The following is a 54817-nucleotide window of genomic DNA, read 5'->3' on the forward strand; positions in this document are numbered from 1 at the left end:
TTGCCGGAAGTCTGGGCTGCCGAAAACCGCGCCAAGCATCCCGCCGCCCGCGACCTCAAGCGCGTCGCCTGATCCATCCGACCCTCAGCGTCCACCCCAATCCAACGGCGGTCGCTCGGGGGCTTACAGACGGTTGAGCAGACCATCAGCTTGAGTGGTGACGATTCGGGCATGGCTTACACCTTAACAAAGCCTACCTGAAAACCCGGCAGCAAGAACGGATTGCCGGAGGCGGTTGGATCGAGTGATTTGGCGGTCGAGTTCGGCTTCGAGGTGGTCGATGGCGGTGGTGCGGGCTTCGACTTCGGCGACGATCTGGTGCTGTTCGGCAAGGGGCGGGAAAGGAACGGGAAGCGCCTTCAGCGTGGCTCCGTTGATCTTCGGCATGTTGCCCGCCACTCCGGTTGCGTTCCGCTGGAAATAATTCCGAGCAGGCAGACTATTGAGGTAGATCGCAAGGAGCTTTCTAGTTGCCGGCTCAGCTACGCGGATACGCATCATCAAGTCGGGGTAAACATAGCGGTTCTCAGGCCCTTCGTAGATGGCGGTCGAACCAAGCAGTTCGAGGGAATTCGCCCGCTGAATGAGGACGTCATTGGGTTGCAGCCATGCGTGAGAGTCGGGGTCTACCGGTTCGATTGAAATCTTGACCGTGTTGTCGTTGAGCAACATCCGACAGGATGAAGTCGCACTGAGCTTTAGGACATTCGAACCGTTTCCGGAGCTTCCGCACTGGGGGCTGAATCCGTTACGGGGGCCTTCGGAAATCACTTCAATGAATTTGGGGCACGCCCAACCTTCCGGAAGGGGCGTGCCGAACAGATCGAATTGCTCAGCTTGAGGCGCAGTGTCGGGGTGTTGTTCGCGCCAGGCTTGGGTGAGTTGGCCGGTGACGGCGGCGGCGAGGACGGATTGGCGGTAGCGTTGGAGTTGGGCTTTGGCGTGGCGCAAGGCGGCAACGCCGGAGTCGAGCCGCGAAAAGAGTTCCTCAATCCGCGCCACGATGCGGCGTTGTTCGGGGAGGGGTGGGAGCGGGACTGGGAGCGCGCAGAGCTTGGCGCGATTGATCGATGCAAGATTCGTGGTCTGCTTGCCTTCGCGTTCGAAATAGGCACGGCCGAATTCATTGGCCCAATAGGAGACGAACTTGCTGTCGACTCGATCGGTATCCGGGCGGGCACGGAAAACGTGGTTCTGGTGGCAGCATCCGGGAATCTCGCCATTCCACACCCATCCCCTACCGAGCTTGTCCCTGTCGCCGCCCTCGTTGAAGAGAATGTCCCCGGGTTGGAGCATGTAGTCATCCCGCCGGCTCCTCTCGATCACGACTCGCTTGATTTCGGACAGGTCAAGGTGGCCACGCTGAACGTTCGCGACGCGCAGGTGGGGTACCTCGATAGGGTCTTCGACCTCCCGCGCTTTGTTCAATGTGATGCCTCCTTTCACATCGGCGATCTCACCGAGGGGCACGACAGGCCAGCGGTGTGCCGCCCCTTCAGGGCTCGGATTCGTGGGGGATGCGAGACCCGGGGCGTTGCCCCGGGCTGGTATCTTTCGCCCCTTTGGGGCTGGAGAGGCCTTCGGGGCTCTGGTGGCTGACTGGGTCCGCGGCATCACTTCTGTTTCCTTCCCTCCTCCTTGGCGTCTTGGCGGTTCCCCTTCGTCCCGGTGGCTTTGGTGGCTTTTTTCGCTCGATAGGGCGTAGGGTCCTCGGCGACTTTGCTGGCAGGCTTCGTCTCGGCCTTGGATTTGGAAGCGGAGCCTTTGGCAGCGGATTGGAAGCGGATCTTCAACTCGGCGCCGACGGAGCGGCCGGCGCGGACGAGGGTGGCGATGGTGAGGTTTTCGGAGCCGTTGAGCAGCTTGGTGATGCGGGACGGCGGCACGCCCATCCGCTCGGCGAGTTCGCTGCGGTTGATGCCCTCCCGTTTCATGAACTGGAGAAGTTCCTCGACGGCTTCGAGCTTGCAGAACTCGATCTCGGCCTCCAGGGAGGCCGGCTCCGAGAAGGCTTTGACCAGCGGATCCTCGGGATCGCCCTTGGTGATGATGATTTTCATGGCTCAATCAATCGCAGGATGGTGTCGGGCAGGGCTTTGGCACGGAAGTATTCCCCCTTGAGACGGCGGGCGAGTTGGATGTTGCGGGATTGGGCTTTGCCCTTCAGGCCACCGTTGGTGCAGAGGATGAGTTGCTGTTGATCACCGATCCCGTCGTAGAAGGCATAGAGGCGGATGCCGGGGCGCTTGAATTCGAAGACGCCGTCGCCGAGGTGGCGGAAGGTGAGCTGGTTTTCGTATCGGTCGTAGTTGCTGATGCTCTGGATGCGCTTGCGGACGAACTCGAACTGGTTCCGGTCGTGCTGGAGCAGGTCGAGGAGGAAGTGCCGCGCGAGGTCCCTGCCATCGATGCCCAAGGTGACGACCCGGCGGGCAGCACCAAGATGGACGGTTCGGAGGACGATTTCAACGGGCTTTTTCACTTTTATGTGAAATCGGGAAGACGGCGTTCAGGCGACGAGGACGGTGTTCAATTCCTCGATGATGGGTTTGGGATCGGCTCCGAATGCCTTGCGGGCGACGGCGAGCGGGACGCCTTCCTTGGAATCGACGTTCTGCCAGGCTTCGAGGTAGTCCTCCTGTTCGTCGGTGGGAAAGGCGCCGTTGAGGGCGACGGTATCCCGAATCACCTTCAGCCAGGCGACCTGGCTTTCGGTGAAGCGGGGAGTTTTCAGTTTCAAGTTTTCAGTTTTCAGGGAGGAGTCGGCGGCTCCGCCGGATGCCGAATGCTGCTGTTGGGCAAGCCATGTGTCGAAGCGCTCATTCACAAGTTCGGGGAAGGGCGCGAGCGGTTGGTGCTCGGGATCGACGGTGTGGCGGACGAGGGTGATGAGGTTGGTGAGAACCTTGGCCGGCGGCGTGGCGGGTGTGGTTTTTTCAAGGGCGGCGTAGGCCTGCCAGACCGCTTCGGGAGCAAGATGGTAGGGCGGCTGGGCCAGGGCATCGCGCAGCTCGCGGATAACTTCGTAGGTCAGGGCTCCGGGGCCGGGGCTCTGGTGGTAGAGGATCTGCAAGGCCAGCAGGCGATCGCGGTTTTCCTCAAGAAAGGCCTCGAAGGAATCGATGGTGCGCCGGGGCGAAAGGGCTACGGGTGCTTCGGCTTCGTCCTGGGAGAGGATGTCGATGAGGACCGGCGAGTAGCCACGCAGCGCGAGGATTTTCTCCCGCAGGGACTCGATCGCGAGCGGGGCTAGGATTTCCGCAGGCCGGGGCGAAGGAGCCTCGGGCGTCTCACCGCGGCCGAGGCCGGCGATCTGGTCGGACCACTCGCCCAAGGAGCGGCCGAGTTGTCTTTCGAGCGGGCCGAGTTCGCTCTGGCGCGCGTTTTCGGAAAGTCGACGAAGCCGTACCCGGATCGGTCACGCTCTTCGAGTTCGCCCCCACCCCGTCCGCCATCGCGCCGCCGGTGCTCCGTCCTTCCGCGCGCCCTCGCTGCTCTGCTGTCCGCGTCTCCGAAACCACCAACTGAACACGACCCATCCCATGCTCAAAGTCATCCGCAGCCCCGAGGAACACGCCCAGGCATTGGCACGCCGGGTGGAGTACCTCGAGCGCTACGACTCGCTCAGCGAGCCGGAAAGGGAGGCTTGCGAGGTGCTGGCCGTCCTCATCGAGAAATATGAGAACGATCACCACCGCGTCCTCCCGCCCACCCCCATCGAAGCCATCCGGGAACGGATGGCGGAGATGAACTACAAGAAAAAGGACCTCGGCAAGGTGCTCGGTTCGCCGAGCCGCGTGGCCGAGATCCTGAACGGAACCCGCCAGCTCACGCCGGAGATGATCCGTCGCCTGCGCGATGAATGGCACATCCCCGCCGATAGCCTGCTCGGTCCCGGCCCGAACTCCACGCCCGATCCGCAGTCATCGGCTCCGGGTCGGGCCCCGGAGCGGGACCTTTCCCGCTATCCGGTGAAGCAGATGTTCAAACACGGGTATTTCCCGAAGGCCACCGGCACCTGGCGGGAGTGGTCGAAGCGCGGCGAGGAACTGCTCGCCGGCTTCTTCCGTGGTGTTGCCACGCCAGAGCCGGTGCTGATGCGCCAGATGGCCGGCGCCAAATCGATCGTCTGCCCCTACGCCGTCGAGGCCTGGGGGCAGCGTGTGCGCGTGGTGGCCGGGGAGATGGAGCCGACCCTGCTACCGTGGAATCCACAGGCGGTGACGAACCCTTCCTGCGCTGGCTGGTCGGGCTCGGCTGCCTGAACGAGAACGGCCCGCCGCGGGCGATCGACGCGCTGCGCTCCAAGGGCATCGCGATCGTGATCCTGCCGCGGCTCGACCACACCCACCTCGACGGCGCGGCCTTGCTGATGCCGAACCGTCGACCGGTGATCGCGCTCACCCTGCGTCACAACCGCTGGGACAATTTCCGGTTCGTGCTCTTCCACGAGCTGGGTCATGTGCTGAAGCACCTGGATGGCGATCGCCCGGCGATCTACGACACCGACCTCGATTCGCAGCGGCTGGGTCAGGTCGAGCAGGAGGCGGACGCCTTCGCGCTGGATACCCTGATCCCGCCGGAGGTGTGGGCACGGGTTCGAGGCCTCCGTTTCGCCAACGAGCTGCGCCGCGTGGCGAAGGACGAGAAAATCGGGGTGAGCGTGCTGGCCGGGCGGCTGCGTCGGCAGGCGAACGACTACCGCCTGCACCGGACCCTGGTGGGTCACAACCGCCTCAGGGAAAGCCTGGGGATCGATGAAACCGACTGGCCGAAATGAACACCAGGCCGCGAATGCACGCGAATCGACGCGAATGGAGAATGAACCGCAGATGGACGAAAATGGAGGACGATGGGTTTCCGAGACTTTGGAAGTCACAGGCCGGCGACCGTCCCTGCCGCCGCCGGGCTCCATCCACGATCTACCATCTCCCATCCACGATCCAAGATCTTCACCACCCCCGACATTCGCGATCATTCGCGTCGATTCGCGGTTCCACGATTTCCCCATCCCAAGCGGTGGCCTCCGCGCAGGCGGCCGTTTCGGAGAGGAAAAACCGGACTCCAACCTTGGTCCGCCTGTGGGTGCAGGCCGGGCCGTCGAGGCGGAGTCTTGGCTCAGACCAAACCGTTCATTGACATGAACACTAACAACACAAGCAACCGCAGTCGTCCGGTTGGGAAGAAAGCAGACGACATCCGCAACGCCTGGAATGCCCTTGCTGCCGAAGCCAGCTTCAGCGGCAAGTCCCTGGGCGACCTCGACGCCGCGATCGCCGCCTTCAAGGCGAAGGTCGATGCGCTGGAGGAAGCGAAGAAAGCCGTCAGCGCCGCCGTCCTGGTGAAGAATCAGGGCATGTCGGAGCTGTCGGAGTTCTTCGTGACGGTCACGATGGGAACCGCGAATGGACGCGAATCGGTGGATGGGCTTCGGGAAAGAGGTTGGAAACGACGAAAGGATCGGAATGGACGAAACCTGAACCCGAGCATCGGAGCGCTGGCTTCAGCCGGCGCGAACCCATGCTTCACTCCACGGCCCGCACCTCGTCCGCCTGCAGAAGCCGCTGCAGACCTTCCGCGGTTTGCAGCAACAGCTCCCCGCCATCACCGATTCCTTGCACCACGCCCTCCGTCGGTCCGGATGGCGACTTCAGCCGCACGCGTTTTCCGCTGAGAAAACACCGCTCCCTCAGGCGCGCGACCAGCTCGGGAAAGTCCGCACCGATCTGGCCGGTCCGGCTTTTCAGGCGATCCAAGATCAGGCCGAGCACCTCCGTCACCTCGAACTCCCTCCCCGCCACGATCCTCAGCGAGGTCGCCTCCAGGCCCTCCGGCAGGTCCACCGCATTCACATTCAGCCCGATCCCGATCACCGCGACCTCGCCCACCGCCTCGACCAGGACACCGCAAACCTTTTTCCCGCCTAACAGTACATCGTTCGGCCACTTCACCTCGGCTTCGATCCCGAGTTTCCCGAGAGCCTCCGCCACCGCCAAACCGGTCGCCAACGCCAGCCGCGGCCACATGCCTTTCGGCTCCGACGGACGCAGCGCCACGGAAAAGGTCAACCCCACCCCCGGCTCGCTGAGCCACACGTTTCCCCGCCGCCCCCGACCCGCCGACTGCTTCAACGCCACCAGCACGCGGCCGTGCCCCGGTTGACGCCGCTTCCACTCCTCGTTGGTCGAATCGATCTCATCGACCACCTCGATCCGCCAGCCCTCCGGCGCGCGCCAGTCGCTCATTCGCTGAGCGGCACGAAGTCGAGCCCGAGGTCGAGCGCCTTCACCGAGTGGGTGATCGCGCCGACCGAGATGAAATCCACGCCGGTTTCCGCGATGGCCGCCACCGTTTCCAGATTCACGCCACCGCTGGCTTCCAGCTTGGGAAACGACCGGTCGCCCCGTAGCTCGACCGCCTTCAGCAGCTCGGCGCGGGTCATGTTGTCGAGCAGGATGTGATCGACTCCTTCGAGCGAGAGGAAGCCTTCCACCTGCTCCAGACGATCGGCCTCCAGCTCGACCTCCACGCCCGGCTTCTCGGCCTTCACCTTGCGGATCGCCGCTTGCAGCGAGTCGAGATCGTGTTCGGCCACGAGGTGATTGTCCTTCACCATCACCCGGTCGTAGAGCCCCATGCGATGGTTGGTTCCCCCGCCGGAAACGACGGCCGCTTTTTCCAGCAGCCGCCAGCCGGGCGTGGTCTTGCGGGTATCGAGGATGCGGGTCCGGGTGCCATCGACCGCCTTGACGTAGCGGGCCGTTGCCGTCGCCACGCCGGAGAGTCGTTGGAGGAAATTCAGCGCGGTCCGCTCGGCGGTCAGCACCGAGCGCGCCGGGCCCTGGACCTCGAGCACGTGCGCACCTTGGGTGACGCGGGCTCCGTCGCCGAGCATCGGGCGGACGTCGGTGGCCTCATCGACCTGGCGGAACACCTCCATGGCCAGCTCCACGCCCGCCAGCACTCCGTCCTCGCGGGCGATGATGAACCCACGCACCTGCCGGCCCTCGGGCACGAAATAGGTGGAGGTCACATCGCCTTCGCCAATGTCTTCGGCGAGGGCGGCCTCGATCAACCGCAGGGCGTCTTCGTTCACGGCGGGGAAACTAACCGCTCGCCTCCGCTTGCCAATCACGAAGCAGAGGGCCCGGCCGTCGCGCAGCCGGGCCCATCGATTCAGGCCTTTTCAAACACGATCCGCCCGTCGCGGACATCGCCGCGGATCACGTCGCCCTCGACGAACTTGCCGTCGAGGATTTCGAGCGACAGCTCGTCGAGCAGGTGGCGCTGGATCGCCCGCTTGAGCGGTCGCGCGCCGTAGACCGGGTCATAGCCCTGGTTGCCGAGGAACTCCTTGGCCTGCCCGCTGAGCGCCAGGCCGAGGCCCTGCTTGGCGAGCCGCTGGCGGACGCGCTCGAGCTGCAGGTCGACGATGATCGTCAGTTCGTCGCGCTGCAGGCGGTCGAAGATGATCGTCTCGTCCACCCGGTTCAGGAATTCCGGCCGGAAGTGCCCGCGCAGGGCCTCCATGACCTTGGCTTCGCGCTGCTCGGCGTTCTCCTCATTGAGGATGAACTGCGAGCCGATGTTCGAGGTCATGATCAGCACCGTGTTGCGGAAGTCGACCGTACGCCCCTGACCATCGGTGATGCGGCCGTCGTCCAGCACCTGGAGCAGCACGTTGAAGACATCCGGGTGCGCCTTCTCGATCTCGTCGAAGAGCACCACCGAGTACGGCTTGCGTCGTACATGTTCGGAAAGCTGGCCGCCCTCGTCGTAGCCGATGTAGCCGGGAGGCGCGCCGATCAGCCGGGCCACGCTGTGCTTTTCCATGTACTCGGACATGTCGATGCGGACCATCGCGCCCTCGTCATCGAAGAGGAACTCCGCCAGCGCCTTCGACAGCTCGGTTTTCCCGACACCCGTGGGCCCGAGGAAAAGGAAGGAGCCGATCGGCCGGTTTTCGTCCTGGAGACCGGCGCGGGCCCGCCGGACGGCGTTCGACACGGCGCGGATGGCCGACTTTTGCCCGATCACCCGGTCGCCGAGCCTCGCCTCCATGTGGACGAGCTTTTCCTTCTCGCCCTCCTGCAGCCGCGAGACCGGGATGCCGGTCCACGAGGAAACGACGCCGGCGATGTCCTCCTCCGTGACCTCCTCGGTGAGGATCGCGCCGCCTTTCTGCATCTGCTGCAGTTCGGCCTCGGCGGCATCGAGCCCGCGCTGGGCCTCGGGCAGCGCGCCATAGGTCAGCTCGGACGCGCGGGTCAGGTCGCCCAGCCGCTGGGCCTGCTCGGCCTCGGTCTTGAGCGAGTCGATCTTCGCCTGCTGCTCGCGCACGCGCTCGATGACTTCCTTCTCATTGCGCCAGCGGGCCATCAGGCCGGCCGATTGCTCGCGCAGGTTCGCCTGCTCTTCGACGACCCGTTCGAGGCGCGCTTCGGAGGCCTTGTCGGTCTCCTTTTCCAGCGCCTTCTTTTCCATCTCGAGCTGCATGATCTGGCGCTCGAGCTGGTCGATCTCGGTCGGCATCGAATCGAGCTCGATCTTCAAGCGCGACGCGGCCTCATCGACCAGGTCGACGGCCTTGTCGGGCAGGAAACGATCGGAGATGTAGCGATCGGACAACATCGCCGCCGCCACCAGCGCGCCGTCCTGGATGCGCACGCCGTGGTGGACTTCGTAGCGCTCCTTGAGTCCGCGCAGGATCGCGATGGTGTCCTCGACCGAGGGCTCGCCGACCATCACCGGCTGGAAGCGCCGCTCCAGCGCGGCGTCCTTCTCGATGTGCTTGCGATACTCGTCGAGCGTGGTCGCGCCGATGGTCCGCAGCTCGCCGCGGGCGAGCTGCGGCTTGAGCAGGTTCGAGGCATCCACCGCGCCCTCGCTGGCGCCGGCGCCGACGATGGTGTGCAGCTCGTCGATGAAGAGGACGATCTCCCCTTCCGACGAGGTCACCTCTTTCAAGAACGCCTTCAAGCGGTCCTCGAACTCGCCGCGGTACTTCGCGCCGGCGAGCATCGCGCCGATGTCCATGGCGATGATGCGCTTGTTCTTCATCGAGTCCGGCACGTCGCCGGAAATGATCCGCCGGGCGAGGCCTTCGACGATGGCCGTCTTGCCCACGCCGGGCTCACCAATCAGCACGGGGTTGTTCTTGGTCCGCCGCGACAGCACCTGCAGCACGCGCCGGATCTCGGTATCGCGGCCGATCACCGGGTCGATTTTTCCCTCCCGCGCGCGGGCGGTGAGGTCGGTCCCGTATTTTTCCAGCGTTTGGTATTTCCCCTCCGGATTCTCGTCCGTGACCTTCTGCGCGCCGCGGATGCCTTCCAGGGCCTCGCGGGTCTTCTTTTCATCGAGCCCCGCGTCCTGCATCAGCTTGCCGGCCGCCGCACCGGACTTCATCGCGCCGAGGACGAAGTGTTCGACCGAGAGAAACTCGTCGCCCATGCCCTCGCGGACCTCGTCGGCCGCATCGAGCGTCTGGCGCAGCTCGTAGCTCAGCTGCGGCTGGGCGCTGGCGCCCTGGACCTTCGGTTCCTTGTCGAGCGCGGCGATCACCGAGGCCTTCAGCCGGGTGACATCCGCGCCCGCATTCTGAAGCAGCGGCACCACGATGCCGCCCTCCTGCTGGAGCAGGGCCAACAGCACGTGATTGCTCTTCAGCTCGGGATGAGCGGACTTCGAGGCCAGCCGCTGGGCCGCCTGCAGCGCTTCCTGCAGCTTGGTGGTGATTTTATCGAGTCCCATGGATTTGGAGTGATTGGTGTGAAGTTAAAACCCTCTCGCGGCGACGCGCCATCCGCGTCTTGCGATTTGCTGATCCTTCGATGTCATAGCAACGATCTTATTCAAATTATTTGTGCACTTTGCATGCTAGGTTCGAAACGGTGCATTTTCCCGACCGCGCGGTGCCTGCCCTGATTATCGCCTTTCCACGCTGGCCGACTGGCGTTTTCATCCGCCGCGATGCTCAGGGAACGCCCGATCCGATTTCTCCTTCCGTTTTTCGCCTCCGTCGCCCTCAGCGCCTGTGGTGGCGGTGAGCCCGCGCCGCCGCCGCCGCGCGGACCGGTCGCCCCTGCGCCGCAGGAAACCGTGGCCATCCCGAACATCGCGCCGCCCAAAATCTACGGCGAGAGCGCGATCGTGGTCGATGCCCGCACCGGCAAGGTTCTCTACGCGAAAAACGCCGACATGCCCCGCCCGGTGGCCTCGACCCAGAAGATTGTCACCGCGCTGGTGGCGCTCGATGAAGGACCGCTGAGTGATCCGGTGACCATCACGGTCGATGACACCCGCTGCGAGCCCACCAAGCTCTACCTCCGCCCCGGTGAGACCTACACCCGCGGCTATCTGCTGAAGGCGCTGCTGGTGAAGAGCGGCAATGACATCGCCCGCGCGCTGGCCCGCGACATCGGCGGCTCGCAGGAGGGCTTCGCCATGATGATGAACCGCAAGGCCGCCTCGCTCGGCATGCAGCACTCCCATTTCATCAATCCCAACGGCCTCCCCGCCGAGGGCCAGTATTCCACGGCCCGCGACATCTCGATCGCCGCCCGCCACGCCTACCGCAGCGGCTCGATCCGGTCGTGGGTGAACACCCAAAAATACCAGTTCCAGTATGCGAGCGGCCGCACCAAGATGCTGGAGAACACCAACAAGGTCCTCAAGCGCGTGTCCTACTGCAATGGCATGAAGACCGGCACCACCAACGCCGCCGGCCGCTGCCTGGTCTGCACCGGCGAATACAACGGGCGGGCCGCCATCGTGGTGGTGTTGAAAAGCAACACCCCGCACATCTGGGACGACTCCGAAAGGCTTCTCCGCTGGGCGCTCGAATCGCCCCGCCTGTGACCATGGCCGATCCCGCGCAGGAACTCGCCGACCTCCGGCAGGCGGGCCTGCTGCGCTCCCTGCGTCCGCTCGAGGGGGCCACCGGCGTGCGCATCGTGCGCGACGGCCGCGAGCTGTGGAACTTCGCCTCCAACGACTACCTCGGCCTCGCCGCGCACCCGACGCTGCGGGCCGCCTTTCATGAAGGGCTCGACCGCTGGGGCCACGGGGCCGCCGCCTCGCGCCTGATCACCGGCAGCCTCCCTCCGCACACGGCGCTGGAGGAAACGCTGGCCGCTGCCAAGGGCACCGGCGCCGCCCTCAGCTTCAGCTCCGGCTTCGCCGCCGCCACCGGGATCATCCCCGCCCTGGTGGGAAGAGACGACCACGTGATCCTCGACAAGCTCGCCCACGCCTGCCTGATCGATGGCGCCCGGCTCTCCGGCGCGAGCCTCCGCGTGTTTCCCCACAACGACATCGGCAAGCTCCGCCGCCTGCTCGAAACGATCCGCGGGAAGGACGCCACGGGGCGGATCCTCATCGTCACCGAGTCCGTCTTTTCCATGGATGGCGACCTGTGTCCGCTGCGCGAAATCCTCGACCTCAAGGACGAGTTCGGCGCCCACCTGCTGCTCGACGAAGCCCACGGGCTCGGCGTGCTCGGATCGACCGGAATGGGCCTGGCCGAGGAGCTCGGCGAGCAGGAGCGCGTCGATTTCCACATGGGCACGCTGGGAAAAGCCGCCGGCCTGGCCGGGGCCTATGTCGCCTGCCCTCCGGTTTGGCGCGACCTGCTCGTCAACCGCGCCCGCTCGTTTATCTTCTCCACGGCCCCGCCGCCGGCGCTCGCCCACGCGGCCGTGGCCGCGATCGAGCTGATCCGCTCCGCCGAGGGCCGTTCGCTCCGGCAACGCTTGCGGGAAAACATCGAACTTCTCTCACCGGACGGACGCACCCCGATCCTCCCGCACATCATCGGGGAAAACGAAGCCGCCCTCGCCGCTTCGGCACGGTTGGAAGCGCAGGGTTTCCTGGTTCCCGCGATCCGTTTCCCCACCGTCCCCCGCGGCACCGCGAGGCTGCGGATTTCGCTGTCCGCGGTGCATCCACCGGCGGCCATCCAGGCGCTGGCGGGGCACCTATCGGTCGAGCAGGAAATCAGCTGACCGACCCAGCGAGTTCGCCGATCACCACGTCCTTCGGCGCCCAGGCCGGGAGCGGGACGGTGAAGCGCATCATTTCCCCGGTGAGAGGATGCTTGAGGCGGATCCACCAGGCGTGGAGCTGCATCGGCGGATCGGAGGGATCGAGCGTCTGCTTGCTGCCGCGGGCGCCGCCGGGCAGGTAAACGGGGTCGCCCACGATGGGGTGGCCCTTTTCCCACAGGTGAATGCGGATCTGGTTGGTGCGGCCGGTGTGCGGCTCGATGAGCAGCAGCGCGGTGCCGTCGTCGCAGCGCTCCAGCACCTGCACGTCGGTGCGCGAGGCGAGTCCGTCGTCATCGATTTCCCGCGCGCCGAGTTCGCAGGCCTCGGCGGCGATGCGGGACTCGATGACGAACTGGTCCCCGGCGGGATGGCCGTGGACGCGGGCGAGGTAGCGCTTTTCCACCTCCCCGCGGGAAAACTGGGGCTGCAGGAGCTTGGCGAAATGGCGGGTGCGCGCGCCGATGACGACCCCGGTGGTGTTGGCATCGAGCCGGTGCACCGGGCGCGGAACCTCCGGCTCCCAGGCCTGGCGCATCAGGTAGTCGAGCGTGTTGCGGTTGAAGCGGCCGCTGGCATGCATGGGCAGCGGCGCAGGCTTGTCGATCGCCCACATGGCCTCGTCCTCGTGAATGAGGGTGATCTTCGCGTTCACCGGCGGCTCGATGGTGCCGGGAAGCAGCCGCAGGTACTGCTCGCCTTCCTTGACCACGCGATCGGCGGTGGCCGGTGATTCCTCGGGGGAAATGATGCGTCCGGCCTCGATCAATTCGCTCCAGCCCTCGCGCCCGAAGTGCGGGAAGAGATCGTCGAGCGCGTCGAGCAGCGTTTTTCCCGCCTGCGGGCCGGGCATGCGGATCGGCTTGAGGTTGTCGTACGGCTGGCTGCCGGGCAGCGGATCAGCGACGGCATCCAGCGCGGCCTGGCGCTCGATCATGCAGGCCTGGCGGCGGGCTTCGTCGCTGACGTAGCAGTACGGGCAGGACTCGCCCTCGACGTAGCGCGGATCCTCCGCCTCGGCGGCAGTCAGCGGCGTCTGGCAGGAGAAACAAACCACGGAGCCCGACTCGCGCAGGGCGGGATCGAGGCCCACGCGGTGGTCGAAAACGAAGCACTCGCCCTCGAAGTGATCGCTGCCGACCATCTCGAAGTATTTCAGGATGCCGCCATCGAGCTGGTAGACTTCTTTGAATCCCGCCTGCTGCATGAATGGCGCGGCCTTCTCGCAGCGGATGCCGCCGGTGCAGAAGGTCACCACAGGGGCGTCCTTCATTTCCTCGGGGAGCCTATCGACGGCCTCGGGGAAATCCCGGAAGCGGTCGATGCCTGCCGCGACGGCGCCCTTGAAGGTGCCGAGCTTGATCTCGTAGTCGTTGCGGGTGTCGTAGAGGACCACCGGCTTGCCGGCATCGAGCCACTCCTTGAGTTCCTCCGGCTTGATGCGCGGAGCCGGGCTGTGGACGGGGTCCACGTCATCGACCCCGAAGGCGATGATCTCCTTTTTCAGCCGGACGAGCATGCGGTTGAACGGCTGCTCGTCGCTCTCGCTGTACTTCGGTTGCAGGTGCTCCAGACCGGGGATCGTGCGCAGCTCGTAGACCAGCTCCTCGATCGCGAGGTGCCTGCCGGCGACGAAGAGATTGATGCCCTCCGGAGCGAGCAGGATGGTGCCCTTGAGCTCATGCTCGCGGCAAAACTCCAGCAAATGCTCACGCAGTTCCTTCAGCTCGCGCAGGGGGCCGAAGTGGTAAGCGGAAATGTTGGTCACCCGACGCATCTGAACGAGTTTCGCCAATTCCCCTCCCTTTGCCAAGTTACGGAAAGACACGGGGTGGTTTTTTCCGCCACGCGGGCGCTCGAAGATCGATTTTCCCTTTCACCCCGCAAACGGCGGAGTGGTGGAGCATAGCGGATTCGAACCGCTGACCCCCTGCATGCCATGCAGGTGCTCTACCAACTGAGCTAATGCCCCTTTTTCCTCCTCAAGGACTGGGATCGGACCCGCCGGAGCGGGGTGCGCGGTTGGTAGGAGAATCGCCGGGGGCGCGCAAGAAGTTTTTCGACTGAAAGTGACGCCCCCTCGGCGCTTTCGGGTCCGTCGCTTGACGAATCGGTCCTCGCACGCAGGTTGGCTGTGCCATGCCCCGCTTTCCGGCCCTTTCCCAGCTCGCGCTCGCCCTGTTGCTCTGCCTCGCTCCCACGATTTCCGCGCAGCAGCCCGCACCGAACCCGCCCGCAGCGGAAACGGTGGCCACGGTTGCCGATCCGGGCATCGATCCCGACATTCTGGCGCTGCAGCTCGACCCGATGACCCAGGACGAGATCCGCGCTGAGATCGACGCCTGGATGAAGATTCTGAAAGCCAAGGCGGTCGAGGTGGCCCAGGCGGAAATCGACCTGCGCAGCGCCAGCGAGGAAACCAAGCCGGGCATCCAAGCGCGCCTTTCCGCCCTGCGGAAGGAAAAGGACGCTCTGCTGAAGCGCTTCAACGTGACCCTCGATGCCTACGAGGTGAAGGGCGGCGATCCCAAGACCGACCGCGCCTACGCGGCGGCCGTCGCCGGGATCAAGTCCGACCCCAAAGACGTGCAGTCTTTTTACAATGACACCCGCGAGTGGCTGACTTCCGAGGACGGCGGCATCCACTGGCTGTTCGCGATCCTCCAGTTCGTGGGCATCATGGTGGTGTTCTGGATCCTGGCGAAAGTCATCGCCAAGCTCACCGAGCGCGCGCTGGAGAAAAGTTCCCACCTCACCGGCCTGCTGCGAAAATTCATCCAGACGTGGACCCGCCGGATGATCCTGATCGTCGGCCTCATCGTCGCGCTCGGCACCATCGGCGTGAACGTCGGTGCCGCCCTGGCCCTGATCGGCGGCGGCGCCTTCATTTTGGGTTTCGCCCTGCAGGACAGCCTCAGCAACCTGGCCGCCGGGCTGATGCTGATGTTCAACCGCCCGTTCGATGTCGGCGACGCGGTCGAAATCGCCGGCGTGCTGGGAAAGGTCGACAGCGTGAGCCTGGTCAACACCACCATCCTCACCTTCGACAACCGCAAGACCATCGTGCCCAACAAGCAGGTCTGGGGGCAGGTCATCACCAACATCACCGGCATGACCACCCGCCGCGTCGACATGACTTTCGGCATCGGCTACGACGACGACATGGACCTGGCGGAGGAAATCATCCGTCGCGTGGTCAGCGAGCACCCGCTGGTGCTCAAGGATCCGGAGCCGAACATCAAGCTGCGCGAGCTGGCCGACTCGTCGGTGAACTTCATCTGCTGGCCGTGGTCGAAGACCAGCGACTACCTCACGGTGCTCTCCGACGTCACCAAGCGGGTGAAGGTCGAGTTCGACAAGGCCGGCATTTCGATCCCCTTCCCGCAGCGCGACGTGCACGTCTACCAGGAAGTCCCGCCGCCGGCGGAAACGACCAAGCCGCCCACGCCGGAGGGCTGATCACTGGATGCCGCGCAGCCGTTTCTGCTCGGCGATCCAATCGCGATCCTTCTGTGACAGGCTGGTTTCCCGGGTGCGGGCGCGGTTTCCATCCGGCTCCACCAGGATCAGCGTGCCCTTGCGATAGGACAGCAGCTTGGCGAAAAGATGTCGCCCGCGGGGGTCCGACCAGTCGCGATAGCCCTTCTTTTCCATCTTCTCGCGCCAGTTGGCGTAGGATTCCCTGGCGAGGATCGAAGCCTGCCGCAACTGGCCCCACTTGAACTTGGCTTCGCCCCGGCTGTAGCCGCGATAGCTGCTGATCACCTCGCCGGAGGGCGTGAGCACGACCAAGGTCGGGTGGCCGAGCACCTTGTAGCGCTTCTTGAGCTCCTTCACGAAGGCCGCCTTGGAAGCGGCGTCATTGTCGAGCTTGCTGCCCTCGACCCGCTGGTCGACCTGCAGGCGCACGAAGTTCTCCTGCGCCCATTCCTCGAATTCCTTCTTCGAGAAGAGCTCCTCGCTGAGCATCTTGCAGTTCGGGCTGAACTGGGAGTCGGTGAACCAGATCAGCACCGGCTTGCCCGTCTGCCGCGCCTCCTTGAAAGTGTTGCTGAGGCTTTTCCGCCAGGGTCCCTCGGTCGGCGCGGCGCTGAGCAGGTCGCGCAGCTCCGTCGAGATGTCCTCGGGATCCTCGGCATCCGGATCGGTGAAAACGAGGTCGTCGGCATTGAGCACCACGCCCACGTCGTCCTTCAGGTCTTGCGGCAGCGTGGTCGAGCCGCCCCCGATCGGCTTCCCGCCCCCGCGGAGCGCGGCCGGGATGGCCTCCGGCGAAAACGGGTTCACCTGCGGTTGGGTCGCCGTTTCCGCGGAATCCGTGCCACAGCTGGAGATTCCCGCCGCGGCGCAGGCGATGATGAGCCAGCTCCATCCGTTCATGGCCCCACCCCATAGACAACGGCCCGGAACTTGGCAATCCGCGGTCGGTTTGCCTTGCCCCCCCGCGGACCGTCGGCAGACTGCCGCCATCGTTTCCCCGAACCCGATGAAGCACCTGCTCCTCCTGTTCATTTCCCTGGTTTCCCTCTCGCTCCCGACCTTTGCGGCCTCGGGGCACTCGGCCGAGCCGCCGCCCTTCAAGGTGGCGATGGACAACTTCAGCGCCCTCGAGGAAGCCGCCGGCAAGACCTCGATCATGGAAAAGATCAGCTTCCGGGCCCACGAGGAGCCCTTTTTGTTGGTCGCCACCATCATCTTCATCTGCGCCATCCTTCACACCTTCTTCGCGGTTCCCATCACCAAACTCGCGCACAAGATCCAGCACGATCACGACGCGGAAATCCGCCGCCAGAAGGAAGCCGCCGGCCAGCACGCCTACGCGCAGGACATGGTCAGTTTCAAAGCCACGGTGCTCCACTTCCTCGGCGAGATCGAGGCCATCTTCGGCATCTGGGTCATCGTCCTGGTGGGTGCCATGATGGCCTTTTACAACGTCGATGCGGTCGAATCCTACATGTCGTCGGTGAACTTCACCGAGCCGATGTTCGTGGTGGTGATCATGGCCCTGGCCTCGACCCGGCCGGTTCTCCGCTTCGCGGAAAACTGCCTCCGCCTGTTCGCCAAGATCGGCAAGGAAACGCCCACCGCGTGGTGGCTTTCCATCCTGATCATCGGCCCGCTGCTCGGCTCCTTCATCACCGAGCCCGGCGCCATGACCATCTCCGCCATGCTGCTGGCCAAAAAGTTCTACAGCCTGCGCCCCTCGCCCCGGTTCGCCTACGGCACACTGGGCCTGCTTTTCGTGAACATCTCCGTCGGCGGCGTGCTCACCAACTTCGCCGCCCCGCCGGTGTTGATGGTCGCCTCGCCGGAAAAGTGGGGCCTGACCACCACGGAGATGATCACCCATTTCGGCGACAAGGCCGTGCTCGGGATCCTGTCGTCGACCATCCTCTACTTCCTGTTTTTCCGCAAGGAACTCACCCAGCTCGGCTCGAGCCTGGTGGATCACGACGGCGATGGCAAAGGCGACCTCGCCGGCAAGCACCGGCCGATCCCGCTGTGGGTCACCATCGTCCACCTGTTTTTCATGGCGGTGACCGTCTACTTCGCGCACTTCCCCTCGATCTTCATCGGTGGCTTCCTGTTCTTCCTGGCCTTCCGCCTGGCCACCGCCCACTATCAGGATGAAGTGAACCTGCGCGGTCCGATCCTGGTCGGCTTCTTCCTCTCCGGCCTGGTGATCCACGGCGGCCTGCAGGGCTGGTGGCTGGCCCCCATCCTCAGCAGCCTGCCCGAGTGGCCGCTCTTCATCGGCGCCACGGTGTTGACCTCGTTCAACGACAACGCCGCGATCACCTTCCTCGCCAGCCAGGTGCCGGGCCTCGCCGCCCACATGAAATACGCCGTCCTGACCGGCGCGGTCACCGGCGGCGGCCTCACCGTGATCGCCAACGCCCCGAACCCGGCCGGCCAGGCGCTGCTCGGGCGCTTCTTCGGCGACGGTGTCTCGCCCGCCAAGCTGGCCGCCGCGGCGATCATCCCGACTTTCATCGTCGGCTCCTATTTCATGCTCTTCCCGGACCGCGGCATCGACAAGATGTTCGAGCAACCGCCGGCGGTCGAACACGCCGAGGCCGCTCCCGATGCGGCGACGCCCGAACCCGCCCACTGAGCCATGTTCACCGGATTGGTCGAAACCACCGGCCTCGTCCGGTCGATCGAGGCCCGCGGCGAGCAGGCCCGGCTGGTCATCGCGATCCCCTTCGCCGCCGAACTGGGCGAAGGAGAGTCGGTCGCCATCAACGGCGTCTGCCTGACCGCCGTGGAGCACGACGATGCCACCGCTTCCTTCGACGTGCTGCGCCAGACGCTCGCCGTCACCTCGCTGGGCGACCTCGCCGAGGGTTCGACCGTCAACCTCGAGCGCGCCCTGCGGGCCGGCGACCGCTTTGGCGGGCATTTCGTGCTCGGCCACGTCGATGGCAGCGGGGAAATCGAAGCCCTCGAAGCGATCGGCCAGGATCACCGGCTGGCCATCCGTCTGCCGGAGAACCTGGTGCCTTACTGCATCGACAAGGGCTCGCTGGCGATCGACGGCATTTCGCTGACCATCGCCGAGCTCGAGGGTTCGCTGGCCACCTTCTGGATCATCCCCCACACCTTCGGGCGCACCAACCTCCACACCCGCTCCCCCGGCCAAAAGGTGAACCTGGAGGTCGACGTGCTCGCCAAGCACGTGGCCAAGCTACTTGGCAAGTGAGGTCGGCGCGAGCCAGTGGAACGGTGCCCACGGCAGGTTCCTGAGGATGCCGAAGGCGATCACCGCCACCACCAGCACCATCGCCCAGCGGTGATTGAGCCGGACCCAGCGCTTCGGTGGCTCGTTTTTCACCCAGCCGATGATTTCCGGCAACGCCATCAGCCCGAGCAGCGGCAGCACCACCATCCCCAGCGGATTGAAACGGAAGGCCTGCCACGGATGGCCGTGGAGCAAGGAGTAGGCGGCGCGCGTCATCCCGCAACCGGGACAGTGAAGCCCCGTCCAGCGGTTCAGTCCGCACATCAACGGCGAGGCCGCCACGCCGCGGGTGGCCAGCCACCAGGCACCCACGCCCGCCACGGCGCAGCCGGCCAGCAAGATCGCCAGTCGCCACGGTTTCATGACCTTCCTACTGCGGAACAGGCTCGTTGGTGAACATGCCGATCACGAAGAAGATGACATTGATCACGATCCCGGAGATCACCGAAACGTTTACCCAAAACTTCGCCTTGTCCGAGGCCTCGCGCGCCCCGGCGGCGTCGCCGCGATATTTCAAGGAACTCACCCGCGAGGCGAACACGATGGCTACGATCCCGAAGGGCAGGCAGCACAGGAGCGTCACCACGATCGACTGCCAGAGGTAGGTCGGAATGTTTTCGGTGACGCCCGGCGTGGACGTGTAGCTCGGCGCAGCAGGCGTTTGGTAGGGCGAAACCGGAGCCATCGGCGGCGGCGGACTCGTCGCGGGGGCCTGGGCCAACGCCGCGGCGGCGAGCAGCGGCACCTTCGACACCGGCTCCCAGCCCTCCATTCCCTCCTTCCACACCAGATCCGCGGTCCCGACCTGGCCGCTGCGGACCATTTCCAACAACGCTTCCTGGCTCACCGGTCCGTGACGATCCGTGCCCTTGGCAAAATACCACTCGCTCATGCGCCTTGCTTAAAAGCTCAGGGCCGACGTGTCACCTCGTTCCTTGCGTCACCAGCACGAAGACGAAGATCAGCCCACCGATGACATACAGCGACAGCGTCAGATAGCTCATGATCAGCCCCGCGATCGCCATCCCACGGCCGCCCATCGGCAGGGGGTGCCGCTGGATTTCCCGCAGTGCCATGTGCCCGAACACGACTCCCGGAATCGCCGCCAAAAAACCGATCATGCAGGTAAAGATCAGCACCAGAGAGCCGATCCCGCAGCACAGGCTGGTCACCGCGTAGCCGTGGTTCGGCACCACACCCGGCGCGTTCATCGCCCGGCCGCCGGCCGAAACGAGCTGGTCTTTCCACTCCGGCGTTTCCGCCAGCGGCAGCCACATTTCCATGCCCTCCCGCCAGACATAGGTCCGGTGGTCGATCAGGCGGGCGGCCAGCATCGCCCGCAGCTCGTCGTCCTCGACCGGTCCCTTCGACCGACCTTCCACGCCATAGTGCCACATCGCCATTGCGGCGCGATGCTCACCCGCCGCGCGCGCCACCGGCAAGGCGATTACCAAGCAGCCGGATCCATGCCGTAGAATCGCGCCAGCTCGGCATAAACCTCCGGCTCCTCGCGTTTCAGCGCGGCTGATTTTTCGAAAAAGGTCTCGGTCGCCACCGCGAAAAACTCGGCCGGGCTCTCGGCGCCGTAGTCGTCCAGCACCGTGCGCTTGCCGGCATTCACCCGCTCCACAAAGGACTCGTAGGCCGGCGCCATCGCCCGCGACCAGCGGCCGTAGTCCTCCATTTCCTCGAATTCCGGCACGCCGTCGGCCGCGCCGTCTTCCTGATCGAGCTGATGGGCGAACTCATGCAGCACCACGTTCAGCCCGTCCTCCGGGTTGGCATCGCCCTGCAGCACGCTCTGCCACGCCAGCACCACGCTGCCGCTGCCCCAAGACTCGCCGAGGCGCACATCCTCGAGTCCCCATTCGTCGCGCACCCGGTAGGCATCCGGATAGACCAGCACCGATCTCAAGGATTCATAGTAGTCCTGCGGCCGGTGCGCGATCAGCAGGCAGGCCGGCGCGGCGATCGCCAGCATCATCTCCTCCGTCACCGCCTCCAGTCCCCCGCAGGGCTCGAAGGACTTTTCCTCCAGAAACACCCGCATCCAGCCCTCGGCCGACCGCCGGGTCGCTTCCGGCACCCGTTTCCACAGCGGAAACAACCGCTCGACCACCGCCGCGCGCCCGCCCCCCAGCCGGGTCGCCCGCCAGGCACGGCGACGACGGGATTTCCGCGACGCGTGCCACCACGTCACCCCCGCCAGCACCGCCACGGCGGCCAACAGGATGGCGATCCCGCTCACGACTTCTTGTTCAGGTTCCAGCCGGCGAAAATCAGCAAACCCACGCCCGCCAGCATGCCCATCGCCAGGATGCCCCAGAACAGGTTGCGGAAGACGTCCGGGATGTTGACGTTCATCCCCAGCAGCCCGCCCATCGCCACCAGCGGCAGGAAAAACCCAGCCAACAGGTTGAGGCGGTAGGCGATCACGTTCAACCGCTCGGCCGCCTCCTGGTGCTCTTCCGCGCTCTCCGCCTGCCAGAAGTCGAGCGTCAGCTTCGCGTCGTGATAGAGAATCTCCGCCGCCCGCAGGATGTCTGATGCGCGGTCGCGCAGCTCGATCAGCTGCCGATCCTCCCGCGCCAGGTCCACGGCCGACCTCAAGGCCACGGTCAGGTTGCGCAGCGTGCGGGCGATCGGCCCGGCGTGACGAATCATCGCGAACACCTCGGCGGCGGTGTCGAGCTCATCGATGCTCGCCTCGTAGCGGTCGATCGTTTCCTGATAGCGATCCAGCAGCCGACCGAGCGCTTCAAGGCCATGACCTTCGCCATCGTCCCACTCGCCCTCCTCGCGGCGGATGAAAAAACGGGCCGCCCGCTCGGGGACCTTCGGCTCCGGCACCTCGTGCACCACCAGCAGCAGTTCCCCGCCGCCCGAAAGACAGCGCTGGCCGCCGGGACGACAGCTGATCTGGCTCAGGATCTCGGGTTCGAGATCGAGCCACTGCGGCAAGCCTTCGGAGTGCGGACCTAACACCATGGTGCCTCTATAGGACTCCGGCCCGGCCGGTCCGTCAACCCGCCCGCCGGCTCCAAGCCACGAGATCCTCGTAGCCCACACCACTGCCGCCGAAGAGATCCAGCGCCGAACCCACGGTGACATCGAGGTTCCCGCCGCTCAGTCGATCGATTTGCAAAAGGTCGTCCATCGTCGCCACGCCTCCCGCATAGGTCACCGGCCGGCCGTTCCAGGAGCCGAGAAGCTCGACCAGTCCGGCATCAATGCCGCCGCACAGACCTTCGACATCCGCGGCATGGATCAGGAACTCGTCGCAGTGCTCCGCCAGCGCATCGAGGGTGGCCGGCGTGACCTCCAGGTCGGTCATCGTCTGCCAGCGCTGCGTGGCCACCACCCAGCGATCGCCGCGGCGGCGACAGGAAAGGTCGATCACCAATCGCTCGGACCCGATTTCGGCCACCAGCGCCTTCACGCGATTTTCGGAAAAGCGCACGTTGTCCTCGAAAAGCCAGGAGGTCACGATCACGTGGCTGGCCCCGGCCTCCAACCACTCCGCCGCGTTTTCCGCACGGATGCCGCCGCCGATCTGGAGTCCGCCCGGCCAAGCGGCCAAGGCTTCCCTTGCCGCTTCGTCGTTGCCCGGACCGAGCTGGATCACGTGGCCGCCGCGCAGATCATCGTCGCGGAATTTCCCGGCGAACCACCCCGCCCCTTGTTCGGCAGTGAAGTTCTCGACCGGGCCCGGCCCTTCGTCGCGCAAGGTGCCGCCGACGATCTGCTTCACCTGGCCTTGGTGAAGATCGATGCAGGGGCGGAATCGGGTCATGGCGGCGGCAAGCTGGCCGCCCCGCCGGCTCCAGCCAAGCGGATTCTCCGCGTCCGGCGCTGCGGGTCTCGCGACCCTTTTTTTCACCCGGCGCTCTGGATCGCCTGGCTGACCGCGGGGAAGAGCTGCTTTTTCCGGCTCACCACGCCGGGGGCGTTGTAGAGCGTCGCGTCGATCTTCTCGAAGGGCAGCGCGCCGATCATCCGCGGATTGCCGGCCGCGAGAATCAGGCTGTGGTGCTTGGCGATGTCGGTCACGGCCAGGATCGCCAGGTCGTAGTCGTTGTCGTCGACCATTTTCTTGAGGCCTTCCTCGAGGTCCTTGCGGCGGCTCTTGAAGGCCTGCAGGCCGAGTTCCTCGATCTGGGCGATCGTCATCTTCGCCCCGCCCTCCTCGAATTCCTTGCGGTCGGTATTGAGAACCTCCTCGATCGAGCCGGAGCTGAGCAGCGAGCCGACGGCGAAAAAATCCTTGGTGAATTGTTCCGGGTTGATGCCGGCGATCTTGCCCAGCCAATCGAGCATCTCGCGGTCGAGCTGGGTGGTGGTGGGCGAGGTCAGGCAGAGCGTGTCGGAAATGATCCCCGCGCACAGGCACATCGCCGTGCCGGAGGTCGGCTCGAGGTCGCGGTGGACGAACTTCCGCGCGACCAAGGTGCAGGTCGAGCCCACCGGCTCGTTGAGGAAACGGATCGGCTCGCGCGAAACGAGATCGCCCGCCAGCCGGTGGTGATCGGTCACCTCGACCACATGCGCCTCGTCCACGCCGCGGACGGCCTGGGCGAACTCGTTGTGATCGACCAGGGCCACGCGCACGCGCGGCGGATCGACGAGGTCGGACTTGGAAATCACACCGACCACGCCGCCCTCGGAACCGATCACCGGGAACAGCTCCTGATCGAGCGCCGCCAGCGACTTGCGCAGGGGCGACACCGGCTCGTTCTCGTTGATGGTGGCGAACTCCTTTTCCATCACCTGCTCCACGGTGCGCGAGCAGCGGATCAGGGTGGCGGTGCTGGCCGTGTCCTGCGGGCATTGAAGGACCACCACGCCGCGCTCCTTGGCCAGCTTGCGCAGCTCGGGATCGACCGCATTTCCGCCGGTGACGATCAGCATGCGGGTGCCGTGGTCGATGGCGTAGTGCTGGACCACCGGGCGGTCGCCGCAGATCACCAGGAAACGGGCCACGGTGCCTTCTTTCGTGGCGGTCGTGAGGCGGTTGTTGACGGTCGATTGCGACGACGCGCCGACCAGCATGATGAGATCCTCCGAGCCATTCTCCTGGGGAAACGGGGCACCCACGGACTCCGCCTGCAGGGTGGCGGCGATCTTGGCGATCGAGACGTGGACGGTTCGCACCACCATGTTCGAGCCGTCGCCGGGCAGCAACAACTCCAGCAGGTCGAGGTAGCGCAGCATGCCGACGACTTCGCCTTCGTTTTCGTCATCCACCACCGGCACGCAGCGCACGCCGTGCGAGAGCATGCTGCGGTAGGCCCTGAGGAAAGTATCGTCCTCGCGGGCGGCGACGATATTCCGCCGGCAGATCATGCCGGCGGTGATGCGGACGTCGGTCACCAGCTCCGGCTCGGGCACGCCGGCTTGGTCGAGCACCCACGCGGTCCGCTGGGGCACCACGCCGCAGCGGGCGGCGACGGCTTCCGGCGTTCCGGTCTCCCGCAGCAACTCGGCCTGGCCGATGGCCGAGCAGATCGCGTCGGTATCCGGGTTGCGGTGACCGATGACATAAAAGGGAATCCGGGGCGCTTCTTCCTGCATGCTTGCGATCAAGAGTTAGAAGCGATGCGCCTGCTCCGCAAGCACGCCTTCGGAAGATTCCGTAGCCATCGGACTCCGGGAAAAATCAAAGCAACTCCCGAAAAGCCTCGGGCGTCAGCCCTGCATCCTTGGCGATCGCGCCCATCGTGATGGCGTTGATCGGGTTATGCCCTGGAGTCTCCAGACGGACCACGCCGTTGCTCATGACGAGGTGACCCGATTCACGAACCACCCGATAGCCGATCTTTTGAAAAACGCGCACCGCATCTCTCTGACCGATGCCGGGCAATCTGGGCATGACCTCAGATGGCGATATCGAGGGTTTCAGCGCTCCGGATTCCCGACTCCTCGGCCTCGGCCGAAAGCAGTCTTGAATCGCTCCGCGGATGGCCGCGAGGGCTTCCTCGCGGGTGCTCCCTTGCGAGTGACAACCTGGCAGATCGAGACAAGACACCGACCAGCCTTCGTCCGTTTCGATCAACCGGATCCGGTAGTTCATGGCGACATCGTGCACTGGCAGCGAGATCGAGTCAAACTCCCCTCACATCCGCTCCGGGCAGCGGATGCCGAGCAGACCGAGGCCGTGTTCGAGGACCCGCGAGGTGAGCTCGCACAGCGCCAAGCGGCTGTCGCGGACCTCCGGCTCCGCCTTCAGGACCGGGCAGGCCTCGAAGAAGGAATGGAAGGCGCGGGCCAGCTCGAGCAGATAATTCGCCAGCAGGTTCGGCCGGTGGTCATCGAGCAGCACCGGCACCGTCTCGCCGTAGCGGGCGAGCAGGCGGGCCAGGTGGACCTCCGCGTCCTCGTGGAGCGACAGTTTCGCCGAAGCCGGATCGAAGCCGCCCTCCAGCTTGCGGAAAATCGAGCGGATCCGGACGTAGCTGTATTGGAGATAAGGCGCGGTGTCTCCCTGCAACGCGAGCATGCGGTCCCAGGCGAAGACGTAGTCGGTGAGGCGGTGCTGCGACAGCTCGGCGAACTTCACCGCGCCGATGCCGACGATCTCGGCGATCTCCCCGGCGTTCTCGAGGTCGGGGTTTTTCTCGGCGATCACCTGACCGGCGCGCTCGACCGCTTCATCGAGCACGTCGGCGAGCTGGACGTTGTCGCCCGAGCGCGTTTTCAGCACCTTGCGGTCCTCGCCGAGGATCGATCCGAAGGCGATGTGGCGGAACCCGGCATCCTTCCCCCAGCGCCGGCTGGCATCGAAGATCTGGCGGAAATGCAGCTGCTGCGGCACGCCGACCACATACCAGATCTCGTCGGCCTTCCACTCGTCCACGCGATACTCGACGGTGGCCAGGTCGGTGGTGGCGTAAAGGAAGCCGCCGTCGGCCTTGCGGATGATGGCCGGGTTGTCCTGCCAGCCTTCCTTGTTCTGGATGCGGAAAGGGTCCTGCTCGTCCGGCAGCTCACCGGAGGCGAAGACACAGATGGCTCCCTCACTCTCGCGGGCGAGCCCCTTTTCGATGAACTCCTCGACCAGCGGCCCGAGGCGGTCGTTGTAGAAACTCTCGCCCAGCCAGTGGTCGAAGCGGATGTCGAGGCGGTCGTAGATCTTCTGAAGCCCTTGCTTCGAGAGCTCCACGCAGCGGTTCCAGATCGCGAGGTTCTCCTCGTCGCCGGCCTGCAGCTTGACCAGCTCCGCCTTGCATGACTCCCGCACGGCCGGGTCGTCCTTGGTCGCGGCGTTGATCGCACGGTAGATGCGGACCAGCTCGTTGACCGGATCTTCCGCCAGCGCCGCCTCGTCGAGCTGGGTTTTCCAGCCGTAGAGGATCATGCCGAACTGCGTGCCCCAGTCGCCGATGTGGTTGTCGGCGATGACGTGGAAACCCAGAAAGCGCGCGATGCGGGAAAGCGCGTCGCCGAGAATGGTCGAGCGGATGTGGCCGACGAACATCGGCTTGGCCACGTTCGGCGCGGAAAAGTCGATCACCACCGTGCGGCCGTCGCCGATGGCCGGCACGCCGAGGCGCTCATCGGCCAGCAGTTCCGCGGTGTGGCGGGCATAGGTTTCCGGGGCCACGCGGATGTTGATGAAACCCGGCCCCGCGATGTCGGCGGTGCCAAGCCCGCCGAGGTCGAGCGCCTCGATCACCTTGCCGGCCAGCTCGCGGGGGTTGGTGCGGCGGCTCTTGGCCAGTGCCATGGCGGCGTTGCTCTGGTAGTCGCCGAATCGCAGGTCGGCGGCGGCCACCACGGACGCGTCGGTTTTTTCCCCGAGAACTTTCCCGAACGCGTCCGCCAGCGCGGACTCGAATTGTCGCTGCAAGGTCATGCCGGAAGTCACGCCGCGTTGCCGGATGCCTTGCCAGCCAAAATGTCGAGAATCTCCGTCCTGCTCTCCGCGGCGGCGAGCTGTTTGCGGATCTCGCAGTTGGTGAACATCTTGGCGATCGCCGCCAGGGTCCGCAAATGGAGCTGGTAGTCCTTCTTCGGCACGATGAAGAGGATCACGAAGCGGACCGGGCCGTTATCGAGCGCCTCGAAGTCGATGCCGTCCTTGGAGCGGCCGAAGACGGCGATCACGTCCTCGATTTTTTCCGAAAACGCATGCGGGATGGCGACGCCGTAGCCGATGCCGGTGCTGACCTGCTCCTCGCGGGCCTCGAGCGCCGCGAGCATTTCGCCCCGCAGGTCGGTCGGCAGCTTGCCGAGGCCGACCAGATGGTCCACGAGTTCCGCAATCGCAGGCAGGTGCTCCTCCGAGCGCATGTCCAGGATGACCTGATCGGGGGTCAGTAGGGATGCGAGCTTCATGCGGAAAGTCCGGAAACCGCGACGGCGCGGATACGGAGCGGCGTGCTTACCCGGCCCCCGGAGGGCATGCAAGTGGCTTTTCCTGACATGGGGTGGACCTACGGAGGGTCACGGAAGGCTCCTGATTGGCGCTTGCCGCCGTCAACCGGGTTCCCCTACCGTCGCAGGCACATGATTCGCCCTCTTGCCCTGTCGTCGGCGGTGCTCGCCGCCCTTCTGCTCTGTCAATGTGCCGGCCCGCTGGGCACCGGAAACATGGGGGGGCCCACCGAAGATGGGCGCAAGGCGGAGATCGCCGCGGAGCCGAAGGGCGATTACTTCGTCGGCCGGCGCTACTATGTGCAAAAAACGCGCTTCTGGGGCTACGTGCGCCGCCCCCGGGAATCGTGGAACCGGGCCCAGCTGGTGCTGATGCGCGAGGACAAGAAACGCACCCCCGACCGCCTGCCGGAAAACGGATCGCCGGCCTACGGCTACGACCAGAACTACGAATACAAGCTGCGGGGATACTTCACGGGCAAGAAAGCCTACGATCCGAACAGCAACCAGATCCTCCCCGAGTTCATGCTGACCGGTTACGAGGTGCGCAACCGCCAGCCGGGCTGGCTTTTCCGCCCCGACGATCGCTACGATTCGACAAGGATCACCCTTTATCCCCGCTGAGCCATGGACCCCCTCCCCGCCAGAAACGCTCCCAAAAAGAGTTCGATCGAGCATCGGGTGGCGGGGGATGCCAGAGAGCTGGGTGAGCTTCAGAAAATCGGCCCCTCCACCCATCCCTCGCGACGCCGGAGGAGCAAGAGGCACCGCCACCGCCACCGCGGACGCAGCTCGGCGGTGCTGAGCCGCTGGTTGATCCTCGTTTTCTGCGTGATCGGGCTCGGCTTCCTCGGGGCCGTGGTGTGGACCTTGGTCCAGCAGAGAAAGTCGATCCTGCCCAGCCTGGCCGGCTCCGCGATCGACGTCTCGCCCGAAGCGCTCCCCGCCCTGTCCGGCGAGCGCGCCCTGGACATGGCGCGGCGGCTGCTCGACGCCACCTCCGCGTCCGAACTCGAGCTCCTGCTGCGGCCGGGTGAGGTCGACACCCGCGACGCGCTGCACCTCCTTGCCGACATCCGCCGCCACGCGCCGGAGCACATCGAGCCCGAATGGCTCGGCCCGTCGCAGTGCGAGGTCGCCAACCTCCAGCGGGCCTGCGTCCGCTACGGCACCAGCGACATCCGCCTGATCGCCTTCACTCCGGACGAGGGCGGCCGCTGGGAGATCGACTTCGATGCCTTTTCCCGCCACTGCGATCCGCCCTTTGCGGAGGTAGCCGCCAACCGCACCGACGAGGCGCTGATCCGCGGCGTGGTGTCGCGCGACTACTACTTCAACAACCTCTACGCCAACGACGCCGAGTGGGCGTGCTACCTCATCCGCTCCACCGACACCGAGGACGGCCAGATGATCACCGCCTACTGCCCGCGGAGCAGCGCGACGGAAGCCGCGATCGAGCGGGTCGAAAACCGCAACCGGCATCACCTCGACGACCTGATGGCGCTGGGCCGGGTGAGAAGCCAGCAGATGCTCGAGAGGGTTCCTTTCCGCATGACACTTCGCATCCGCCACGAGGAAGGTGCCGAGCCGAGGCAATGGCGGATCACCGAGGCGGTGGCCGACGACTGGGTGATCGGCAAGCGCACGCTCGAGGAGGTGATGAAGTCCGCCCCCGCCGCCACGGGGTCCTGAGGTCCGCGCAGGGCACGAAAAAGCCGCCCGTCCCCCGGGGCAGAACCGGAGAGCGGGCGGCGGGAATCCTTGCCAAGGCGATGCCTCAGCCGCCGTAGGACGACTCGACGCGCTGGGCGACGTCGCGGTAGCCGTAATCGACCTCGTAAATCTCCTTGAAGCAGGCGATGGCTGCTTCCTTGTCGTCCATCTCCTCGTGCAGGAGGCCCTTTTCGTAGAGCACCTCCTTCTTCACGTTGTCCATGGAAATGAGGTCTTCCAGCGCGCTCTCGAGCTGCTTGACGCCCATGTCGAGCATGCCCTTGGCCTTGAAGGTCCGGCCGAGGAGGAGCAGCACCTTCGACTGGATGTGCGGGTTGCGCTTGGCCTGCTGCAGCTGCGGGATGGCACCGCTATAGTCGCCGGCATCGTAGAGCGCCTTTCCAAGCTCGTAGCGCAGAACCGGATCGGTCGGGTTCTGCTCCATGCGCCGGGTGGCATCCGCCACGGCTTCCTGAATGCGGGTCTGGCGGCGTTCCTCGAGCATCGCCTTGACCTCGGGATCGTCGGGATTTTCCTGCGCCCGACGCTCCAGCTCGGCCATCTCCAGCTCCTTGGCCTTGTCGCTCATCGCATCGGCCTTGGTGCGCAGGGCCACGTCGCCATTGCTCAGCGAAAACGCCCACTCATAGAAATCGCGGGCCTCGGTCCAGGATTCGAGGCGCTCGTAGACGCTGGCCAGCTCCTTGACGACGGCCAGGTTGTTCTGATCCTCGGCATACTTGGTGGCCAGGTCGTCGCGGCGCTCCTCGAGCTGTTCGCGGGTCAGGCCGGTCCGGGACTTTTTCTCCATCTCCTCGAACTCGCCCTTGTTCCGCATGAGGTCCTTCATGTCGGTGTTTTCCCCCCACTTCTGCTTCTCCATGGAGGCGCGGGCGGTCGAGTCCTTCTCGCCCTTGATGGCGACGGAGTCGGTCGGGTCGTGCTTGATGATATCGCGGTAAACCTCGGCCGCGTTCATGCTGCGGCCGTGCGCGAGGTAGAAGTCGGCCAGCTTGTGCATCAGCTTGGTCTGCTCCGGGTGGCCCCTGCGGACGGTCTCCAGGGCGAAGGCCGCGCTGTCGATCCAGTCGAGCGACACGAAGGCGTTGTAGAGCACCTCGTTGACCTCGGGATTGTAGGGGTCGGACTCCAGTTCGGACTCGATCAGCGGCAGCGCCGCCAGCGGGTCCTTCTTGACGGCCGAGGAAATCTTCATGGTGCCAAGACCGCCACCGGTCTTCATCCCGAACAGGCCGCCGGACTTTTTCTTGGCGCCGCCGGTGGCCGCGGCCTCGCACTTGCGCAGCAATTGGCGGCCTTCGAGAAATCCGGGGGCGTCCTTCACGACCGACAGCAGCAACTTCACGGCATACCCCGGATTGCTTTTCTGAACGGCGGCCTGCGCCTTGTCATAGAGGGACTTAACGGACGGATCGAGCTGCTCTACGGTGATTTCGGACATGGTGGGATTTTGGAAAACGAGTCGGATTTCCTCTTATTTGGAGGATGCGTGCCCGGAAAATGCTCGCTGCTCCTCCGGTTGGCAAGCCCCCGGTTGCCCGCGCTGACGCGCAAAGCTCCGTAGTTCCCGGGCGGGTGCGGCCTGACCTGGCGCTCAGCGGCGGAAGGCGGAGGTCGGACGCCCGAGCGTGCGGCGGCTGCGCCGTTCGTCCTGCTCCTCGGGGACCACCAGCACCGGCTGCACATCGCCACCCTTGCCCTTGGTATCGACCACCGGCTTGTCCTGCACGATCACCGGCGGCTGCGACCAGTCGCGCGCTTTCTCCGCCACGTCATAGCGGGAATCGACATCGACCTGGGCGTCGTAGAGATCGGTGGAGTCCTTGATGATCTTCGGCTGGATGAAGACCAGCAACTCGGCCTTGTCCTCCGACTTCACGGTCTGCGAGAACAGCTTGCCCACCACCGGGATGTCGCTGAGCAGCGGAACCCCCTTCACCGTGTCGTTGATTTTCGAAGTGATCAGGCCACCGAGGGCGATCGTTCCCCCGTCGGGCACCGTCACCGAGGTGAGCACCTGGCGGCTGAGAATGTCCGGCACGGCAACGTTCTCATCGATCACACGGGTCTGGCCGAGTTCTTCGTTCACCAGCGCGATCTCGAGGGTGATTTCGTTGTCCGAGTTCACCAACGGCACCACTTCCAGCGTCAGGTAGACATTCTGGTATTCGATGTTGGTGGAAATGTTGCCCTGGTAGCTGTTGGTGTTCGATGGCACCGCGATCCGTTGACCCGACGAGATCGTCCCCTTGCGGTTGTTGGCCGTGAAAATGGTGGGCCGGGAGAGCACCTCGAAGCGGGAGTCGGACTGCAGCGCGTTGAGGTAGATGCCCCAGTTGTCGCCGATCAAGCCGTAGAGATTGAGTCCCGAAGCCTGCGGGATGAGGTCGGGTGAAATCAGCGTCTGCGGATTGATGAAGTCATTGCTCCCGCCCCCCGCCGACCCCGCCAGCGCTCCGTTACCCTTGGCGACCTGCGCGGCATTGACCGTGCGCAGGTAGTCGATGCCATAATTGAGCGAATCCCCGAGCGAAAGCTGACCAAAGACGGCCGAGATCATCACCTGGTCGGCCTTCACGTCGATCTGATCGAGCAGGTTGTTGATGATTTCCACGCTCGCCGGCGGCCCTTGGACCAGCAGCGAGTTGGTGATGTTGTCGGCCACCAGCAGCGTGCGTCCCACCAGCCGTGCCTCGGGCGCGCTGTTGATGTCGGGATCCTGCAGCGAGCTTCCGCCACTGAGTCCGCCCCCGGCACCCCCACCACCGAGGCTGCTGTTGTTGTTGCCAAGACTGCTGTTGCCGAAATTGCTGCGGTTGTTGCTGCCGGAGGCGTTGAAATTCGACGAGCGGTTCGAGCGCGACGAGCTGTTGCCGCCGAAGTTCGCGCCGCTGGCTCCGGTTCCACCGGAGCCGTCGGTCGATCCGGAAAACGCCCGCTGCAGGGCGGGTTCGGCGATATCCAGGAAATCCGCCACCGCCACGAAGCGCAGCTTGCGCCGGAGGTAGTTCCGTTCGTCGGTCTTGGTGTCGAACTCGGCGACCAAGCCCTCGATGAAGACGATATCGACCGGCCGGCCCATGGCGAAGATGCGATTGGTGCGGCTGTCCGGCACGATCTGGATCGGCACCTCCTCCGCCGCGCTGCTCACGCCCGCCGCCGTGGCGGCTGCGGGTGCTCCGCCCGGCAGACCCGGCGGGGTGTTGTTGGCGACGGCGTTGTTGTTGTTGGCGTTCGCGCCGCGGTTGACCCCGGTCGAGCGCTGCTCCTGCTGCTGGGTGTTGAGGATCTCGTTGAGCGTCTCCGCCAGCTCGGTCACATCGGCGTATTGGACCGGGATGAAACGCGTCGCCACCGTGCTGGAGACGTCGATTTCCTTCTGCAGCTCGATCAAGCGGCGGATGAGCGAGGTTTTTTCCGTGATCACCACCGCCCCGGCGTTCGGGATGGGAGTGATGGAGCCATAGGCGCCGAACTGGCCGACGATGGTGGTGAAGACGCGCTGGATTTCGTCCGGCTTGATGACTTTCAGGTTCATCACGTAGGAAACCACGCGATCGTCATCGGGCAGTTCGTCGGGATCGAGGATCACCTCCACGCCCTGTCCCTTCGGATTGGTGCCGCCCGCGGCGGTCACCAGGATGTCGTGATCCGTGAGACCGGGATTCGGATCGGGGACGAAAACGAACCCGCTGAGGAGGGCCTGGGCCTTGAGGAGCAGGGTCGCCTGCCCGTAGGTCATCGGCGCGCGCTGGATGAAGCGGAACTCGGCCGCGGCGGCTTCGGGGCTGACGGTCACCCGCCGGCCGGTGAACTTGCGGTAGAGCTCGGCGAGGTCGTCGCCGTTGAGCTTGGCGTAGATGAGGTCTTCATTGATGACCGTGTTCGGGTCCACCTCTCCTGGCGGTGGGGCCATGGGCACGGTCAGGTCGCCATTTTCGGCACCCGGGGCACCCGGCACCTGGGGCCGGTTGAGTCCGGGAGGAAGACCGGGCGGGTTCTGGGCGGTGGCAGCGATCGTCCCGGCGAGAAACAGGGCGAAGGAAAGGCGGTTCAGTTGCATGAAGTCAGGAAAAAGCGGTCGGTTGCGAAGGGTTTGCGGCCGGAATGGGAACGACTAGTTGGTCTTGGGTGGCACCACCACCCGCGGACGCGGCCGCCGGCCGTTCTGGTTGTTGCCCCGCTGCGGGTTGTTGTTCTGGGCCGGCTGGGCGTTGGCGTTGTTCGCCGCCGGCTGGGGCGCCGCGGTCGGAGCCTTGAGCGAAAGCTGGGCGTCATCGAAGGCGATGGTGCCGGTCTTGGCCCCATTCTTCACCTTCACCGTGGTTTCCTTCCAGTTGGTGTCGGACCAGTTGACCTCCAGAATTTCGAAATCCGACTTGTAGCCCGGCCGGATGAGCACCTTTTCCTCGGGATCCTTGGCATTGAGGAGGATGGCGAAATACCCGTCCTCGAGCTTCGAAATCCCGCCCAACGAATAGCCTTCGAAGGGATTCACGGCCACCGGTCCCTCGGGCGGCGGCGGCTTGGTGGTGAACGGGGAATCCGTCCACAGCGAGCTGTAGCGCGTCAGGGTCGGCTCCCTCGGCGGAGCGGCCAGCAGCGGCAGGGAAAGCGCGGCGGTCAGGAGCAAAATCGTCTTCATGGCGTCTTGGGCTGGAACCACTCCTCGACCTGCACGGCGGCGTCGATGAGCGTGTCGTCCTCGCGGTTCGGGCTGAGGCGCAGGGCGGTCACGGCACGGAAATTCTTCGGACTGTTGAGCTCGACCAGCCACCGGTAGAGCGCGTCCTCGCGCCCGGTGACATTGATCTTGAAACGGGCCCGCTCGAAGTAGGCGCCATCGGTCTGGTTATCGAGGATCTGCGGGCGGGTCACCGTGAGGCCGGCGGCGGTGGCGCGGCCGGTGACGAAGCTTTCGAGCTGCGAGGGCACCAGCTCGGACTCCTTCGGGTCGGGCAGGTTCTTGTCGAGCCACTCGATCTCCCCCTGCACCGCATCGGACTGCTCGCTGGCGAACCGGGCCCGATTGAGTGTCTGCTGATACTCGGCGGTTTGCTTCTCCACATTCATCTTGGAATTCTGGAGGAACTTGAAGCCGACGAAGTTGCCCATCACGAAAATCGCGAGGCCGAGTCCGATCAGAAGTTTTTTCTCGCGGGATTTCATGCGCGGTTCCGTGGCGGTGAAACCCGCGGAGAATAGAAGTTGTCGGTCGAAAGAATCATCACTGCGGTGATTGGGCTTTGATCAGATCCTCGGAGGTCGCCACGAAGCGGAACTCCCAGGTGCCGTTCTTGTTGACCGCCGGCTCGTTGTTCCAGTCCAGCCACCGCAGGTTCGGGTTACGCTTCAGCGCCAGGGAAAAGGCCGTCACGGGAGCGGACTGCGGAGCGGTGCCAATCAACGTGAAATTGTTCTGGTCGAGGTCGAGATCGGCCGTTTTCAGCCGCAGGCCGGAATTGCGAGGGATCGACTCTTTGACCTCCCGCATCACTTCCAGCAGGCTTTGTTCATCCACGACGACCGGCCCCAACTCCGTCCATTTGTTCTGGTGTTCCTGGAACTGGAAGGAAACGCCGGACACGGACGAGGCATCCTTGGCCAGCTTGTTCCGTTCACTCATCGACTGCCACAGGCCGAAGGCCTGCCAGCCGACGAAGCCGAGATACGCCAGCGCCACCAGCGCCACCACGGCGACGACTTGGTTCCGCCGCTGGCGCTCGCGGCGGGCGGCGCGGACATCGGCGGGCAGGATCGCGCTCGGCGGCTCGGGGAACACCGGATCGGGCCGGCGCTCGACGATCGTCTCGCCGAACAGGCCGTCCATTTGCCCGGGCGATCCCAGCTCGGCGGCCGGCGGCCACACGCGGCAGGTCGCCGGGCGGATTTTCAGGCCCTGGAGATTGAGCTGGCTGATGGCGAGCTGCACCTCGCGACGCACGTCGAGGCCCGGCTCCACGTCCGAGGACGAGGTGGCCTGGCAGTAGATCAGTTTGCCGCCGACATACACGGCGAACACCCAGCGTCCCAGCTCCCGCCACAGGCAAACCTCGTCGCCGCTCACCCCGTAGGCGCGAGGCGAAAGGTCGAACTCCTTCGGGGTGCGGACCGGCAGCTCGCCCTCGCCGGGATTCTGCAGGGCCACGTGGAGCAGCACCGTGCTTTCCTCCTCCTTCTCGACCACGAAGGTGTCGCTGAGCTGGCCGGCCATCGGATCCGGGCGGATCCCGAGCCGCTCGGCGTGCATCACGGCGAGATCCTCGAACAGTTCGTCCTCCGTGCTGGCCGCCCGGAAGGGCATCGCCTGCAGGGAACGGACCGGGAACAGCATCGCCAGCTCCCCGCCGGGCAAGCCTTCCAGCTCCGAGGCCAGGCGCGGGCCGTCGTCGGCGGAAGCCCGCTCGTAGCGGCCTTCGGCGTTGAGTTTCCAGATCTCCCAGCCGATCGCGCCGGGAAGCAGGAGTGAAAATTCAGTGGGTTTGCTCAAGGGACTACTTCCTCGGTTCGCTCCAGAACCGCCGGCTGGCCGGTGCGGTTGCGGACAATGACGGTGATTTTCCGGCGCGCACCCGTCGCCGTGCCGATGCTCTCAATGCGGGTGGTGGTGTCATTGACAGCAAAGCGGGCCGAAATCTCGGGCTGGAGACTGCCGTCCACCCCGAGGAGTGCAAGCGCTTCCTGGGCGGATTGAAAAGGTGCGTCGTCGTCGGTATCGCGGATGCCATCGGCCCCGCGCACCGTTTCGGGAATGATCTCCGCCTCGGGCTCGGAAACGCCGGCCGCCACGGCGATGAGCTCCGCCGAGGCCTCGTTGAGGTCGAGCCCTCCCCCGCTCCAGATGCAGAACCAGTTCCGCCAGTTCGGGTTGTAGGCCTCCACCAGGTCCATGCCGCGGACCAGGCGCATTTCGTCGAGGTTGTAAAACAGCCGGTTGAAGGGCTGGTTGATGCGGCCCTGGGCCTCATACCAATCCACCTCGGCACCGTTCATGTTGACCTCGTCGTTGCTGTCGATCCAGTCCTTCAGACAATCCACCACCGCGCCGGCGTCTTCGATATCCATGCCCCAGTCGATGAACATCGACTTCAGCAGATCGTCGTCCTCCTGGCTGAGGATGGCATTGATGTTGAACTTGCCGCCCTCCGACTGGAGTTGGACATCGAAGCCCTCGCCGGTTTCCTCGGAGAACTGGTGGAGGATCGGATCGGTGCGCTCGACGGCGGGATTGCAGCCGAGGGCGATGCCCATCTCGGCCAACTGCTTGGCGCGGAAACCGTGGATGCTGCCGTTGGACACCTCGATGTCCAGCGCCACCACCCGGATCGCGGCCACGGTGGCAAAGGTCAGCAAGGTGATCAGCCAGATCACCGCGAGCAGGGCGACGCCGCCCGGTTGTCGTCCGGTGCGCTTCATCGGCTTCGTCCTTGAGGCAGCTGAATGACCGGCGGGCGCTGTGGGTCTCCCCCGCCCCCTCCTCCATCGGGGTTGTCGTTATCTCCTCCGTTGCCTCCCCCGGCCCCGCCATTCCCCTGCCGGGCGGTCTGCTGGAGCTGGCGCATCACCACTTCCGGGTTCTGCTTGGGCGTGATCCAAAAAATCTGCGTGATGGGATCGGAAACCGGATCCTCCACGTAGGTCAGCTTCATCTGCAGCGGCAGCCGGCCTTCCAGGTCCCAGTCGTAGCCCCACTCCATGGTGCGTCCGTCGAGGACCTCCCATTCGAAAATGTAGACGTTTTCCAGCAGCGTGACCTGGGCGAAGGGCTCCTCGCCGGCCGGGTCGATCGGATCCCCGTCCTCGGTGGTTTCGTCGAGAATCGGGTTCTCGTAGTACTTCAGCACGATGTCGAGGAAGCCGTCGCGCCGGCGGACGGTGGAAAGCTGGATCGCCTTGGCCACCCGCTCGCTGCCGCCCCAGTTGAAGGTCGTCGGCACGTTCTGGAGCGTCAGGTCGGAAAGGTACTGGGCACCGGAATCCTCGCTCACCAGCTCCATGCGGGCGTTTCCCGGCAGGGAGGAGAACTGGCGGGACAGCAGCTCGATGAAGGCGGTCTGGGTGCCGACCTCGTTCTGCTTCGCCACCACCGCGTTGCCGAGGGCGATGTTCTGGGTGGCGATGCCCATGACCATCGTCACCAGCATGGCCAGCAGGCCGATGGCCAGCACCAGTTCGAGCAGGGTGAAACCGCATTTCCGGCGATGTTCCGGGCCGCGGGTCATGGCTGGTACATCCTCCCGTAGCGCCACGTTTCCGCGGACTCCTCCTGCCATGCGCCGTTCTCGAACCAGTGCGCGGTGACCTGGATGCGATACATCTGCTGAAGGAATTCGCCGTCCTGGTTCTCCAGCTCCTCAAGCGGCTCGATGGTGGTATCGACCTCCACCTCGGCGTCGCCGATCGTCTCGCCGAGCGCCACCGTTTCCGTCCCTTCCTCCAGCACCGGCAGCGACAGGGTGGCGGTCAGCGAGCTGTCGAGGATGCGGTTGATCTGCATCCGCCGCTGGGCCAGCGTGGCCGCTCTGGAGGTCTGGGAAAGGGCCACCGCGAAGGCGGTTCCGACGGTCGCGAAGATGCCCAGCGCCAGCACCACCTCGAGCATGAGGAAGCCCTGGCGTCGTCGCGGCGGTCGGTGGCGGTTCATCATTTGATGTCGGATTCGGTTTCGGCGATGGCGGCGGTCAGCGGGTTGAAGAGGATGGCGATCCAGTTGCCGTTCTCCATTTCAAAGCGGACCCCGAGGGGCTCGCAGATGCCTTGGGGATCGAAGCGCCACACCTGGCGGTCGTTTCGTTCCACCGGATCCCACTGGCCGGTTGCCCAGCGGCGGACCAGCAGCAGGAAGTCGTCGTCGATCTGGTAGCTTTCGGTGGCTCCCGAAGAAGCCTCCGGGTCGTCTTCGGCGAAGGCGTCCCGCTCGTCCGGCTCGATCAGCGCATCGGCATAGGGAAGGAGGTTCACCTGCTTGGGCAGGAATTCCAGCGCGTAGGGCCGCTGCTGCAGGGAGGCCATGGTGCGGGCGCGCTTGGCGAGGGCTTCGATCTCGACGGTGGCGTTGTTGAGCCGGCCCTCGTCGCGGTTGATGTAAAGGCCGGCCAGCGCGCCCCCGATGACCATCATGGCCAGCGCGAGCACGATGATGATCTCGAGCAGCGTGAAGCCCCCGCGGCGACGATCACTCGTCCTTCTGGCTGCTGATGTCATCGTCGGTGTCCTGCTGCGTGTCGGCACCCTTGCTGATCAGCTCGAAGGTCGTGTTATCGACTGAGCCCGGGAACTTGTAGCCGTAGGGCTCGCCCCAGGGATCAGTCGGCACCTTGCTCATGATGCGGGTCCATTTCTTGGGCACCGGGGTGCTGCTGGGCTTGTTGACCAAGGCATCGAGGCCCTGCTGGGTGGTCGGGAAGCGGCCGTTGACGGTCTGATACATCAGCAGGCCGGACTCGATGGTCTTGAAGTCCGTGCTGACCTGGTTGCGGCGGGCGGCGCCGCTGATGCCGCGCATGGTGAAGATCGCGCCACCCATGATGACGGCGATGATGCCGAGCACGATGACCATTTCGAGAAGCGAGAAACCGGCGGCACGACGGCGGCGGGAAGGTTGCTGGAGTTTCATGAATTCTGAGGTTTGCGAAGTCGCGAGGACCCTTATGTCGGAAAGAAACCCGTGAGAACCCAAACTTGTCGCAAAAATGTGGCACGCCGGGGGGCGTCGCGGCCCGGATTCCCTGAAAAATGCCTCGATTCCCTTGGCAGACCCCGTTTCCACCGCTAACTCCGCCCATCATGAACAAGGTCCTGATCATCGGCGCCGGGGGCGTCGGCAACGTCGTCGCCCACAAATGCGCCATGCTGCCCGAGGTTTTCGGTGAAATCACCCTCGCCTCCCGCACCGTCTCGAAGTGCGAGGCGATCGCCGCCGACGTGAAAAAACGCACCGGCCGGGACATCATCACCGCCCGGGTCGATGCCGACAGGGTCGCCGAAACCGCCGCGCTGATCCGCGCGACGGGCGCGCAGCTGGTCATCAACGTCGCCCTCCCCTACCAGGACCTCGCCATCATGGACGCCTGCCTGGAGGCCGGCTGCGATTACCTCGATACCGCCAACTACGAGCCGAAGGACGTCGCCAAGTTCGAATACTCCTGGCAATGGGCCTATCAGGACCGCTTCAAGGATGCCGGCCGCTCCGCGCTGCTCGGCTCCGGTTTCGACCCCGGCGTCACCAACGTCTTCACCGCCTGGGCGCTGAAGCATCATTTCGACGAGATCCACACGCTCGACATCATTGACGTCAACGGCGGCGACCACGGCCACGCCTTCGCCACCAACTTCAACCCCGAGATCAACATCCGCGAGGTCACCGCCGAGTGCCGCCACTGGGAGGACGGGAAGTTCGTCGAAACCCCGGCCATGTCCGAGCATCGCGGCTTCACCTGCCCGGAAGAGGTCGGCAGCTACGAGATCTACCGGATGTATCACGAAGAGCTGGAGTCGCTCGTCGAGCACATCCCGACCATCAAGCGCGCGCAGTTCTGGATGAGCTTCTCGCCGAACTACCTGAAGCACCTCGAGGTTCTCGGAAACGTCGGCATGACCCGCATCGATCCGGTCGTTTACAACGGCCAGGAGATCATCCCGCTCCAGTTCCTGAAAACCGTGCTGCCGAACCCCGGCGACCTCGGCGAGCGAACCAAGGGCCGGACCTGCATCGGCAACGTCATCACCGGTCTCAAGGACGGCCAGCCGAAGGCGATCTACATTTACAACATCTGCGACCACGAAAAGTGCTTCGAGGAGGTCGGCAGCCAGGCCATTTCCTACACCACCGGGGTGCCGGCGATGATCGGCGCGAAGCAGATGCTCGAAGGCCGGTGGCGCAAGGACGGCGTCTGGAACATGGAGCAGCACGATCCGGATTCCTTCATGGCGGACCTCAATGATCACGGCCTGCCGTGGACCTGCATCGAGCTGACACCCGAGCAGGCCGCCGCTTTCCAGGTGGCGTGATGGCGGCCCTCCGCCGGCTTGCCATGACCTGAGGCAGCGCTTAGTTTTCCAGCATGGAAATCAAGCCGATCCGTCCCTCGATCCGGCGCCTCCAGGAGGACTTCGCCGCCCGCCTGGCCCGCCAGCGGATGCTGGAGCGGATCCGCGCGGGACGCCCGAAGCGCGATAGCAAGGGGATCGACCTGTCGAACAGCGAGCCTTGGCCGAGGTCCGAAGACTCACTCGCAGGAGATTGGGAAATTGCGAAGGACATCGCCATGGACATCGAGAAATGGACACGCCGGTCAACCGCTTCGTCCGTCTCCTGACGAGCCGTCACCGGGTGGTCGCCATCGGAGGCCTTGCGGTCATTGCCCACGGCAACCCTCGGAAGACCAAGGATGCGGACATCTGGCTCGAGCCGATGGCAAGCGCCCGCCAGTGGGCCGACGCACTATCTTCCGCTTGCGGCAAATTCGGAGGATTGGAACTTCTACGGCTTCCGGATTGGTTGTCAGTGCGCGGCGACGCCTTAGTGGAAGCCGTTGACGACGCCGGGATGGTCCGCATCGGAGGACTTGACTGCCCCTTGGATGTTTTTCGGAAGCCGAACGAGGCTGAGCTTACCGACTTCGAAGGTTATCATCGACGGGGACGACTCCGTGACGACGGAACCGTGCTTCCTCATCCGCTCGACCTCATCGAAACGAAGTTGAACACCGATCGGGAGCGCGATTTCACGGACATCCTCTTCCTCGAATCGCTTGTCCGTGCCGAGTATGCGGAGCGCCTCCCCACCGCCACGCCCGAGGAGGCCGCGGCCATGCTCCACCGCTTCTCCGATTGGCAGGTGCTCCGCGTCGCCCTGACAAATCCCCATGCCGCCGTGCAGGATCTCGCCCGCAGCCATTTGGAAGAGTTCGCCGAGGCTGGCGATCCGTTTTCCCAGGCCATCCTCGCCGGGCGCGAGATTCCCGGCTGAATCAGCCGATTTCTCCGATGACCTTCTTCACCGCCTCCGCCGCGGCGAGGAAGGCGTTCTTTTCCTCCTCGTTGAGTTCGGGCTTCAGGCAGCGCTCCACGCCGTTTTTCCCGACCACCACCGGCACACTCAGGCAGACGCCGGAGACTCCGAGGTAGCCATCGATCCTCACGCTCAGCGGCATGGTGCGGCGCTCGTTCATGAGGATCGATTCGACCACGTAGGCCGCGGCCAGGCCGATGGCGTAGCAGGTGTTGCCCTTTTTGCGAAAGACCTCGATGCCGAAGCCCTTCGCCCGCTCGCACAGGACCCGCCGCTCGGGGGTATCATCGATCCGCTCGCCGCCGGCCTGGGCCACGCTCATCGCCGGAAATTGATGTTCGCCGTGCTCGCCCAGAATGTAAGCGCGCAGGTCGTCCGGATGCACCGAAAGCATTTCCGAGAGCAGCTCGCGAAAACGGATGGAGTCCACCAGCGTGCCGGTGCCCATCACCCGCTCCGGCGGAAATCCGGTCAGAGCGAGCGCCTGCCAGGTCAAGGCATCGACCGGATTGCTCACCATCACCAGTTTCGCCTCCGGCGCTACGCGGGCAATGCCCGGCAGCAGTCCGGCCATCAGTTTGTAGTTCCCCCTGGCCAGCACGTTGCGATCGGTGATGCCTTCCGGCGTCGGCACCGAGGCACATATCACCACGACCTCCGAACCCTCCGCGTCCTCGATTTCCCCGGCCCGCACCCGCACCGGCACCTGCAGGAAAGCCTGGGCATGCATCAGGTCCAGCGCCTCGCCCTCCGCCTTGGTCCGGTTCCGCCCGACCAGCACGATCTCCCGCGCCACGCGACGCAGCATCAGCGTGTAGGCCAGCACCATGCCCACCGTCCCGGGGCCGACGATCGTGACTTTCATGTTCGGGCGGCTCCCCAGCTATGATCGTGCCGGATCAGCGCTGGGGTTCGCTTTCCCGGGGCAGGAACAGATAGACCAAGCTGCCGAGAATTCCCAACAGCACGATCAGCACGATGCCCACGATGCGGTTGTTGTCGGTCAGGTAGCGGTTTTGCACGCAGTGGATCAGCGACCACAGCCAAAGTCCGAACACCACCAGCCCGATCAGGCCGAAGATGATCATCACCACGATCGGGGCACCGCTTTCCATCGGGGAGCTATTCATGCCGGCATTTCATAATGAAGGACCGTCCGGCGTCCACCTTGAAGCCTGTCTCCCTCAAAAATCCGAACATTCGCGTTCATTCGAGCCCGTTCGCGGTTACATCACCGGCGTGGCCAGCTACGTCATCTCCATCGCCGCCCTGAAGCGCAACGCCGCCATCCTCCGCGAGGTCAAGGAAGCCGCCGGCTGCAAGCTCGTGCTCGCCTTGAAGGGCTTTTCCTGCTGGAAGGCTTTTCCTTTCATCCGCGAAGATCTCGACGGCTGCTGCGCCTCCGGCCTGTGGGAGGCCCGCCTGGCCCGCGAGCATTTCGGGAAAGCCGTCGTGACCTACTCGCCCGGCTACACCGCGGAGGAAATCGAAGCCCTGTTGGAGTTCACCACCCATCTCGACTTCAATTCGCTCTCGCAGTGGTTCCGCTACCGCGAAACGGTCATGGCCCACCCCCGCTTCAAGTCCGGCGAGCTCCACTGCGGCCTGCGCGTGAATCCCCAGCACTCGACCGGCTCGACCCCGCTCTACGATCCGTGCGTTCCCGGCTCCCGCCTCGGCATCACCGCCGACCAGCTCGAGGGGGCCGACCTCACCGGCCTCAGCGGCCTCCATTTCCACACTCTCTGCGAGCAGGACTCCGACGACCTCGAGACCACCCTCGCCGAGCTCGACCGACGATTCGGCCATCTACTACGTTCCCCGCAGTTCACCTACCTGAACATGGGCGGCGGCCACTGGATCACCAAGCCGTTCTACGATCGCGACCGCCTCATCCGCCTCGTCCGCGAGGCCCGGGAAAAATACAACCTCGAAGTCTGGCTCGAACCCGGCGAGGCCGCTGCGATCCACACCGGGGTCCTGCGTAGCGAGGTCATCGACGTCTTCGAAAGCGCCGGCCACCGCCTCGTCATCCTCGACGTCTCCGCCACCGGCCACATGCCCGACGTCCTCGAAATGCCCTACCGCCCCGACGTCTTCCTCGCCGAAAAGGAGCACAGGCGTCCCGCCGGTGAACCCACGCAGCCCGCCGTCACTTTCAAAGGCGAAACCTACGTCGCGGCCTCCGGCCCCCAGTCTTCCATCGGCAGTCCTCAATCGGCAATCCCCCACCGTCTCGGCTGCCCCACCTGCCTGGCCGGCGATGTCATCGGCGACTATGCTTTCCCCCGCGAGTTGAAGCCCGGCGACATCCTCGTCTTCGACGACATGGCCCACTACACCATGGTCAAGACGACCACCTTCAACGGCGTCCCCCACCCCGCCATCGTCCTCCAGCACGAAGACGGCAGCCTCGAAACCATCCGCGAGTTCACCTACGAGGACTTCCGCGACCGGTTGGGCTGATCGGCCCGTTCCGCATCCTGCCGATCTTGCCTCGACCCGGGCATTTCCCTTTCATTTCCCGGAAAAACCCCTTTGTTCCCGCCCATGGTTCCACCGTCCTCACGCACCCCGGTCGCCAAGCCAAAAAAGAAACCCGCCAGCTGGTCCCCGAACCAGTCCGCCGAGCTTTACGGCGTCGATGCCTGGGGCCACGGATTCTTCGGCGTCAATGACGAGGGCCACGTCACGGTGCGCCTGCCGGAAAACGAGGAGTCGTCCGAGACGCGGGAGGTTTCCCTGCAGTCGATCGTCGAAGGCCTGCGCGACCGCGGCACCGACCTGCCGGTGCTGCTTCGTTTCCGCGACATCCTTCATTCCCGCATCGCCGAGCTGAATGAATCCTTCCGCGAGGCGATCAAGAACACCGGCTTCAAGGGCGAATACCGCGGCGTTTACCCCATCAAGGTCAACCAGCAGCGACAGGTCATCGAGGAGATCGCCGAGTTCGGAAAGCGCTACCACTATGGCCTTGAGGCCGGCTCGAAACCGGAGCTGATCGCCGCGCTGTCCCACATGCACGACACGCAGGCCTACATCATCTGCAACGGCTACAAGGACGAGGAGTTCATCGACCTCGCCCTGCATGCGCAGAAGATGGGCCTCAAGGTGATGCTCGTTTTGGAAATGCCGACCGAGCTCGAGCTCGTGCTCGAGCGTTCGCGCAAGCTCGGCGTGCTGCCCAACCTCGGCGTCCGCGTCCGCCTTTCCACCCGCGGCTCCGGCCACTGGCAGGAAAGCGCCGGCGACAAGTCGGTGTTCGGGCTTTCCGCCGCCCAGGTCATCGACGTGGTCGATCGACTCAAGGACGCCGGCTACCTCGGCTGCCTGAAAATGCTGCACTATCACCAAGGCAGCCAGATCCCGAACATCGCCGCCATCCGCGAGGGCGCCACCGAGGTCACGCGCATTTACTGCGACCTCGTGAAGGAAGGTGCGCCGATGGGCGTGCTCGACATGGGCGGCGGCATGGCGGTCGATTACGACGGCTCGCACACCAACTTCGCCTCGTCCTGCAACTACTCGGTGCTCGAATACTGCACCGACGTCATCGAGACCATCATGCAGGTCTGCGATCGTGCCGGCGTGGCCCACCCGAACCTCATCTCCGAGTCCGGCCGGGCGATCGTCGCCTACTACTCGGTGCTCGTTTTCAACATCCTCGATGTCTCCACCGTCCAGACCACCGAGGAGGCCCCGCCTGTTCCGGACAAGGCGCCGCAGAACCTCACCAACCTCATCCACGTCAACAAGGACCTCTCGAAGCGCAACCTCCAGGAATGCTTCAACGACGCGATCTACTACCGCGACCAGGTCCGCGCGCAGTTCTTCTACGGCAATGCCACCCTGCGTGAGCGGGGCTCCGCCGAGGCCTGGTTCTGGCACATCATGACGCGCATCTCGAAGCTGCTCCATGAGCTCGATGTGATCCCTGAGGACCTCCGCGAGCTTTCCGACACGCTCGTCGATTTCTACTACGGAAACTTCAGCCTGTTCCAGTCGCTGCCCGACTCCTGGGCCATCAAGCAGCTGTTCCCCGTGATGCCGATCCACCGCCTCGACGAGCGCCCGCTGCAACGCGCGGTGCTGGCCGACATCACCTGCGATTGCGACGGCAAGATCGACCGTTTCATCGACCGCGAGGACGTGGCCAAAGTACTACCCCTCCATGAGTTGAAGCCGGACGAGTCCTACCACATCGGTGTGTTTCTCGTCGGTGCCTACCAGGAAACCCTCGGCGACCTCCACAACCTGCTCGGCGACACCAACGTCGTCGGCGTCCACCTCGAGGAGGGCAAGCCGGTCTACACCCACGAGGTTGAAGGCGACTCGGTGGCCGACGTGCTGTCCTACGTCGAATACGACCCCAAGGAGCTGGTCACGAAATTCCGCGGCTTCGCCGAAAAGGCGGTCAACCAGGGCCGCATCAGCCCCAAGGAACGGCGCGAGGTGATGGATTTGTTCCGCACCAACCTCAACGGCTACACCTACTTCGAGGGCTGACGCTTTTTCTTCGACAGGCTGAGGAAAAACACCACCGCTCCGGCGATCACCCCGACCGCCAGCACTTCGCGAAAGCCCGGCATCGCCATGACCTCCTGCGGCGGATTCATCCCGAACACGCCGACCATCGTCACCAGCGGGAAAAAGAACGCCGCCAGCCGGTTCAGTCGGCGTGCCTCCATCCCCGCCTCGTGGGCGGCCCGGGCCTGATCGGCACCGCTCACCGCGAGCGAGAAATCCATGCCCGCCTTCGCGTCGCCGGTCGCCAGGTCGGCCGCGCGTTCGAGGTCGATCGCCCGGTCGCGCGCCACGATCAGCCGCCGGTCGGCCGGCCGCGCCTTGCGGGCGCACTCCATCACCGTCAGCAGGTTGCGGGTGGCCCGCAGCAGCGGGTGCGCCCGCTTCATCACCTCGAAATACTCTTTCGGCGTCTGCGCCGACTCGGCATCGCGGTCCAGTTCGTGGATTGCCCTCCCATAGGAGTCGAGGTGCCCGTCCAGAGCCGCGAACCCACCACTCCCGGGATGGTTTTTCCATGTCCCGTCGGGTTTTCCCCACAGGAGAAATGGGCGGCGGATCTCATCGTCCTCGGGTCGCGGGACCTCGTGCAGGATGAAAAGCAGATGGCCTTCCTCATCCATGAGCCGCTGCCGCCCGGCCTCGTCGCCCAGGCGACGACGGATGGCTTCGGGCAGGTCCCAGGTCTTGGGCAGGAAATGTTGGGGACGTCGGGTTTCCACGGCCTCAGGCTGGCGATGACCCGCCCTCAGGTCAGCTCCAATCTGGTGACCATCTTCCCACCGCCGTCGCTATTTCTCCGCCGTATAGATCGAGGCCACACCAAAAGTCAGCGGGATCGACTCCGCCTCGCGGTAGCCGTTCGTCTCCATGAGCGCCGCCATGGCCGCGCCCATCGGAAACTCCTCGATCGAGCCGCCGAGGTACTCGTAGGCGTCCTTTTGCCGGGTCAACCAGCCGGCCAGCTTCGGTAGGACGCGGTGCAGATACCATCGGTAGGCCGGTCGCAGCGGGCCTGTGGGGAGGGAAAAGTCCAGCACCAGCAGGTGGCCGCCCGGCCTCAGGACGCGACGCATTTCCCGCAGCGCCGCGGCGTAGTCGGCCATGTTCCGCAGGCCGAAGGCGACCGTGACGACGTCGAACGAGTCGTCCTCAAACGGCAGGTCGAGGGCGTCGGCCACGAGCGTGCGGGCGATCCCCCGCTCCTTCGCATGGGCCAGCATTTCGGCGCAGAAGTCACTGGCGATGATGTCCGTGTCCGGGCAGGCATCCTGAATTTCCAAGGCCAGGTCGCCGGTCCCGCTGGCCACGTCGAGCAGCCGCGCCGGCTTCCAGCGCCGCACCATTCGCGCCACTTTCCGCCGCCACAGGATGTCGGTGCCGAGGCTCAGCACGTGATTGGTCGTCACGTAGCGGTCCGCGATCCGCGCGAACGCCTCGCGCACGTATCCGGGGTCTTGAATTGTTCCGTCGGCCATGGTCTCAGGGCAGCAGGTCGGTGTAGGTTCCCGGGTCGCTGCCGGGGATCTCGATCGCGCCGCAGGCCTTTTCGTAGAACTCCCGCGGGCCCACGCCTCCGATGATCGCATAGGCGTGACCCAGCTCGCGGATGCCTTCCAGCGCCTTGAAAAGCAGCGCTTTCCCCACTCCCGTGCCACGGGCGGCGTCGGCCACGCCGGTGGGGCCGAAAAACCCGCGCGAGGTCGTGTCGTAGCACACGAATCCCAACACCTGCTTGTCGCGCGTGGCGAGGTAGCAGGTGATCGGCTGGCGGCTCATCGCCACTTCCACCTCGCTCACCCATTTCGGGGAAAAATGTTCCCCCACGAACTCGCGGACCGTGTGCAGCTCGAACGCGCGCGCCCGGCGCAGCGTGATCCCCTGCGACTCCACCTTTTCGTAGAGCCCCGCGCTCGGCGGCAGGTCGTAGAGGCGCACCAACATGTCGATCATGCCCCTTAGCTAGCCGCCGCCCGACCCACCCGAAAGCGGAAACTCCCGGATGTGACAGAGCGACCCGACACTTTGTCCGGATCGCGCCATTTTGTTCCAATCGATCGCTAGGGCGCCTTTTCGAAAATCTGTCATTGCCTGTTCATTTCCAGAGGCTTGCACGCCTCCATCATCCTTCGGCATTCCGCCTGCATCGCTTTCAGCAACCTATTACCCACACCATGATTCTTGCACCTCATCTCATGAACACCCGCGGCTGGATCCACGATTTCAGCCAGTTTGTCGATCAAGCCATCCGCCAGTTCGAGTCCCCCGCCCGCCCCTTTCGGCTCTATGAAGACGAGGGCGGTTGGGCGCTTGAAATGGACGTCCCCGGCGTCGCGAAGGACGACCTGAAGCTCGAAGTCCGCGACCGTGCCCTGCGCGTCGAACTCGGCGAGTCCGGCACCCGCGAGCTGCCGCTCGGGCGCCAGATCGATGCCACCGCGGTGTCCGCCAAGCTCACCGACGGCGTGCTCCGGATCCGGCTGCCGAAAGCCGATTCGTCCAGCGACGTCCGCCGCATCGAAATCCTCTAACCTTAACTACCCATCATGAACACCTGCTGTGAAAACCAAGCGACCGAAGTCGCCCCCACCGAAGCCACCGCCACCGAAGTGGCCTACGTGCAACCCCAGTGGCGCGCCCGCCGTCACGAGAGCGGCGTGGACCTCGAAATCATCGTCCCCGGCGTGAAACGCGAGGACCTGAAGCTCGAGTCGCAAGCCGCCCAACTGGTCCTCGAGGCCACCCGCCTGCAGCCGGAAAATGCCGGCCGGCTGGTTCATGGCGCGCCCGCTCCGGAGGGCTACCGGCTCAAGCTCCGCGTCGCCGACAACCTCGACGCCGGCAAGCTGAGCGCCAAGCTGGAGAACGGCATCCTGCGGGTCTCCATCCCGCTGGTCGAGGCCGCCCAACCGAAGCGCATCGAGGTTCTTTGAGCTCTCGGCAATCCGACTCCCAGCCCTCCGCCGGCGACGTGCCCGGCGGCGGGCTTTTTCCTTTCCGGGCACCTCGATGGTTGATGCACCCCGTGGGATCGGCAAGAGTGCCTCCATGCAGGTCGTCACCGATCAGATCCGCAATTTCATCCAGTACATTGCGGTCCAGTTCATCGAGCACCCCCAGCGCGCCCAGCTCAAGGTGGCCGAACTCGGCCCCCAGAAGCTGCGTTTCAAGCTGGTGCTCGAACGCTCCGACGTAGCCCTGCTGATCGGCCGCAACGGCTTCAGCGCCTCGGCGATCCGCGCCGTGATGAAAGCCGCCGCCGAGCGCGCCAGCGTGCAGGCCACGCTGCAGATCCACTCCCACGAGGAGGAGGAGGAAATGCTCGCCCGGGAAAACTCGCACTGACCCCTCCATGACTCCCTTCATCCTCGGCATCGCCGGGACCACGCTGACGGACGAGGAAATCTCGCTCTTTTCCGACCTCCAGCCGGTCGGGTTCATCCTTTTCTCGAGAAACATCGAGAGCCCGGAGCAGACGCGGGCGCTGACCGACCACCTGCGCTCGATCACCAACGAGGAGCCGCTGATCGCCATCGATCAGGAAGGCGGCCACGTCACCCGCACCGCCGCGATCGCGCCGGCCGCCCCGTCCGCGGCGGAGTTCGCCCGCCACCACCAGCCCGCGCTGATGGCCCAGGCCGGAGCGCTGACCGCCGACCTGCTGCGGCTGCTGGGCGTGAACTGGAACTTCGCACCGGTGCTCGATCTCGACCACCATCCGGGCGCCTCGAACTCGCTCTCCACCCGATGCTGGGGCCGCGATCCGCAGCGCGTCATCGATCGCGCCGGCATGTGGAACCGCTGGCTGCGCAAGCGCGGCGTGAAGTCCTGCGCCAAGCATTTCCCCGCCTGCGGCCGGGCCACCAGCGATCCCCATCACGACCTTCCCGTCTCCAAGGCCACCCTTTCCGATCTGCTCGCCGAGGACGTGGTCCCCTACACCGCGCTGATGCCGGAGCTGGACTCGATCATGCTCGCGCACGTGTTGTTCAAGGCGATCGACCCCGAGCTCCCGGCCTCCGTTTCCCCGCGTATCATCCGGGATTTCCTGCGCGGACAGCTCGGCTTCGATCACCACCTGGTGCTGACCGACGACCTCGACATGCGGGCCATCGCCGACCGCTTCCCGGACAATACCGACGTCACCGCCGCTCTTGAGGCCGGCAACGACCTCGCGCTCATCTGCCACACCGTCACCGAGCGCGCCCGCGATGCCGCCGACCGCGTGGCAAAGCTGCCGCCCTCCCTCATGGCCGACACCGAAAAGCGCCTCAAGCGGTTCCACAAGAAGCTCGGCGGCCCGCTCGTCTGGAGCGATGAAACCTGGCAAAAAACCTGCGACGGGCTCGCCAAGCTCCGCGCCGAGGTCCCCGAGCTGTCCGGGGAAACCGGTGACTCGCCGGTGACGACCTATTGAAGGCGCCGTCACCAAAGGATTCCGCAGGCACTTTCCGCCTCCAAGCTGCCCGTCGAATCACCGCCCCATCCAGCCCCCATCCACGACCAGCACCTCGCCGTTGACATACCTAGCGGCATCGGAGGCGAGGAAAACGGTCGGCCCCTTGAAATCCCCGGGGTCGCCCCAGCGTCCCGCCGGGATGCGGGCGAGGATCTGCTCGGCGCGGACGGGGTCGTTGCGCAGCGCCTCGGTGTTGTCGGTGGCGATGTAGCCGGGGGCGATCGCGTTGACGTTGACGCCCTTCGAGGCCCACTCGTTCGCGAGCGCCTTGGTCAGCTGGCCGATCGCGCCCTTCGAGGCGGCGTAGCCGGGGACGGTGATGCCGCCCTGAAAAGTCAGCAGCGAAGCGGTGAAGATGATCTTGCCGGAGCCGCGCTCAATCATCTTCGCGCCGATCTCGCGGCTGAGCAGGAACTGCGCGTTGAGGTTCACCTCGATGACCTTGAACCACATCTCGTCCGGATGCCCGGCGGCCGGCGCGCGGGCGATGGTCCCGGCGTTGTTGACCAGGATGTCGGGCGTGCCCTGCTCCAGCAGCACCCTGGCACCGAAAGACGCCACGGCTTCGCGGTCGGAAAAGTCGCACAAGTAGCCGGTGAACTTGCGACCCAAGGCGGTGACCACCTTTTCAATCTCACTGCCGGGTTCGAGCGAGGCGCTGACACCGATGATGTCCGCGCCCGCTTCCGCCAGCCCCTCGGCCATCGCAAAGCCGATGCCGCGCTTGCAGCCGGTGACGAGTGCGGTCTTTCCGCTGAGATCGAATTGGGAGAGGATGCTCATTTTCGTAAAAAGAGAGGAACCACGGAAGTCACTGAACTCCGTCCAGCACCCATTCGGGTTCCGTGTCTTCCGTGGTTCAGCGAAGCTCGGAGATTTCGACCTTGTCCATGTCGGTGAAGTCCTGGTTTTCACCCCCCATCGCCCAGCAGAAGCGGTAGGCCGCGGTGCCAGCGCCGCAGTGGATCGACCACGCCGGCGACAGCACCGCCTGCTTGTCGTGGATCCACAGCGGGCGGGTCTCGTCGGGCTCGCCCATCATGTGAAGTACGGCATGCCCCGTAGGTACGTCGAAGTAACCATAGACCTCGCTGCGGCGCAGGTGGGTGTGGGCGGGCATGGTGTTCCAGATGCTGCCGGGCTTGAACTCGGTGAAACCCATGACCAGCTGACAGCTCCTGATGCCGTTCTGGTGGATGTACTGGCAGATCGTGCGCTCGTTGCACTCCTCGGGGCTGCCGAGCTCGACGCGGTTGGCATCCGCGGGCGTCGCCTTGGTGGTCGGATGCCCGGTGTGCGCCGGATAGCTGATGAGATAGAATCCGGCCGGCTCGCCCGCATCGGCACTGGAAAATGAGATCTCCTTGCTGCCGCGGCCGATGTAGAGGCAGTCGCACTTTTCCAGCTCATAGTCGGTGCCGTCCACCGCCACCGTGCCCTTTTCTCCCATGTTGAGGACGCCGAGTTCGCGGCGCTCGCAGAAATAATCGGCCCGCAGCTCGTCGCCAGCCTCGAGTTTCAGCGCGGAGCCGGTGGGCACCGCGGAGCCGACGATGGCGCGGTCGAGGTCGGTGTAAACCAGCGTCAGCTCGCCGGGCTGGAACAGGTCTTCGAGCAGGAAGGACTCGCGCAGCCCGACGGTGTCGAGCATGGCGGCTTCGGACGGAGAGGGCGTGTGGGCGACTTTCATGGGACGGTTTTTGAGGATCATGGGAATCATTTCTGGCCGTAGTAGGCGCCGGGGCCGTGCTTGCGGAAGAAGTGCTTGTTGAGGAGATGCTGCGGAGCGGGAGGAGCGTTGGGGCGGATCGACATCGTCTTGATCGCCATGTCGGCCACGATCTCGAGGGCGAGCGCGTTTTCCACCGCCTTCTTGCCGGACGGCCCCCAGGCGAACGGTCCGTGATTGCGGACCAGCACGGCGGGCACCTCGGTCGGGTCGAGTGCCTTGAAACGCTCGACGATCACCATCCCGGTCTCCCACTCATACTCGCCGCCGATCTCGTCGGGCGTCATGTCGCGGGTCACCGGCACGGCGCCGTGGAAGTAGTCGCAATGCGTGGTTCCGAGGCAGGGCAGATCGACGCCCGACTGCGCGAAGGCCACCGCGCTGCGCGAGTGGGTGTGAACCACCGAGCGGATGCCCTCGAAATGCAGGTAGAGGCAGCGGTGGGTCGGCGTGTCGGAGGACGGGCGAAGGCCGCCTTCGATCACCTTGCCCTCGAAGTCGAGAATCACCATGTCCGAGGCTTTCAGCGCCTTGTAATCGACTCCGCTCGGCTTGATGGCGAACACGCGGGCTTCGGGGTCGGCAACGGAGACGTTGCCGAAGGTAAGATCGACCAGGCCGGTGTCGGGCAGATCAAGGTTGGCCTGGAGGCATTCTTCGCGGAGGGCGTCGTAGGACATGGCGTTGATGGCGGGCTGGATGGAAGGCTAGGGAAACGTTTCCCGGCAGGAGTTAAGGGGCGGATGGCACCCGGATCAATGCCCGGAGGGTGTCAGTAGCCCAGAAAGCTCGCAGAAGCCCGTCTTCCGCCAGAATCCGGCTTTTCGAGGCAATGGCACACCCCGCGGTGGGCTGGCGGGGTAACCCCATCTTTCCCTTGAGCGTCATCGATCTTCCCGCTCCGATCGGAGACATCGACGATCGACCCCCTTACGGCCGACCGATTTTCCCATGAAACCGCTGTCTCTACTTCTCGCCCTCACCGTCAGCGTCGCCGCGGGCGGTGAGTTTTCCATCCTCGACCACGGAGCCACCCCCGACGGGCTGTGCACGGACCAGATCCAGGCCACCATCGATGCCTGCGCTCAAAGCGGCGGCGGCACGGTCGTGGTTCCCACGGGCACTTTCCTCACCGGCTCCCTCTTCCTCCGGCAGGGCGTCGGCCTGCGCCTCGACGAGGGCGCGGTGCTGAAGGGCTCCGACCACATTGAGGACTACCCGAAGCGCCCGACCCGCATCGAGGGCCACACCGAGCCCTGGCGCATGGCTCTGCTCAACGCCGCCGACATGACGGCCGTCCGGATTTCCGGAAAAGGCACGCTGGATGGCGATGGCGAGGTTTTCTGGAAGGCCTTCTGGCAGCGCCGCGAGGAGAACCCGGAGTGCACCAACCTCGAAGTGGAGCGCCCGCGGCTGCTGTTCCTCGACACCTGCACCGACGTGAAGATCGAGGGCATCCGCCTGCGCAACTCCGGCTTCTGGAACCTCCACCTCTACCGCTGCCAGCAGGTCACGATCGACGGCCTCGACATCCATGCGCCCGGTGCCGGCGACCCCGTCCGCGCGCCGAGCAGCGACGGCATCGATATCGATAGCTGCCAGCGCGTCCTGGTGCGAAACACGCGCATCGCCACCGATGACGACTGCATCGCCATCAAGGGCTCGAAGGGCCCGACGGCCGGTGACGATCCCGACAGCCCGCCGGCGGAAAACATCTTCATCGAGGACTGCGACTTCGCCCGCGGTCATGGCGTGGTCACCCTCGGCAGCGAAGCCACCCGGGTGCGCAACGTTTACGTCCGCCGTTGCACCGTGGGCCCCGGCAACAGCCTCGTCCGCCTCAAGCTCCGCCCGGACACGCCGCAGCTCTACGAGAACCTTGTTTACGAGGACATCGAACTGAGCGGCGACACCGGGTCGATTTTCAAAGTCAGGCCATGGAGCCAGTTTTTCGATCTCCAGGGCCACGAGCCGCCCGCCTCGGTCGTCAGCAACCTCGTGCTGCGCAACATCCGCGGCAGCTACGGCAAGCTTGGTAGTTTGACCGGCAACGAGGGCGACACGATCCGCAACGTGGTGTTGGAGAACGTGGATCTCGAACTCAGCTCCACCGGTTTCCGAAGCAGCCGGATCCAAAACGCCATCAGCACCGGGGTGGTCATCAACGGCAAGAGCTGGCGTTTTCCGCGGACCGGGCCGCGTCCCCGCATCGTCGTCCCGGCGGGAAGATGAGGAGCTGCTTGAGGTTGGGACCGGCCAACCGTCACCGGAGTAGCAAGTCCGCGCCCAAGGACCGAGGCCCGATGCCGTGAGGCAGATGGCGGATGGCAGGGGCGCGGCGACTTTTCAGCTTTTCAGCTTTTCAGCTTTTCCCGTTTTGCCTTACCCCGCCGCCGCGATGCTTACCCAAGACCCCATGGAATGGCCGGATGAAGTCGAAGTGCTCGTCGATCAACTCGAAGGCGAATCCGCCGAGCGCAAGCTCAGCCGCGAGGAACGGGCCTTGATGGACGTCTACGAAACCGTGCCCATCCTTGAAAGCGACGACTGCCTGCACGAGTTCTGGCAGAGCGGCATCAATCACCAGCGCGTGATCAATTCCTTCGACCTCGTCGGTGCCGCCGGCATCGTCGATCCCCTCAACGCCAGCCGCTGGTGCGAGACCCGCCCGCAGGACCGCACCGACTACAGCGAGACCGAGGAGGAATACCTTGCGAGCATCGAGGAAGACCTTCCTGCCGCCCTGGACGAACTCGTCGATCTCGTCCTCGACTTCATTGAGGAGCACCTGGACTGAGCACCGGGCGCTCGACCGTGAAAACGGCGCCCGACGCCGGTCACCCGCCGGTCACCCCCAGGTGGTCCCACACCGGGGGCTCTTCCCGGCAGGTGGAGAGGTATTTTTTCCAGTCGCGGAGCTTCGGCCGGTCGCGTTCTTCACCGCGCTGCTCCAGCCGTCGCCGGCGGACTTCAGGCGGGCAGGAAACCCAGTGCAGCACGGGTTTTACGCCGAGCCGCCGCTCCAGCTCGTGCGGCCAGGCCGGGTTGCCGGCCTCGGCGGTGAAGGGGCCGGCGATGACCACCGGCAGGCGGCCCACATGGGCGGCGGCAAGGTCGAAGAGGGTGTCGTAGACCGGCTCGCGGTAGGCGCTCTTGTAGATCGGCGAGTCGCGGTCGTCGGGATCGAGCCCGGCCAGCT

58 protein-coding genes and 1 tRNA gene (1 of these 59 cut by a window edge) are annotated in these 54817 nt (G+C 65.0%); 20 read left to right on the plus strand and 39 right to left on the minus strand.

Annotated elements, in window-relative coordinates; translation table 11 throughout:
* Nucleotides 1-183: 183 nt before the first annotated feature.
* The 4 genes from ABXH26_RS17595 to ABXH26_RS17610 form a co-directional block, all read right to left on the minus strand.
* Nucleotides 184-1470 carry a restriction endonuclease subunit S gene (locus ABXH26_RS17595; protein WP_353568412.1) on the minus strand — a complete coding sequence of 429 codons (1287 nt, stop codon included), beginning with the start codon at nucleotides 1468-1470 and terminating at the stop codon, nucleotides 184-186.
* Between the two features lie 143 nt (nucleotides 1471-1613).
* Nucleotides 1614-2060 carry a helix-turn-helix transcriptional regulator gene (locus ABXH26_RS17600; protein WP_353568413.1) on the minus strand — a complete coding sequence of 149 codons (447 nt, stop codon included), beginning with the start codon at nucleotides 2058-2060 and terminating at the stop codon, nucleotides 1614-1616.
* A complete protein-coding gene (locus tag ABXH26_RS17605) occupies nucleotides 2057-2482 on the minus strand; it encodes a hypothetical protein (RefSeq protein WP_353568414.1) in 426 nt (141 codons plus the stop codon). The genes ABXH26_RS17600 and ABXH26_RS17605 overlap by 4 nt, the downstream gene beginning before the upstream one ends.
* Before the next feature lie 27 nt (nucleotides 2483-2509).
* Nucleotides 2510-3334 (minus strand): type I restriction-modification enzyme R subunit C-terminal domain-containing protein, encoded by an 825-nt coding sequence (locus tag ABXH26_RS17610; RefSeq protein WP_353568415.1) that lies wholly within the window; start codon nucleotides 3332-3334, stop codon nucleotides 2510-2512.
* A 208-nt stretch (nucleotides 3335-3542) separates the two neighbouring features.
* On the opposite strand from ABXH26_RS17610, the gene ABXH26_RS17615 reads away from it, so the two are divergent.
* Nucleotides 3543-4265: a helix-turn-helix domain-containing protein gene (locus ABXH26_RS17615; RefSeq protein WP_353568416.1), complete on the plus strand. Its 723-nt coding sequence runs from the start codon at nucleotides 3543-3545 to the stop codon at nucleotides 4263-4265.
* Entirely contained in the window at nucleotides 4205-4780 is a 576-nt protein-coding gene (locus ABXH26_RS17620) for an ImmA/IrrE family metallo-endopeptidase (RefSeq protein ID WP_353568417.1), read from the plus strand. Before ABXH26_RS17615 ends, ABXH26_RS17620 begins: the two co-directional genes overlap by 61 nt.
* Nucleotides 4781-5525: 745 nt before the next feature.
* On the opposite strand, the gene ABXH26_RS17625 is transcribed toward ABXH26_RS17620, so the two are convergent.
* The 3 genes from ABXH26_RS17625 to clpB form a co-directional block, all read right to left on the minus strand.
* Nucleotides 5526-6245, minus strand: coding sequence for a biotin--[acetyl-CoA-carboxylase] ligase (locus ABXH26_RS17625; protein ID WP_353568418.1), 720 nt, complete (start codon nucleotides 6243-6245; stop codon nucleotides 5526-5528).
* Nucleotides 6242-7096: a carboxylating nicotinate-nucleotide diphosphorylase gene (gene nadC / locus ABXH26_RS17630; RefSeq protein ID WP_353568419.1), complete on the minus strand. Its 855-nt coding sequence runs from the start codon at nucleotides 7094-7096 to the stop codon at nucleotides 6242-6244. The genes ABXH26_RS17625 and nadC overlap by 4 nt, the downstream gene beginning before the upstream one ends.
* 80 nt (nucleotides 7097-7176) lie before the next feature.
* Nucleotides 7177-9753, minus strand: a complete 2577-nt coding sequence (clpB, locus tag ABXH26_RS17635) for an ATP-dependent chaperone ClpB (protein WP_353568420.1) — start codon at nucleotides 9751-9753, stop codon at nucleotides 7177-7179.
* Nucleotides 9754-9972: 219 nt separating this feature from the next.
* Here clpB and ABXH26_RS17640 point away from each other — a divergent pair, with 219 nt between their 5' ends.
* The gene (locus ABXH26_RS17640) at nucleotides 9973-10860 is read left to right on the plus strand and encodes a D-alanyl-D-alanine carboxypeptidase family protein (protein ID WP_353568421.1); all 888 of its coding nucleotides are present in this window, start codon (nucleotides 9973-9975) and stop codon (nucleotides 10858-10860) included.
* A 2-nt stretch (nucleotides 10861-10862) separates the two neighbouring features.
* Nucleotides 10863-12005, plus strand: coding sequence for an aminotransferase class I/II-fold pyridoxal phosphate-dependent enzyme (locus ABXH26_RS17645; protein ID WP_353568422.1), 1143 nt, complete (start codon nucleotides 10863-10865; stop codon nucleotides 12003-12005).
* On the opposite strand, the gene ABXH26_RS17650 is transcribed toward ABXH26_RS17645, so the two are convergent.
* Both ABXH26_RS17650 and ABXH26_RS17655 read right to left on the minus strand, forming a co-directional pair.
* Nucleotides 11998-13821 carry a sulfurtransferase gene (locus tag ABXH26_RS17650; RefSeq protein WP_353568423.1) on the minus strand — a complete coding sequence of 608 codons (1824 nt, stop codon included), beginning with the start codon at nucleotides 13819-13821 and terminating at the stop codon, nucleotides 11998-12000. The genes ABXH26_RS17645 and ABXH26_RS17650 overlap by 8 nt on opposite strands.
* A 119-nt stretch (nucleotides 13822-13940) precedes the next feature.
* Nucleotides 13941-14016, minus strand: a tRNA-Ala gene (locus ABXH26_RS17655).
* Between the two features lie 167 nt (nucleotides 14017-14183).
* Between ABXH26_RS17655 and ABXH26_RS17660 the strand changes: the two genes are divergently transcribed.
* Nucleotides 14184-15503: a mechanosensitive ion channel family protein gene (locus tag ABXH26_RS17660; protein WP_353568424.1), complete on the plus strand. Its 1320-nt coding sequence runs from the start codon at nucleotides 14184-14186 to the stop codon at nucleotides 15501-15503.
* On the opposite strand, the gene ABXH26_RS17665 is transcribed toward ABXH26_RS17660, so the two are convergent.
* On the minus strand, nucleotides 15504-16424 hold the full coding sequence (locus ABXH26_RS17665) for a thioredoxin family protein (protein WP_353568425.1): 921 nt from the start codon (nucleotides 16422-16424) through the stop codon (nucleotides 15504-15506).
* Nucleotides 16425-16530: 106 nt separating this feature from the next.
* On the opposite strand from ABXH26_RS17665, the gene ABXH26_RS17670 reads away from it, so the two are divergent.
* Nucleotides 16531-18159: a putative Na+/H+ antiporter gene (locus ABXH26_RS17670; protein WP_353568426.1), complete on the plus strand. Its 1629-nt coding sequence runs from the start codon at nucleotides 16531-16533 to the stop codon at nucleotides 18157-18159.
* A gap of 3 nt (nucleotides 18160-18162) precedes the next feature.
* On the plus strand, nucleotides 18163-18747 hold the full coding sequence (locus ABXH26_RS17675) for a riboflavin synthase (RefSeq protein ID WP_353568427.1): 585 nt from the start codon (nucleotides 18163-18165) through the stop codon (nucleotides 18745-18747).
* Here ABXH26_RS17675 and ABXH26_RS17680 read toward each other — a convergent pair.
* The 10 genes from ABXH26_RS17680 to ABXH26_RS17725 form a co-directional block, all read right to left on the minus strand.
* Nucleotides 18733-19149: a DUF2752 domain-containing protein gene (locus ABXH26_RS17680; RefSeq protein WP_353568428.1), complete on the minus strand. Its 417-nt coding sequence runs from the start codon at nucleotides 19147-19149 to the stop codon at nucleotides 18733-18735. The genes ABXH26_RS17675 and ABXH26_RS17680 overlap by 15 nt on opposite strands.
* A gap of 7 nt (nucleotides 19150-19156) precedes the next feature.
* Complete coding sequence (locus ABXH26_RS17685; RefSeq protein ID WP_353568429.1) at nucleotides 19157-19678, minus strand: CD225/dispanin family protein; 522 nt, start codon at nucleotides 19676-19678, stop codon at nucleotides 19157-19159.
* A 31-nt stretch (nucleotides 19679-19709) separates the two neighbouring features.
* The gene (locus tag ABXH26_RS17690; RefSeq protein ID WP_353568430.1) at nucleotides 19710-20189 is read right to left on the minus strand and encodes a DUF4190 domain-containing protein; all 480 of its coding nucleotides are present in this window, start codon (nucleotides 20187-20189) and stop codon (nucleotides 19710-19712) included.
* 44 nt (nucleotides 20190-20233) lie between these two features.
* Entirely contained in the window at nucleotides 20234-21034 is an 801-nt protein-coding gene (locus ABXH26_RS17695; protein ID WP_353568431.1) for a M90 family metallopeptidase, read from the minus strand.
* Nucleotides 21031-21774: a CorA family divalent cation transporter gene (locus ABXH26_RS17700; protein ID WP_353568432.1), complete on the minus strand. Its 744-nt coding sequence runs from the start codon at nucleotides 21772-21774 to the stop codon at nucleotides 21031-21033. The genes ABXH26_RS17695 and ABXH26_RS17700 overlap by 4 nt, the downstream gene beginning before the upstream one ends.
* 34 nt (nucleotides 21775-21808) lie before the next feature.
* Nucleotides 21809-22579, minus strand: coding sequence for a phosphoribosylformimino-5-aminoimidazole carboxamide ribotide isomerase (hisA, locus tag ABXH26_RS17705; protein WP_353568433.1), 771 nt, complete (start codon nucleotides 22577-22579; stop codon nucleotides 21809-21811).
* Between the two features lie 83 nt (nucleotides 22580-22662).
* A complete protein-coding gene (locus tag ABXH26_RS17710) occupies nucleotides 22663-24357 on the minus strand; it encodes a putative manganese-dependent inorganic diphosphatase (protein ID WP_353568434.1) in 1695 nt (564 codons plus the stop codon).
* A gap of 85 nt (nucleotides 24358-24442) precedes the next feature.
* Complete coding sequence (locus tag ABXH26_RS17715) at nucleotides 24443-24856, minus strand: hypothetical protein (RefSeq protein ID WP_353568435.1); 414 nt, start codon at nucleotides 24854-24856, stop codon at nucleotides 24443-24445.
* A 42-nt stretch (nucleotides 24857-24898) separates the two neighbouring features.
* Nucleotides 24899-26638 carry an arginine--tRNA ligase gene (gene argS / locus ABXH26_RS17720; protein ID WP_353568436.1) on the minus strand — a complete coding sequence of 580 codons (1740 nt, stop codon included), beginning with the start codon at nucleotides 26636-26638 and terminating at the stop codon, nucleotides 24899-24901.
* Between the two features lie 8 nt (nucleotides 26639-26646).
* Entirely contained in the window at nucleotides 26647-27120 is a 474-nt protein-coding gene (locus ABXH26_RS17725) for a PTS sugar transporter subunit IIA (protein WP_353568437.1), read from the minus strand.
* 171 nt (nucleotides 27121-27291) lie between these two features.
* On the opposite strand from ABXH26_RS17725, the gene ABXH26_RS17730 reads away from it, so the two are divergent.
* Both ABXH26_RS17730 and ABXH26_RS17735 read left to right on the plus strand, forming a co-directional pair.
* Entirely contained in the window at nucleotides 27292-27783 is a 492-nt protein-coding gene (locus tag ABXH26_RS17730) for a hypothetical protein (protein WP_353568438.1), read from the plus strand.
* A gap of 3 nt (nucleotides 27784-27786) precedes the next feature.
* Nucleotides 27787-28851, plus strand: coding sequence for a hypothetical protein (locus tag ABXH26_RS17735; protein WP_353568439.1), 1065 nt, complete (start codon nucleotides 27787-27789; stop codon nucleotides 28849-28851).
* A gap of 85 nt (nucleotides 28852-28936) precedes the next feature.
* On the opposite strand, the gene ABXH26_RS17740 is transcribed toward ABXH26_RS17735, so the two are convergent.
* From ABXH26_RS17740 to gspG, 10 genes are all read right to left on the minus strand, one after another.
* On the minus strand, nucleotides 28937-30334 hold the full coding sequence (locus tag ABXH26_RS17740) for a tetratricopeptide repeat protein (protein WP_353568440.1): 1398 nt from the start codon (nucleotides 30332-30334) through the stop codon (nucleotides 28937-28939).
* A 153-nt stretch (nucleotides 30335-30487) separates the two neighbouring features.
* Nucleotides 30488-32956 carry a type II secretion system protein GspD gene (locus ABXH26_RS17745; protein ID WP_353568441.1) on the minus strand — a complete coding sequence of 823 codons (2469 nt, stop codon included), beginning with the start codon at nucleotides 32954-32956 and terminating at the stop codon, nucleotides 30488-30490.
* 54 nt (nucleotides 32957-33010) lie between these two features.
* Nucleotides 33011-33538 (minus strand): hypothetical protein, encoded by a 528-nt coding sequence (locus tag ABXH26_RS17750; RefSeq protein WP_353568442.1) that lies wholly within the window; start codon nucleotides 33536-33538, stop codon nucleotides 33011-33013.
* A complete protein-coding gene (locus ABXH26_RS17755; RefSeq protein WP_353568443.1) occupies nucleotides 33535-34062 on the minus strand; it encodes a type II secretion system protein M in 528 nt (175 codons plus the stop codon). Before ABXH26_RS17755 ends, ABXH26_RS17750 begins: the two co-directional genes overlap by 4 nt.
* Nucleotides 34063-34120: 58 nt before the next feature.
* Nucleotides 34121-35383: a hypothetical protein gene (locus ABXH26_RS17760; protein WP_353568444.1), complete on the minus strand. Its 1263-nt coding sequence runs from the start codon at nucleotides 35381-35383 to the stop codon at nucleotides 34121-34123.
* Nucleotides 35380-36309 (minus strand): type II secretion system minor pseudopilin, encoded by a 930-nt coding sequence (locus tag ABXH26_RS17765; protein ID WP_353568445.1) that lies wholly within the window; start codon nucleotides 36307-36309, stop codon nucleotides 35380-35382. The genes ABXH26_RS17760 and ABXH26_RS17765 overlap by 4 nt, the downstream gene beginning before the upstream one ends.
* Nucleotides 36306-37115 carry a type II secretion system protein gene (locus ABXH26_RS17770; protein WP_353568446.1) on the minus strand — a complete coding sequence of 270 codons (810 nt, stop codon included), beginning with the start codon at nucleotides 37113-37115 and terminating at the stop codon, nucleotides 36306-36308. Before ABXH26_RS17770 ends, ABXH26_RS17765 begins: the two co-directional genes overlap by 4 nt.
* A complete protein-coding gene (locus tag ABXH26_RS17775; RefSeq protein WP_353568447.1) occupies nucleotides 37112-37540 on the minus strand; it encodes a type II secretion system protein in 429 nt (142 codons plus the stop codon). Before ABXH26_RS17775 ends, ABXH26_RS17770 begins: the two co-directional genes overlap by 4 nt.
* Nucleotides 37537-38097, minus strand: coding sequence for a prepilin-type N-terminal cleavage/methylation domain-containing protein (locus ABXH26_RS17780; protein WP_353568448.1), 561 nt, complete (start codon nucleotides 38095-38097; stop codon nucleotides 37537-37539). Before ABXH26_RS17780 ends, ABXH26_RS17775 begins: the two co-directional genes overlap by 4 nt.
* On the minus strand, nucleotides 38069-38509 hold the full coding sequence (gspG, locus tag ABXH26_RS17785) for a type II secretion system major pseudopilin GspG (RefSeq protein ID WP_353568449.1): 441 nt from the start codon (nucleotides 38507-38509) through the stop codon (nucleotides 38069-38071). The genes ABXH26_RS17780 and gspG overlap by 29 nt, the downstream gene beginning before the upstream one ends.
* A 170-nt stretch (nucleotides 38510-38679) precedes the next feature.
* Between gspG and ABXH26_RS17790 the strand changes: the two genes are divergently transcribed.
* The 3 genes from ABXH26_RS17790 to ABXH26_RS17800 all read left to right on the plus strand — a co-directional run bounded on the left by ABXH26_RS17790 (nucleotide 38680) and on the right by ABXH26_RS17800 (nucleotide 40864).
* Nucleotides 38680-39903 carry a saccharopine dehydrogenase family protein gene (locus ABXH26_RS17790; RefSeq protein WP_353568450.1) on the plus strand — a complete coding sequence of 408 codons (1224 nt, stop codon included), beginning with the start codon at nucleotides 38680-38682 and terminating at the stop codon, nucleotides 39901-39903.
* A gap of 53 nt (nucleotides 39904-39956) precedes the next feature.
* Complete coding sequence (locus ABXH26_RS17795) at nucleotides 39957-40211, plus strand: hypothetical protein (protein WP_353568451.1); 255 nt, start codon at nucleotides 39957-39959, stop codon at nucleotides 40209-40211.
* 347 nt (nucleotides 40212-40558) lie between these two features.
* On the plus strand, nucleotides 40559-40864 hold the full coding sequence (locus tag ABXH26_RS17800) for a hypothetical protein (RefSeq protein ID WP_353568452.1): 306 nt from the start codon (nucleotides 40559-40561) through the stop codon (nucleotides 40862-40864).
* A gap of 1 nt (nucleotide 40865) precedes the next feature.
* On the opposite strand, the gene ABXH26_RS17805 is transcribed toward ABXH26_RS17800, so the two are convergent.
* The gene (locus ABXH26_RS17805; RefSeq protein ID WP_353568453.1) at nucleotides 40866-41771 is read right to left on the minus strand and encodes a malate dehydrogenase; all 906 of its coding nucleotides are present in this window, start codon (nucleotides 41769-41771) and stop codon (nucleotides 40866-40868) included.
* Nucleotides 41772-41805: 34 nt separating this feature from the next.
* The gene (locus ABXH26_RS17810) at nucleotides 41806-42036 is read right to left on the minus strand and encodes a hypothetical protein (protein WP_353568454.1); all 231 of its coding nucleotides are present in this window, start codon (nucleotides 42034-42036) and stop codon (nucleotides 41806-41808) included.
* 109 nt (nucleotides 42037-42145) lie between these two features.
* Here ABXH26_RS17810 and ABXH26_RS17815 point away from each other — a divergent pair, with 109 nt between their 5' ends.
* Nucleotides 42146-43372: a carboxynorspermidine decarboxylase gene (locus tag ABXH26_RS17815; RefSeq protein ID WP_353568455.1), complete on the plus strand. Its 1227-nt coding sequence runs from the start codon at nucleotides 42146-42148 to the stop codon at nucleotides 43370-43372.
* Between the two features lie 84 nt (nucleotides 43373-43456).
* On the plus strand, nucleotides 43457-45412 hold the full coding sequence (speA, locus tag ABXH26_RS17820; protein ID WP_353568456.1) for a biosynthetic arginine decarboxylase: 1956 nt from the start codon (nucleotides 43457-43459) through the stop codon (nucleotides 45410-45412).
* Here the strand turns inward: speA and ABXH26_RS17825 are convergent.
* The 3 genes from ABXH26_RS17825 to ABXH26_RS17835 all read right to left on the minus strand — a co-directional run bounded on the left by ABXH26_RS17825 (nucleotide 45397) and on the right by ABXH26_RS17835 (nucleotide 47383).
* Nucleotides 45397-46152, minus strand: coding sequence for a hypothetical protein (locus tag ABXH26_RS17825; RefSeq protein ID WP_353568457.1), 756 nt, complete (start codon nucleotides 46150-46152; stop codon nucleotides 45397-45399). The two genes, speA and ABXH26_RS17825, sit on opposite strands and share 16 nt — an antisense overlap.
* A 69-nt stretch (nucleotides 46153-46221) precedes the next feature.
* Nucleotides 46222-46908, minus strand: coding sequence for a ubiquinone/menaquinone biosynthesis methyltransferase (locus ABXH26_RS17830; RefSeq protein ID WP_353568458.1), 687 nt, complete (start codon nucleotides 46906-46908; stop codon nucleotides 46222-46224).
* Nucleotides 46909-46912: 4 nt separating this feature from the next.
* Nucleotides 46913-47383: a GNAT family N-acetyltransferase gene (locus ABXH26_RS17835; RefSeq protein ID WP_353568459.1), complete on the minus strand. Its 471-nt coding sequence runs from the start codon at nucleotides 47381-47383 to the stop codon at nucleotides 46913-46915.
* A gap of 221 nt (nucleotides 47384-47604) precedes the next feature.
* Here ABXH26_RS17835 and ABXH26_RS17840 point away from each other — a divergent pair, with 221 nt between their 5' ends.
* The 4 genes from ABXH26_RS17840 to nagZ all read left to right on the plus strand — a co-directional run bounded on the left by ABXH26_RS17840 (nucleotide 47605) and on the right by nagZ (nucleotide 49847).
* Nucleotides 47605-47961 (plus strand): Hsp20/alpha crystallin family protein, encoded by a 357-nt coding sequence (locus tag ABXH26_RS17840; RefSeq protein WP_353568460.1) that lies wholly within the window; start codon nucleotides 47605-47607, stop codon nucleotides 47959-47961.
* 15 nt (nucleotides 47962-47976) lie between these two features.
* A complete protein-coding gene (locus tag ABXH26_RS17845) occupies nucleotides 47977-48363 on the plus strand; it encodes an Hsp20/alpha crystallin family protein (protein WP_353568461.1) in 387 nt (128 codons plus the stop codon).
* A 115-nt stretch (nucleotides 48364-48478) separates the two neighbouring features.
* Nucleotides 48479-48775 (plus strand): KH domain-containing protein, encoded by a 297-nt coding sequence (locus ABXH26_RS17850; RefSeq protein ID WP_353568462.1) that lies wholly within the window; start codon nucleotides 48479-48481, stop codon nucleotides 48773-48775.
* Nucleotides 48776-48782: 7 nt separating this feature from the next.
* Complete coding sequence (gene nagZ / locus ABXH26_RS17855) at nucleotides 48783-49847, plus strand: beta-N-acetylhexosaminidase (RefSeq protein WP_353568463.1); 1065 nt, start codon at nucleotides 48783-48785, stop codon at nucleotides 49845-49847.
* A 57-nt stretch (nucleotides 49848-49904) separates the two neighbouring features.
* Here nagZ and ABXH26_RS17860 read toward each other — a convergent pair whose 3' ends face one another.
* The 3 genes from ABXH26_RS17860 to araD all read right to left on the minus strand — a co-directional run bounded on the left by ABXH26_RS17860 (nucleotide 49905) and on the right by araD (nucleotide 52298).
* Nucleotides 49905-50666: an SDR family oxidoreductase gene (locus ABXH26_RS17860; protein WP_353568490.1), complete on the minus strand. Its 762-nt coding sequence runs from the start codon at nucleotides 50664-50666 to the stop codon at nucleotides 49905-49907.
* A gap of 82 nt (nucleotides 50667-50748) precedes the next feature.
* Nucleotides 50749-51579, minus strand: a complete 831-nt coding sequence (gene kduI, locus ABXH26_RS17865) for a 5-dehydro-4-deoxy-D-glucuronate isomerase (protein WP_353568464.1) — start codon at nucleotides 51577-51579, stop codon at nucleotides 50749-50751.
* Between the two features lie 26 nt (nucleotides 51580-51605).
* Nucleotides 51606-52298 (minus strand): L-ribulose-5-phosphate 4-epimerase AraD, encoded by a 693-nt coding sequence (gene araD / locus ABXH26_RS17870; RefSeq protein ID WP_353568465.1) that lies wholly within the window; start codon nucleotides 52296-52298, stop codon nucleotides 51606-51608.
* 271 nt (nucleotides 52299-52569) lie between these two features.
* Between araD and ABXH26_RS17875 the strand changes: the two genes are divergently transcribed.
* Together ABXH26_RS17875 and ABXH26_RS17880 are read left to right on the plus strand one after the other, a co-directional pair.
* Nucleotides 52570-53850: a glycoside hydrolase family 28 protein gene (locus ABXH26_RS17875; protein WP_353568466.1), complete on the plus strand. Its 1281-nt coding sequence runs from the start codon at nucleotides 52570-52572 to the stop codon at nucleotides 53848-53850.
* Nucleotides 53851-54034: 184 nt separating this feature from the next.
* A complete protein-coding gene (locus tag ABXH26_RS17880) occupies nucleotides 54035-54415 on the plus strand; it encodes a hypothetical protein (protein ID WP_353568467.1) in 381 nt (126 codons plus the stop codon).
* 40 nt (nucleotides 54416-54455) lie between these two features.
* Here the strand turns inward: ABXH26_RS17880 and ABXH26_RS17885 are convergent, their stop codons facing one another.
* Nucleotides 54456-54817, minus strand: partial view of a P-loop nucleotide/nucleoside kinase family protein gene (locus ABXH26_RS17885; protein ID WP_353568468.1) — the 3' portion only. The gene runs 148 nt beyond the window's last position; only the last 362 of its 510 coding nucleotides appear in the window; its start codon lies beyond the right edge, outside the window; it ends in the stop codon at nucleotides 54456-54458.

Origin of the sequence: Haloferula sargassicola (genome assembly GCF_040362925.1) — a bacterium.
Classification (GTDB): domain Bacteria; phylum Verrucomicrobiota; class Verrucomicrobiia; order Verrucomicrobiales; family Akkermansiaceae; genus Haloferula; species Haloferula sargassicola.

Coding starts and splice junctions, on each gene's coding strand:
- ABXH26_RS17600 (WP_353568413.1), bottom strand. CDS start 2,060: ATGAAAATCATCATCACCAAGGGCGATCCCGAGGATCCGCTGGTCAAA.
- ABXH26_RS17615 (WP_353568416.1), top strand. CDS start 3,543: ATGCTCAAAGTCATCCGCAGCCCCGAGGAACACGCCCAGGCATTGGCA.
- ABXH26_RS17625 (WP_353568418.1), bottom strand. CDS start 6,245: ATGAGCGACTGGCGCGCGCCGGAGGGCTGGCGGATCGAGGTGGTCGAT.
- clpB (WP_353568420.1), bottom strand. CDS start 9,753: ATGGGACTCGATAAAATCACCACCAAGCTGCAGGAAGCGCTGCAGGCG.
- ABXH26_RS17640 (WP_353568421.1), top strand. CDS start 9,973: ATGCTCAGGGAACGCCCGATCCGATTTCTCCTTCCGTTTTTCGCCTCC.
- ABXH26_RS17645 (WP_353568422.1), top strand. CDS start 10,863: ATGGCCGATCCCGCGCAGGAACTCGCCGACCTCCGGCAGGCGGGCCTG.
- ABXH26_RS17650 (WP_353568423.1), bottom strand. CDS start 13,821: ATGCGTCGGGTGACCAACATTTCCGCTTACCACTTCGGCCCCCTGCGC.
- ABXH26_RS17660 (WP_353568424.1), top strand. CDS start 14,184: ATGCCCCGCTTTCCGGCCCTTTCCCAGCTCGCGCTCGCCCTGTTGCTC.
- ABXH26_RS17665 (WP_353568425.1), bottom strand. CDS start 16,424: ATGAACGGATGGAGCTGGCTCATCATCGCCTGCGCCGCGGCGGGAATC.
- ABXH26_RS17670 (WP_353568426.1), top strand. CDS start 16,531: ATGAAGCACCTGCTCCTCCTGTTCATTTCCCTGGTTTCCCTCTCGCTC.
- ABXH26_RS17675 (WP_353568427.1), top strand. CDS start 18,163: ATGTTCACCGGATTGGTCGAAACCACCGGCCTCGTCCGGTCGATCGAG.
- ABXH26_RS17680 (WP_353568428.1), bottom strand. CDS start 19,149: ATGAAACCGTGGCGACTGGCGATCTTGCTGGCCGGCTGCGCCGTGGCG.
- ABXH26_RS17685 (WP_353568429.1), bottom strand. CDS start 19,678: ATGAGCGAGTGGTATTTTGCCAAGGGCACGGATCGTCACGGACCGGTG.
- ABXH26_RS17690 (WP_353568430.1), bottom strand. CDS start 20,189: ATGGCGATGTGGCACTATGGCGTGGAAGGTCGGTCGAAGGGACCGGTC.
- ABXH26_RS17700 (WP_353568432.1), bottom strand. CDS start 21,774: ATGGTGTTAGGTCCGCACTCCGAAGGCTTGCCGCAGTGGCTCGATCTC.
- hisA (WP_353568433.1), bottom strand. CDS start 22,579: ATGACCCGATTCCGCCCCTGCATCGATCTTCACCAAGGCCAGGTGAAG.
- ABXH26_RS17710 (WP_353568434.1), bottom strand. CDS start 24,357: ATGCAGGAAGAAGCGCCCCGGATTCCCTTTTATGTCATCGGTCACCGC.
- ABXH26_RS17715 (WP_353568435.1), bottom strand. CDS start 24,856: ATGAACTACCGGATCCGGTTGATCGAAACGGACGAAGGCTGGTCGGTG.
- argS (WP_353568436.1), bottom strand. CDS start 26,638: ATGACCTTGCAGCGACAATTCGAGTCCGCGCTGGCGGACGCGTTCGGG.
- ABXH26_RS17725 (WP_353568437.1), bottom strand. CDS start 27,120: ATGAAGCTCGCATCCCTACTGACCCCCGATCAGGTCATCCTGGACATG.
- ABXH26_RS17730 (WP_353568438.1), top strand. CDS start 27,292: ATGATTCGCCCTCTTGCCCTGTCGTCGGCGGTGCTCGCCGCCCTTCTG.
- ABXH26_RS17735 (WP_353568439.1), top strand. CDS start 27,787: ATGGACCCCCTCCCCGCCAGAAACGCTCCCAAAAAGAGTTCGATCGAG.
- ABXH26_RS17740 (WP_353568440.1), bottom strand. CDS start 30,334: ATGTCCGAAATCACCGTAGAGCAGCTCGATCCGTCCGTTAAGTCCCTC.
- ABXH26_RS17745 (WP_353568441.1), bottom strand. CDS start 32,956: ATGCAACTGAACCGCCTTTCCTTCGCCCTGTTTCTCGCCGGGACGATC.
- ABXH26_RS17750 (WP_353568442.1), bottom strand. CDS start 33,538: ATGAAGACGATTTTGCTCCTGACCGCCGCGCTTTCCCTGCCGCTGCTG.
- ABXH26_RS17755 (WP_353568443.1), bottom strand. CDS start 34,062: ATGAAATCCCGCGAGAAAAAACTTCTGATCGGACTCGGCCTCGCGATT.
- ABXH26_RS17765 (WP_353568445.1), bottom strand. CDS start 36,309: ATGAAGCGCACCGGACGACAACCGGGCGGCGTCGCCCTGCTCGCGGTG.
- ABXH26_RS17770 (WP_353568446.1), bottom strand. CDS start 37,115: ATGACCCGCGGCCCGGAACATCGCCGGAAATGCGGTTTCACCCTGCTC.
- ABXH26_RS17775 (WP_353568447.1), bottom strand. CDS start 37,540: ATGATGAACCGCCACCGACCGCCGCGACGACGCCAGGGCTTCCTCATG.
- ABXH26_RS17780 (WP_353568448.1), bottom strand. CDS start 38,097: ATGACATCAGCAGCCAGAAGGACGAGTGATCGTCGCCGCGGGGGCTTC.
- gspG (WP_353568449.1), bottom strand. CDS start 38,509: ATGAAACTCCAGCAACCTTCCCGCCGCCGTCGTGCCGCCGGTTTCTCG.
- ABXH26_RS17790 (WP_353568450.1), top strand. CDS start 38,680: ATGAACAAGGTCCTGATCATCGGCGCCGGGGGCGTCGGCAACGTCGTC.
- ABXH26_RS17795 (WP_353568451.1), top strand. CDS start 39,957: ATGGAAATCAAGCCGATCCGTCCCTCGATCCGGCGCCTCCAGGAGGAC.
- ABXH26_RS17805 (WP_353568453.1), bottom strand. CDS start 41,771: ATGAAAGTCACGATCGTCGGCCCCGGGACGGTGGGCATGGTGCTGGCC.
- ABXH26_RS17810 (WP_353568454.1), bottom strand. CDS start 42,036: ATGAATAGCTCCCCGATGGAAAGCGGTGCCCCGATCGTGGTGATGATC.
- speA (WP_353568456.1), top strand. CDS start 43,457: ATGGTTCCACCGTCCTCACGCACCCCGGTCGCCAAGCCAAAAAAGAAA.
- ABXH26_RS17830 (WP_353568458.1), bottom strand. CDS start 46,908: ATGGCCGACGGAACAATTCAAGACCCCGGATACGTGCGCGAGGCGTTC.
- ABXH26_RS17835 (WP_353568459.1), bottom strand. CDS start 47,383: ATGATCGACATGTTGGTGCGCCTCTACGACCTGCCGCCGAGCGCGGGG.
- ABXH26_RS17840 (WP_353568460.1), top strand. CDS start 47,605: ATGATTCTTGCACCTCATCTCATGAACACCCGCGGCTGGATCCACGAT.
- ABXH26_RS17845 (WP_353568461.1), top strand. CDS start 47,977: ATGAACACCTGCTGTGAAAACCAAGCGACCGAAGTCGCCCCCACCGAA.
- ABXH26_RS17850 (WP_353568462.1), top strand. CDS start 48,479: ATGCAGGTCGTCACCGATCAGATCCGCAATTTCATCCAGTACATTGCG.
- nagZ (WP_353568463.1), top strand. CDS start 48,783: ATGACTCCCTTCATCCTCGGCATCGCCGGGACCACGCTGACGGACGAG.
- kduI (WP_353568464.1), bottom strand. CDS start 51,579: ATGAAAGTCGCCCACACGCCCTCTCCGTCCGAAGCCGCCATGCTCGAC.
- araD (WP_353568465.1), bottom strand. CDS start 52,298: ATGTCCTACGACGCCCTCCGCGAAGAATGCCTCCAGGCCAACCTTGAT.
- ABXH26_RS17875 (WP_353568466.1), top strand. CDS start 52,570: ATGAAACCGCTGTCTCTACTTCTCGCCCTCACCGTCAGCGTCGCCGCG.
- ABXH26_RS17880 (WP_353568467.1), top strand. CDS start 54,035: ATGGAATGGCCGGATGAAGTCGAAGTGCTCGTCGATCAACTCGAAGGC.